The organism is Arenibacterium sp. CAU 1754, assembly GCF_054482635.1.
Genome location: NZ_JBTLRG010000002.1, coordinates 114,242 through 170,281 on the forward strand (window position 1 = coordinate 114,242; position 56,040 = coordinate 170,281).

General features: G+C 60.7%; 56 protein-coding genes and 1 pseudogene (2 of these 57 only partly in view). 28 read left to right on the top strand and 29 right to left on the bottom strand.

The genetic code is table 11. The annotated features are described in order from the left end of the window. The 6 genes from ACXYMO_RS07185 to ACXYMO_RS07210 all read left to right on the top strand — a co-directional run. A protein-coding gene (locus ACXYMO_RS07185; RefSeq protein ID WP_458878011.1) for an exodeoxyribonuclease III crosses the window boundary here: on the top strand, positions 1–328 show its 3' portion. 461 nt of this gene lie to the left of the window's left edge; the window shows 328 of its 789 coding nt (coding positions 462–789); its start codon lies beyond the left edge, outside the window; it ends in the stop codon at positions 326–328. A gap of 68 nt (positions 329–396) precedes the next feature. Next, positions 397–1,311 carry a thioredoxin gene (trxA, locus tag ACXYMO_RS07190; protein ID WP_458878012.1) on the top strand — a complete coding sequence of 305 codons (915 nt, stop codon included), beginning with the start codon at positions 397–399 and terminating at the stop codon, positions 1,309–1,311. Positions 1,312–1,338: 27 nt separating this feature from the next. Further along, positions 1,339–1,980 carry an LON peptidase substrate-binding domain-containing protein gene (locus ACXYMO_RS07195; RefSeq protein ID WP_458878013.1) on the top strand — a complete coding sequence of 214 codons (642 nt, stop codon included), beginning with the start codon at positions 1,339–1,341 and terminating at the stop codon, positions 1,978–1,980. Further along, positions 1,977–2,162: a Trm112 family protein gene (locus ACXYMO_RS07200; protein WP_458878014.1), complete on the top strand. Its 186-nt coding sequence runs from the start codon at positions 1,977–1,979 to the stop codon at positions 2,160–2,162. Before ACXYMO_RS07195 ends, ACXYMO_RS07200 begins: the two co-directional genes overlap by 4 nt. Before the next feature lie 170 nt (positions 2,163–2,332). Further along, complete coding sequence (locus ACXYMO_RS07205; protein ID WP_458878015.1) at positions 2,333–3,427, top strand: carboxynorspermidine decarboxylase; 1,095 nt, start codon at positions 2,333–2,335, stop codon at positions 3,425–3,427. A gap of 36 nt (positions 3,428–3,463) precedes the next feature. After that, complete coding sequence (locus tag ACXYMO_RS07210) at positions 3,464–4,705, top strand: saccharopine dehydrogenase family protein (protein ID WP_458878016.1); 1,242 nt, start codon at positions 3,464–3,466, stop codon at positions 4,703–4,705. Positions 4,706–4,733: 28 nt separating this feature from the next. Here ACXYMO_RS07210 and ACXYMO_RS07215 read toward each other — a convergent pair whose 3' ends face one another. Then, a complete protein-coding gene (locus ACXYMO_RS07215; RefSeq protein ID WP_458878017.1) occupies positions 4,734–5,960 on the bottom strand; it encodes an FAD-dependent monooxygenase in 1,227 nt (408 codons plus the stop codon). Positions 5,961–6,048: 88 nt separating this feature from the next. On the opposite strand from ACXYMO_RS07215, the gene ACXYMO_RS07220 reads away from it, so the two are divergent. The 4 genes from ACXYMO_RS07220 (at position 6,049) to ACXYMO_RS07235 (ending at position 12,196) form a co-directional block, all read left to right on the top strand. Next, positions 6,049–7,377 (top strand): amidase, encoded by a 1,329-nt coding sequence (locus tag ACXYMO_RS07220; protein ID WP_458879058.1) that lies wholly within the window; start codon positions 6,049–6,051, stop codon positions 7,375–7,377. A 108-nt stretch (positions 7,378–7,485) separates the two neighbouring features. Continuing rightward, a complete protein-coding gene (locus tag ACXYMO_RS07225) occupies positions 7,486–8,667 on the top strand; it encodes an aminotransferase class I/II-fold pyridoxal phosphate-dependent enzyme (protein WP_458878018.1) in 1,182 nt (393 codons plus the stop codon). A gap of 14 nt (positions 8,668–8,681) precedes the next feature. Beyond that, on the top strand, positions 8,682–11,546 hold the full coding sequence (locus ACXYMO_RS07230; protein ID WP_458878019.1) for a DNA translocase FtsK: 2,865 nt from the start codon (positions 8,682–8,684) through the stop codon (positions 11,544–11,546). 41 nt (positions 11,547–11,587) lie between these two features. Beyond that, positions 11,588–12,196: a LolA family protein gene (locus ACXYMO_RS07235; RefSeq protein WP_458878020.1), complete on the top strand. Its 609-nt coding sequence runs from the start codon at positions 11,588–11,590 to the stop codon at positions 12,194–12,196. A gap of 6 nt (positions 12,197–12,202) precedes the next feature. Here the strand turns inward: ACXYMO_RS07235 and ACXYMO_RS07240 are convergent, their stop codons facing one another. Beyond that, positions 12,203–12,787 (bottom strand): transglycosylase SLT domain-containing protein, encoded by a 585-nt coding sequence (locus tag ACXYMO_RS07240; protein WP_458878021.1) that lies wholly within the window; start codon positions 12,785–12,787, stop codon positions 12,203–12,205. Positions 12,788–13,078: 291 nt separating this feature from the next. On the opposite strand from ACXYMO_RS07240, the gene hspQ reads away from it, so the two are divergent. After that, positions 13,079–13,405, top strand: a complete 327-nt coding sequence (gene hspQ / locus ACXYMO_RS07245) for a heat shock protein HspQ (RefSeq protein ID WP_458878022.1) — start codon at positions 13,079–13,081, stop codon at positions 13,403–13,405. Between the two features lie 19 nt (positions 13,406–13,424). Here hspQ and ACXYMO_RS07250 read toward each other — a convergent pair whose 3' ends face one another. The 3 genes from ACXYMO_RS07250 to ACXYMO_RS07260 all read right to left on the bottom strand — a co-directional run bounded on the left by ACXYMO_RS07250 (position 13,425) and on the right by ACXYMO_RS07260 (position 16,227). Then, positions 13,425–15,002, bottom strand: coding sequence for a gamma-glutamyltransferase family protein (locus ACXYMO_RS07250; protein WP_458878023.1), 1,578 nt, complete (start codon positions 15,000–15,002; stop codon positions 13,425–13,427). 406 nt (positions 15,003–15,408) lie between these two features. After that, on the bottom strand, positions 15,409–15,846 hold the full coding sequence (locus tag ACXYMO_RS07255; RefSeq protein ID WP_458878024.1) for an ATP-binding protein: 438 nt from the start codon (positions 15,844–15,846) through the stop codon (positions 15,409–15,411). Positions 15,847–15,888: 42 nt separating this feature from the next. Next, a complete protein-coding gene (locus tag ACXYMO_RS07260) occupies positions 15,889–16,227 on the bottom strand; it encodes an STAS domain-containing protein (RefSeq protein WP_458878025.1) in 339 nt (112 codons plus the stop codon). A 97-nt stretch (positions 16,228–16,324) separates the two neighbouring features. Here ACXYMO_RS07260 and ACXYMO_RS07265 point away from each other — a divergent pair, with 97 nt between their 5' ends. From ACXYMO_RS07265 to ACXYMO_RS07305, 9 genes are all read left to right on the top strand, one after another. Beyond that, the gene (locus ACXYMO_RS07265; RefSeq protein WP_458878026.1) at positions 16,325–17,497 is read left to right on the top strand and encodes a thiolase family protein; all 1,173 of its coding nucleotides are present in this window, start codon (positions 16,325–16,327) and stop codon (positions 17,495–17,497) included. Between the two features lie 63 nt (positions 17,498–17,560). Continuing rightward, positions 17,561–18,016 (top strand): GAF domain-containing protein, encoded by a 456-nt coding sequence (locus tag ACXYMO_RS07270; protein WP_458878027.1) that lies wholly within the window; start codon positions 17,561–17,563, stop codon positions 18,014–18,016. 73 nt (positions 18,017–18,089) lie between these two features. After that, positions 18,090–18,659, top strand: a complete 570-nt coding sequence (locus tag ACXYMO_RS07275; RefSeq protein ID WP_458878028.1) for a helix-turn-helix domain-containing protein — start codon at positions 18,090–18,092, stop codon at positions 18,657–18,659. Further along, positions 18,659–19,144: a hypothetical protein gene (locus tag ACXYMO_RS07280; protein WP_458878029.1), complete on the top strand. Its 486-nt coding sequence runs from the start codon at positions 18,659–18,661 to the stop codon at positions 19,142–19,144. The genes ACXYMO_RS07275 and ACXYMO_RS07280 overlap by 1 nt, the downstream gene beginning before the upstream one ends. After that, positions 19,141–19,764 (top strand): LysE family translocator, encoded by a 624-nt coding sequence (locus tag ACXYMO_RS07285; RefSeq protein WP_458878030.1) that lies wholly within the window; start codon positions 19,141–19,143, stop codon positions 19,762–19,764. Before ACXYMO_RS07280 ends, ACXYMO_RS07285 begins: the two co-directional genes overlap by 4 nt. Before the next feature lie 4 nt (positions 19,765–19,768). After that, the gene (locus ACXYMO_RS07290) at positions 19,769–20,149 is read left to right on the top strand and encodes a GFA family protein (protein WP_458878031.1); all 381 of its coding nucleotides are present in this window, start codon (positions 19,769–19,771) and stop codon (positions 20,147–20,149) included. 12 nt (positions 20,150–20,161) lie between these two features. Further along, positions 20,162–22,609 (top strand): GcvT family protein, encoded by a 2,448-nt coding sequence (locus ACXYMO_RS07295; protein ID WP_458878032.1) that lies wholly within the window; start codon positions 20,162–20,164, stop codon positions 22,607–22,609. Then, complete coding sequence (locus ACXYMO_RS07300) at positions 22,606–23,502, top strand: homocysteine S-methyltransferase family protein (protein ID WP_458878033.1); 897 nt, start codon at positions 22,606–22,608, stop codon at positions 23,500–23,502. The genes ACXYMO_RS07295 and ACXYMO_RS07300 overlap by 4 nt, the downstream gene beginning before the upstream one ends. A gap of 24 nt (positions 23,503–23,526) precedes the next feature. Next, a complete protein-coding gene (locus ACXYMO_RS07305) occupies positions 23,527–25,965 on the top strand; it encodes a GcvT family protein (protein WP_458878034.1) in 2,439 nt (812 codons plus the stop codon). Between the two features lie 9 nt (positions 25,966–25,974). On the opposite strand, the gene ACXYMO_RS07310 is transcribed toward ACXYMO_RS07305, so the two are convergent. The 4 genes from ACXYMO_RS07310 to ACXYMO_RS07325 all read right to left on the bottom strand — a co-directional run bounded on the left by ACXYMO_RS07310 (position 25,975) and on the right by ACXYMO_RS07325 (position 29,693). Beyond that, on the bottom strand, positions 25,975–27,492 hold the full coding sequence (locus tag ACXYMO_RS07310; protein WP_458878035.1) for a DUF2125 domain-containing protein: 1,518 nt from the start codon (positions 27,490–27,492) through the stop codon (positions 25,975–25,977). A gap of 49 nt (positions 27,493–27,541) precedes the next feature. Then, positions 27,542–28,786, bottom strand: a complete 1,245-nt coding sequence (locus ACXYMO_RS07315) for an aminotransferase-like domain-containing protein (RefSeq protein WP_458878036.1) — start codon at positions 28,784–28,786, stop codon at positions 27,542–27,544. 219 nt (positions 28,787–29,005) lie between these two features. Continuing rightward, positions 29,006–29,158, bottom strand: coding sequence for a hypothetical protein (locus ACXYMO_RS07320; protein WP_458878037.1), 153 nt, complete (start codon positions 29,156–29,158; stop codon positions 29,006–29,008). A gap of 124 nt (positions 29,159–29,282) precedes the next feature. After that, complete coding sequence (locus ACXYMO_RS07325; RefSeq protein WP_458878038.1) at positions 29,283–29,693, bottom strand: nuclear transport factor 2 family protein; 411 nt, start codon at positions 29,691–29,693, stop codon at positions 29,283–29,285. A gap of 111 nt (positions 29,694–29,804) precedes the next feature. On the opposite strand from ACXYMO_RS07325, the gene ACXYMO_RS07330 reads away from it, so the two are divergent. Then, on the top strand, positions 29,805–30,458 hold the full coding sequence (locus ACXYMO_RS07330; protein WP_458878039.1) for an RluA family pseudouridine synthase: 654 nt from the start codon (positions 29,805–29,807) through the stop codon (positions 30,456–30,458). Positions 30,459–30,965: 507 nt separating this feature from the next. Here ACXYMO_RS07330 and ACXYMO_RS07335 read toward each other — a convergent pair. The 9 genes from ACXYMO_RS07335 to ACXYMO_RS07375 all read right to left on the bottom strand — a co-directional run bounded on the left by ACXYMO_RS07335 (position 30,966) and on the right by ACXYMO_RS07375 (position 40,649). After that, positions 30,966–31,418 (bottom strand): CoxG family protein, encoded by a 453-nt coding sequence (locus ACXYMO_RS07335; RefSeq protein ID WP_458878040.1) that lies wholly within the window; start codon positions 31,416–31,418, stop codon positions 30,966–30,968. Between the two features lie 193 nt (positions 31,419–31,611). Next, positions 31,612–32,394, bottom strand: coding sequence for an XdhC family protein (locus tag ACXYMO_RS07340; protein WP_458878041.1), 783 nt, complete (start codon positions 32,392–32,394; stop codon positions 31,612–31,614). Further along, on the bottom strand, positions 32,391–33,572 hold the full coding sequence (locus ACXYMO_RS07345; RefSeq protein WP_458878042.1) for a vWA domain-containing protein: 1,182 nt from the start codon (positions 33,570–33,572) through the stop codon (positions 32,391–32,393). The genes ACXYMO_RS07340 and ACXYMO_RS07345 overlap by 4 nt, the downstream gene beginning before the upstream one ends. Then, positions 33,569–34,444, bottom strand: coding sequence for an AAA family ATPase (locus tag ACXYMO_RS07350; protein WP_458878043.1), 876 nt, complete (start codon positions 34,442–34,444; stop codon positions 33,569–33,571). The genes ACXYMO_RS07345 and ACXYMO_RS07350 overlap by 4 nt, the downstream gene beginning before the upstream one ends. A gap of 53 nt (positions 34,445–34,497) precedes the next feature. Further along, complete coding sequence (locus ACXYMO_RS07355; RefSeq protein ID WP_458878044.1) at positions 34,498–36,927, bottom strand: aerobic carbon-monoxide dehydrogenase large subunit; 2,430 nt, start codon at positions 36,925–36,927, stop codon at positions 34,498–34,500. Continuing rightward, complete coding sequence (locus tag ACXYMO_RS07360) at positions 36,924–37,418, bottom strand: (2Fe-2S)-binding protein (RefSeq protein WP_458878045.1); 495 nt, start codon at positions 37,416–37,418, stop codon at positions 36,924–36,926. The genes ACXYMO_RS07355 and ACXYMO_RS07360 overlap by 4 nt, the downstream gene beginning before the upstream one ends. Before the next feature lie 12 nt (positions 37,419–37,430). Then, entirely contained in the window at positions 37,431–38,285 is an 855-nt protein-coding gene (locus tag ACXYMO_RS07365; RefSeq protein WP_458878046.1) for an FAD binding domain-containing protein, read from the bottom strand. Between the two features lie 111 nt (positions 38,286–38,396). Continuing rightward, positions 38,397–39,527, bottom strand: a complete 1,131-nt coding sequence (locus tag ACXYMO_RS07370; RefSeq protein WP_458878047.1) for an MHYT domain-containing protein — start codon at positions 39,525–39,527, stop codon at positions 38,397–38,399. Positions 39,528–39,803: 276 nt separating this feature from the next. Continuing rightward, complete coding sequence (locus tag ACXYMO_RS07375; protein WP_458878049.1) at positions 39,804–40,649, bottom strand: alpha-1,2-fucosyltransferase; 846 nt, start codon at positions 40,647–40,649, stop codon at positions 39,804–39,806. 259 nt (positions 40,650–40,908) lie between these two features. Between ACXYMO_RS07375 and ACXYMO_RS07380 the strand changes: the two genes are divergently transcribed. Further along, entirely contained in the window at positions 40,909–41,358 is a 450-nt protein-coding gene (locus tag ACXYMO_RS07380; protein ID WP_458878050.1) for a glyoxalase superfamily protein, read from the top strand. A 56-nt stretch (positions 41,359–41,414) separates the two neighbouring features. Here the strand turns inward: ACXYMO_RS07380 and ACXYMO_RS07385 are convergent, their stop codons facing one another. Further along, the gene (locus ACXYMO_RS07385) at positions 41,415–42,860 is read right to left on the bottom strand and encodes an aldehyde dehydrogenase family protein (protein WP_458878051.1); all 1,446 of its coding nucleotides are present in this window, start codon (positions 42,858–42,860) and stop codon (positions 41,415–41,417) included. Positions 42,861–43,026: 166 nt separating this feature from the next. Between ACXYMO_RS07385 and ACXYMO_RS07390 the strand changes: the two genes are divergently transcribed. Then, positions 43,027–43,680, top strand: a complete 654-nt coding sequence (locus ACXYMO_RS07390; protein ID WP_458878052.1) for a peroxiredoxin — start codon at positions 43,027–43,029, stop codon at positions 43,678–43,680. Positions 43,681–43,854: 174 nt separating this feature from the next. Further along, a complete protein-coding gene (locus tag ACXYMO_RS07395) occupies positions 43,855–44,517 on the top strand; it encodes an FkbM family methyltransferase (protein WP_458878053.1) in 663 nt (220 codons plus the stop codon). Between the two features lie 32 nt (positions 44,518–44,549). Here ACXYMO_RS07395 and ACXYMO_RS07400 read toward each other — a convergent pair whose 3' ends face one another. The 6 genes from ACXYMO_RS07400 to ACXYMO_RS07425 all read right to left on the bottom strand — a co-directional run bounded on the left by ACXYMO_RS07400 (position 44,550) and on the right by ACXYMO_RS07425 (position 50,629). Next, positions 44,550–45,266, bottom strand: a complete 717-nt coding sequence (locus ACXYMO_RS07400) for a glycosyltransferase family 25 protein (RefSeq protein ID WP_458878054.1) — start codon at positions 45,264–45,266, stop codon at positions 44,550–44,552. A gap of 155 nt (positions 45,267–45,421) precedes the next feature. Next, positions 45,422–47,551, bottom strand: a complete 2,130-nt coding sequence (pnp, locus tag ACXYMO_RS07405; RefSeq protein ID WP_458878055.1) for a polyribonucleotide nucleotidyltransferase — start codon at positions 47,549–47,551, stop codon at positions 45,422–45,424. Between the two features lie 335 nt (positions 47,552–47,886). Beyond that, entirely contained in the window at positions 47,887–49,002 is a 1,116-nt protein-coding gene (locus tag ACXYMO_RS07410; protein WP_458878056.1) for a THUMP domain-containing class I SAM-dependent RNA methyltransferase, read from the bottom strand. Positions 49,003–49,120: 118 nt separating this feature from the next. After that, a complete protein-coding gene (gene rpsO, locus ACXYMO_RS07415; RefSeq protein ID WP_458878057.1) occupies positions 49,121–49,390 on the bottom strand; it encodes a 30S ribosomal protein S15 in 270 nt (89 codons plus the stop codon). 149 nt (positions 49,391–49,539) lie between these two features. After that, complete coding sequence (locus ACXYMO_RS07420) at positions 49,540–50,022, bottom strand: hypothetical protein (RefSeq protein WP_458878058.1); 483 nt, start codon at positions 50,020–50,022, stop codon at positions 49,540–49,542. Between the two features lie 97 nt (positions 50,023–50,119). After that, positions 50,120–50,629 (bottom strand): DUF1643 domain-containing protein, encoded by a 510-nt coding sequence (locus ACXYMO_RS07425; protein ID WP_458878059.1) that lies wholly within the window; start codon positions 50,627–50,629, stop codon positions 50,120–50,122. A 617-nt stretch (positions 50,630–51,246) separates the two neighbouring features. On the opposite strand from ACXYMO_RS07425, the pseudogene ACXYMO_RS07430 reads away from it, so the two are divergent. Further along, a pseudogene (locus ACXYMO_RS07430) lies at positions 51,247–51,468 on the top strand (ribosomal protein L7/L12); the annotation flags it as partial. A gap of 4 nt (positions 51,469–51,472) precedes the next feature. Here ACXYMO_RS07430 and truB read toward each other — a convergent pair. The 3 genes from truB to rbfA form a co-directional block, all read right to left on the bottom strand. Then, positions 51,473–52,381, bottom strand: a complete 909-nt coding sequence (truB, locus tag ACXYMO_RS07435) for a tRNA pseudouridine(55) synthase TruB (RefSeq protein WP_458878061.1) — start codon at positions 52,379–52,381, stop codon at positions 51,473–51,475. 72 nt (positions 52,382–52,453) lie between these two features. Further along, positions 52,454–53,194, bottom strand: a complete 741-nt coding sequence (locus ACXYMO_RS07440) for a phosphodiester glycosidase family protein (protein ID WP_458878062.1) — start codon at positions 53,192–53,194, stop codon at positions 52,454–52,456. Continuing rightward, entirely contained in the window at positions 53,191–53,586 is a 396-nt protein-coding gene (gene rbfA / locus ACXYMO_RS07445; RefSeq protein WP_458878063.1) for a 30S ribosome-binding factor RbfA, read from the bottom strand. Before rbfA ends, ACXYMO_RS07440 begins: the two co-directional genes overlap by 4 nt. Positions 53,587–53,669: 83 nt before the next feature. On the opposite strand from rbfA, the gene dapB reads away from it, so the two are divergent. Together dapB and ACXYMO_RS07455 are read left to right on the top strand one after the other, a co-directional pair. Next, complete coding sequence (gene dapB, locus ACXYMO_RS07450; protein ID WP_458878064.1) at positions 53,670–54,479, top strand: 4-hydroxy-tetrahydrodipicolinate reductase; 810 nt, start codon at positions 53,670–53,672, stop codon at positions 54,477–54,479. Between the two features lie 111 nt (positions 54,480–54,590). Further along, complete coding sequence (locus ACXYMO_RS07455; protein ID WP_458878065.1) at positions 54,591–54,959, top strand: dihydrodipicolinate reductase; 369 nt, start codon at positions 54,591–54,593, stop codon at positions 54,957–54,959. A gap of 7 nt (positions 54,960–54,966) precedes the next feature. On the opposite strand, the gene ACXYMO_RS07460 is transcribed toward ACXYMO_RS07455, so the two are convergent. Continuing rightward, positions 54,967–55,158: a DUF1674 domain-containing protein gene (locus tag ACXYMO_RS07460; protein ID WP_458878066.1), complete on the bottom strand. Its 192-nt coding sequence runs from the start codon at positions 55,156–55,158 to the stop codon at positions 54,967–54,969. A 77-nt stretch (positions 55,159–55,235) separates the two neighbouring features. Between ACXYMO_RS07460 and ACXYMO_RS07465 the strand changes: the two genes are divergently transcribed. Further along, positions 55,236–56,040, top strand: the 5' portion of a protein-coding gene (locus ACXYMO_RS07465) for an RsmB/NOP family class I SAM-dependent RNA methyltransferase (protein WP_458879059.1). The gene runs 461 nt beyond the window's last position; only the first 805 of its 1,266 coding nucleotides appear in the window; the start codon lies at positions 55,236–55,238; the stop codon falls past the right edge of the window.

Sequence of the window (56,040 nt, forward strand, 5' to 3'; positions counted from 1 at the left end):
CCCGCGCGAGGATGACGTCTGGAACCACAAACAGCTTTTGAAGATCGTCAGCCACACCCCGATCGAGGTGGAACACCTCGGCGCGGTGCAGGATGCGGGCGACTGGGTGGATGTCACCCGACAGGACATTCCCGAGGGGCTGCTTTACAGCTGGTGGTCCTATCGCGCGCGCGACTGGTCGGCGGCGGACAAGGGGCGCCGCCTTGATCATGTGTGGGCGACCAAAGATATCGGCAACGCCGGTCATTCCAGCCGGATTTTGCGAGATGCGCGCGGATGGGACAAACCCAGTGACCACGCCCCGGTATTTTCGACTTTCGATTTGTAAGGCTTTGACATCACGGCCGGGGCCTCACATATGAGGGGCTGACCGACTGGCAAACAAGGAATATCAACATGGAACTGGATCTTTCAGGCGCAGCACCGGCTGCGGATTTGATCAAGGACACGACCGAAGCCACGTTCATGGCAGATGTGGTCGAAACATCGAAGGACGTGCCGGTCATCGTTGATTTCTGGGCGCCATGGTGTGGCCCGTGCAAAACGCTGGGCCCGATGCTGGAAGACGCCGTGAAAGCTGCCAAAGGCGCGGTGAAAATGGTCAAGGTGAACGTGGACGAGGCGCAGATGATCGCCGGTCAGCTTCAGATCCAGTCGATCCCGACGGTTTATGCCTTTCACAACGGTCAGCCCATCGACGGGTTTCAGGGCGCGGTTCCCGCATCCGAGATCAAGGCGTTTGTCGACCGCATCGTTTCGGCCGCCGGCGGCGAGGCCCCGGGTGAAACGCTGAATGCGGCGATCGAGGCAGCTGAATCCATGCTCGCCGAAGGCGCGGCCGTGGATGCGGCCCAGACCTTTGCCGCCATCCTGGGGGAAGAGCCCAACAACGCCGCCGCCTATGGTGGTCTGGTGCGCGCCCATATCGCCATGGACGATCTGGATCAGGCCGAGGCGATCCTGAATGGCGCCCCCGCCGAGATTTCACAGGCCCCCGAACTGGAGGCCGCGCATGCGCAACTGGAACTGGCCAAACAGGCCGCTGATGCCGGCCCCGTTGCCGATCTGACCACGGCGGTCGAGGCGGAGCCCGACAATCATCAGGCACGGTTCGATCTTGCCCAAGCGCTGTATGCCTCGGGTCAGGTAGAGGAAGCGGTCGATCACCTTCTGGACCTGTTCCGCCGTGACCGCGAATGGAATGACGGCGCGGCCAAGACCCAGCTGTTTACCATTTTCGATGCGCTCAAGCCGAATGACCCGGTGGTTCTGAACGGACGTCGCAAGCTCAGCTCGATGATATTTGCCTAACGGCGTGTCAGGGCTAGACTGTAGCGTATGATCCAATCAGCCGATCTGCCCGACACGATCCCCGTGTTTCCTTTGCCGGGGGCGTTGTTGCTGCCGCGGTCGCGGTTGCCGCTGCACATATTTGAGCCGCGGTATCTTCAGATGCTTGAAGATGCGTTGAAAACGCCCCAGCGGCTGATCGGTATGGTTCAGCCCAACCCGCGCCCGGGCAGTGACAAGGACCTGCACAGCATCGGCTGTGGCGGGCGAGTCACCCAGTTTTCCGAAACCGAGGATGGGCGCTATATGATCACGCTGGCCGGAATCTCGCGATTCCGGATCGAACACGAGATCGACGGTTTTCAGCCCTATCGCAAATGCGAGGTGTCCTGGAGCGGGTTCGACCGCGATCTGGGCAGTTGCGAGACCGACCCCGGTTTTGACAGGCCAACCTTCATGCAGCTGCTTGAACGGTTGTTTTCAAGCCGCCAGTTGTCGACGGACTGGGATACGCTGAACGATGCCGACGACGAATTGCTGATCAATTCCCTGTCGATGCTGCTGGATTTCAGCCCCGAGGACAAACAGGCGCTTCTTGAGGCGCCATCGCTGACCACCCGGCGCGAAACCCTCGTCACGCTGATCGAATTTTCCATGCGCGGCGGAGCGAATGAGGAGACCTGGCAATGAGCGATCGAAAACCCAAATTTGAGCGCAGCATGCTTGAGGCGCTGATCTGTCCCAGGACACACAGTACGCTGGAATACGATGCCGCGCGTCAGGAGCTGGTGTCCAAGGCCGCCGGTCTGGCCTTTCCCATCCGCAACGGCATTCCGATCATGCTTCTGGACGAGGCGCGCCCGCTCGATTGAGGCAGGCGGCGCCAGCCGATCCTGACAGGGGCCGTATCGGCCGACCGAGCGTTGCAGATCGCGCATACACGTCCGCCCGTCTTTTTCCCAATGCATTGCTTTCGCGGGTCATCTGCGCGACCTAAAAGGGCACTGCATGATCTGGATCGGCTCACCAAGAGGAAACTGCCTTGCAAACACCCTATTATCTGATCGACAAGGCACGCCTTTTGCCGAACCTGGAAAAGATCGCCTGGCTGCGTGACGCATCGGGGGCAAAATCTTTGCTGGCGTTGAAATGCTTTGCCACCTGGTCGGTGTTTGATTTCATGGCCGGGTACATGGACGGCTCGACCTCATCGTCGCTTTATGAGGTCAAACTGGGGTACACGAAGTTTCCCGGCGAAACACATGCCTATTCCGTGGCCTATGCGGATCATGAGATCGCAGAGGTCCTGGCGCATTGCGACAAGATCATTTTCAACTCGATCGGTCAGTTGACCAAATTCGACGGCCCGTCGCAAAACCATGTGCGGGGCCTGCGGGTAAATCCGGGCGTGTCGACCTCAGACTTTGATCTGGCCGATCCGGCCCGGCCCTTCAGCCGTCTGGGCGAACATGACCCGGCGCAGATCGCCGCGGTCGCGGACCGGATCAGCGGCCTGATGTTCCACAACAATTGCGAGAACGACGACTTTGACCGGTTTGACGAGATGCTGACTCTGATCGAAACCCGTTTTGCCGAGTCCCTGCACAAGATGGACTGGGTCAGCCTGGGCGGCGGAATACACTTTACCGGCGATGGCTATCCCCTGGAGCGTCTTGCCGAGCGTTTGAAAAGGTTTGCAGACACATTCGGCGTTCAGGTCTATCTGGAGCCGGGCGAGGCCGCGATCACAGGGGCGGCGACGCTTGAGGTGACAGTTCTCGATACGCTGTTCAACGGCAAGAACCTTGCCATCGTCGACAGTTCGATCGAGGCGCATATGCTGGATCTTCTCATCTACCGGGAATCCGCAAAAATCAGCCCGGATACGGGCGATCACCAATGGATGATCTGCGGAAAATCCTGCCTTGCAGGCGATATCTTTGGCGAGTTTCGGTTTGACGCACCGCTGAAAGCGGGTGACCGGATTTCGTTTCAGGACGCCGCAGGCTATACCATGGTCAAGAAGAACTGGTTCAACGGCGTGAAAATGCCCAGCATCGCCGTCCGGGAACTTGATGGAACCACGCGGCTGGTGCGCGACTTTGGCTACGATGATTTCGTCGCGGCCCTTTCCTGAAAATCAACACACAAACTCAAGAGGTCTTTTGGATACATGAAACGCAATGTTCTTGTCATCGGTGCGGGTGGCGTCGCTCAGGTTGTGGCGCATAAATGTGCGCAGAATAACGATGTGCTGGGCGACCTGCATATTGCCAGCCGCACGATTTCGAAATGCGACGCGATCATTCAGAGCGTGCATGACAAGAATGCGATGAAGCAGGACGGCGTGTTCAAGGCGCATGCGGTGGACGCCATGGATACGGATGCCGTGGTGGCGCTGATCAAGGAGACCGGCGCGCAGATCGTGATCAATGTGGGTTCGCCTTTCGTGAACATGTCGGTGCTCGAGGCTTGCATCCAGACCGGCGCCGCCTATATCGACACCGCGATTCACGAAGACCCGACCAAGATTTGTGAAACGCCGCCGTGGTACGCGAATTACGAATGGAAACGCCGGGACGATTGCGCACAGGCCGGGGTCACCGCGATCCTTGGCGCAGGCTTTGATCCGGGGATGGTCAACGCCTTTGCCCGCTTTGCGGTGGACGAGTTCATGGACGAGGTTCAGTCCATCGACATCGTCGATATCAACGCCGGCACCCACGGGCGGTATTTCTCGACCAACTTCGACCCCGAAATCAACTTTCGCGAATTCACCGGCACCGTTTACAGCTGGCAGCAGGGCGCGTGGCAAAGCAACAAGATGTTCGAAGTGGGCCGCGAGTGGGATCTGCCCGTTGTCGGCAAGCAAAAGGCATATCTGTCCGGCCATGACGAGGTGCATTCGCTCGCCGCGAATTACCCGCAGGCCGACATCCGGTTCTGGATGGGGTTCGGGGATCATTACATCAACGTCTTTACCGTGCTGCAAAACCTTGGCCTGTTGTCCGAACAACCGGTCGTGACGGCCGAAGGTCTTGAGGTTGTACCGCTAAAGGTGGTCAAGGCCGTGCTTCCGGATCCTTCAAGCCTCGCGCCTGATTACACGGGCAAGACCTGTATCGGTGATCTGGTCAAGGGCACCAAGGATGGGGAAGAAGTCGAAGTCTTTGTCTACAACGTCGCGGATCACAAGGAGGCCTATAACGAAGTTGGCAGCCAGGGCATTTCCTATACCGCTGGCGTGCCACCCGTGGCTGTGGCGATGTTGATCGCTGACGGAACATATGACCTCGGGGCCATGAAGAATGTTGAGGAGCTTGATCCCAAGCCGCTCTTTTCATTGCTGGACGACATCGGCCTGCCGACCCGCGTCAAGGACGCCAAGGGGGATCGCAGCTGGAAAGACGCCTAGGGCCAATGCCCGGCCCTGACCGCCTTGCTTAAATCGGCCGCCCCTGCATCAGCCGGGGCAGGTCGCCGGTCAGGCCCGCGGCCTCGCGGATGAACCCGCGGCGCAGGGATGGGGCGGCATTGACCAGCCCCATGCCCAGATCACGGCCCAGCCGCAACAGTGGGTTGTCATTTGAAAACAGCCGGTTGAACACATCCGTCGCCATGCTGAGCGTGGCGGTGTCGAACCGGCGCCATTGCTGATAGCGCTCTAGAACCAGCGGCGATCCGATGTCTTCTCCACGCCGCGCGGCCAGTGTCAGCGTTTCCGCCAATGCGCCCACATCGCGCAGGCCCGCGTTCAACCCCTGACCGGCAATCGGGTGCATCCCGTGGGCCGCATCCCCGATCAGGGCCATGCGGTCGGCAATGAAACTGTTGGCGACGGTCAGGTTCAGCGGATAGGTGAACCGTCTCCCTTCCAGATGGATTTCGCCAAGGAAATCACCGAAGCGTGGGCGCAGAACCTCGAGGTATCCGTCGTCATCCAGCGCGTTGATCCGGGCGGCCATTTCGTTGCTTTCGCTCCAGACGATGGAGGAGCGGTTGCCGGTCAGCGGCAGGATAGCCAGCGGACCGGGTGGCATGAAGAATTGATGCGCAATGCCGTTGTGGGGCAATTCATGTCCGATGGCGCACACCAGCGCGGTCTGCCCATAATCCCACCCGGTGCGTTTTATCCCGGCGCGCTGGGCCGTTCCGCTTGCGCGCCCGTCCGATCCAACCAGCAGGCTGCCGGTGATGTCGCGCCCGTCGTCCAGTGTGACGGACACACCGCCGGGGGAAACCGATTGCGCGACAACCGTCTGGCCGTTGATCTGGGTGATCTTCGGTTCATCCTGCATCGCGTCCAGAAAGGCGCGTCGCAGGTGGCGATCCTCGACCATATAGCCCATCGGGCCTTCTTCGATCTCGGCATGGTCGAAATGTAGGAAGAACGGCGAGGGTCCCTGACCGGCATTGCCGTCGGTGACCTTGATCTCAAGCATCGGCTGGGCCTGATCCTCGACCCGGGGCCACACGCCAATCACCTGCAACAGACGTTGGGATGTCAGCGCCAGCGCATAAGAGCGCCCGTCGAACCCGGCATCCTTGCGCACGGAGGTATCCAGCGCATCGATGATGGTGACGCCCTGGCCCGTCTGGGCCAGCGCAAGGGCCAGGGCCGTGCCATTCAGCCCGCCGCCCACGATGATGATGTCGCGATTTCCGCTCATAGCCCGCAATATGCGGTTGCGATCAGGATTGTCCATGCGTGCCGCTGTCGCTACCGTTCGAAAAATCAATGCGCAGGGGGATTTCGACATGCAAAAGTGGCTGACCATGACGGCCGGCGATCTGGGCCGGGGCATTGCCGCCGGTGACATCGATCCCGTTGCCCTGACCCGGACCTATCTCGATGCGATCGACGCCCATCCTCTCAGCCCGCGGATCTATGCCCGGGTCACGCCCGAGCGCGCCTTGGCCGAGGCCCGTGCCGCACAGGCACGTGCGCAGGCCGGGCGGCGGTTGTCGCTGCTGGATGGGGTGCCGATCAGTTGGAAGGACCTGTTTGATACCGCCGGGATCGTGACCGAGGCGGGTTCGGACCTATTAAAAGACCGGGTGCCTGATGCCGACGCGCAGGTGCTGCGCAATGCGACGGCGGCGGGGCTGGTCTGTCTGGGCAAGACCCACATGAGCGAACTGGCCTTTTCTGGGCTGGGCCATAACCCTGTCAAGGAAAGCCCTCCTTGCGTGAATGACGCGGGGGCGGTTTCGGGGGGGTCGTCCTCGGGGGCGGCGACGTCGGTGGCGTTCGACCTTGCGGCCTGCGGGATCGGCTCTGACACCGGCGGGTCGGTGCGTGTGCCTGCCGCCTGGAACGATCTGGTTGGGCTGAAAACCACCGCCGGGCGCGTCAGCCTGGAAGGGGTCGTCCCGCTGTGCCTGAAATTCGACACCGTTGGCCCGCTGGCCCGCAGTGTCGAGGACGCCGCATTGATGCTGGCCGCGCTGGAGGGGGGGCGACCCGCTGATCTGCGCGGCGCGTCCCTGAACGGGCGCCGTTTTGCCATTCTGGACACCATTACCTTGGACGATCTGCGCGATGCCCCGGCGGCGGCGTTTCAATCCGCGGTCACGCGGCTTGAATCGGCGGGCGCGACGATTGAAACGGTGAAGGTTCCGGAACTGATCGATGCCTTTGCCATGTCTGGCGTTCTCTATACCGCCGAAGCCTATGGGCTGTGGCGGGACGTGATCGAGGCGAACCCGGGCGTGATGTACCCCGAAATCCTTGAGCGGTTCCGCCTGGGCGGGCAGCATTCCGGCGCGGATTATGTCGCGGCTTGGGCCAAACTGGAAAAGATCCGCACGATCTATGACCGGGCGACGGCCGGGTATGATGCGGTGCTGTGCCCCAGCGTTCCGATCCTGCCGCCCAATCTGGACCAACTGGTTGCCGATCACGCGTTTTACGTGTCCGAAAACCTGCTGACCCTGCGCAATACGCGGGTGGGCAACCTGATGGGCCTTGCCGCGCTGACCCTGCCCACGGGCACGCCAAGTTGCGGTTTGATGATGATGAGCCCGCCCGACACCGAAGAAGCGCTTTTGCGCCTTGGTGCGGCGGCCGAGGCGGCGTTGGCCTAAAAACCACAAATCGCAGTTCTTGCGCCCGGTTTGGCTGGACGCAGGCGTTAGGCATCTGTACCTTAAGACAAAACGGGGCGTTATGATCCCGACCTTGAGGCAGTATTGATGGTTTTTCCCGAGCGGTTTTCGAACCTACCGGCTTATGCATTTCCGCGTTTGCGGAGCTTGTTGGACGCCCATGCGCCCGGCGGCGACGTGGTGCATATGACCATTGGTGAGCCCAAACACGCGTTTCCCCAATGGGTTACGGATGTGATTGTCGAAAATGCGACCCTTTTCAACAGCTATCCCCAGAACGAAGGCACCGACGCCCTGCGTGGCGCGATCACCGACTGGATCGGGCAGAGGTACGGCGTTTCGATGGATCCTGACCGCAATGTCCTTGCTCTGAACGGCACACGCGAGGGTCTGTACAACGCGGCCATGGCCCTGTGCCCGGAACAGAAGAACGGCAAACAGCCCGTCATTCTGACGCCAAACCCGTTTTACCAAGTTTACATGGTTGCCGCGCTGTCGGTGGGGGCCGAACCGGTGTTCGTATCCGCAACTGCGGCGACGGGGCATCTGCCCGATTTCGCATCGCTGTCGCCGGACGTTTTGAACCGCACGGCCATCGTCTACATCTGTTCTCCGGCCAACCCGCAAGGGGCCGTGGCCAGCCGCGCCTACTGGACCCAGTTGATCCAATTGGCCGAACAGTATGATTTCCGCATTTTCGCGGATGAATGTTATTGCGAGATTTATCGCGACACGCCGCCTGTTGGCGCGCTTGAGGTCGCGCGCGATCTGAATGCTGACCCCGAGCGGGTCACGGTGTTTCATTCCCTGTCCAAACGGTCGAACCTGCCCGGATTGCGGTCCGGGTTCGTGGCTGGCGGGCCGCAAACGATTGCCGCGATGAAACAGCTGCGCGCCTATGCCGGAGCTCCTTTGCCGGGGCCGTTGCAGGCCGCCGCCGCCGCCGTGTGGGCCGACGAGGCGCATGTCCGCGAGAACCGCGCCCTCTACCAGGAGAAATACGACGTCGCTGATGACGTATTTCAGTCCGTACAGGGGTATCAGCCGCCCGAAGCCGGTTTTTTCCTGTGGCTTCCGGTCGAGGATGGCGAAACGGCAGCATTGAAGCTGTGGCAGGAAACGGGGGTCCGGGTTTTGCCGGGCGCCTATCTTGCGCAGGGCAAACCGGGGGAAAACCCCGGAACAGGATTTATCCGGGTCGCGATGGTGGCCCCAAAAGAAGACATGCAGCGCGGGCTGATCACGCTTCGCGACTGTTTGTACAAGTAAGACCGAGGGTAGGCATGGCATCATATCACACACGCAGCCGCGATCCGCTTCTGGACAGCAACATGCAGGCGGCCATTGAAAAACGAAGCAAGGAACTGATCGGCATTCTGCTGATCGGTCTGGGCCTCGCGGCGGCGGCGATGATCGGATCCTATACTCCGGACGATCCCAACTGGATGGTGTCGACGGACGCGCCGGTGCAGAACTGGCTCGGCGCGATCGGGGCCTCGATCGCAGCACCCCTGTTCATGATCGTGGGCTGGGGCAGCTGGGGCATTGCCCTTGTTCTGCTGGTCTGGGGATTGCGATTTGCCTTTCACTCCGGGTCGGACCGGGCGGTTGGCCGCCTGATCTTTGCCCCGATCGCGATTGCCTTCGCGTCAATCTATGCCGCGACGCTGGTGCCGGGCGACTTGTGGCGCACGACGCACAGTTTTGGACTTGGCGGACTGTTTGGCGACACGGTCATGGGGGCAATGCTGACCCTTTTGCCGGTCGGATCGCACCTGATGGTCAAGCTGACGTCGCTTATCATGGCGCTGGCGATGGTATCTCTGGGCGTGTTTGTTCTGGGCTTTACCCGGCCCGAAATCAATCGCGGTCTTCGCTTTGCGCTGATCGGCGTTGTCATGGCTTATGGCGGTGTTCTTACCCTGTTGGGCCGTGGGGGCCGTGCAACGGCGGCGGCCCTGCGTAATAAAAGCGCCCGCATCGCCGAGCGCCGCGAAGAGGCGCGCATTGCACGCCAAGAGGCGCTTGCCGCGGATGAAGCGGCCTATGCCGCACAGGCCGAGGCGCTGCCGCAAGGGTTTGAACCGATTGAAATCGTATCGCAGCGCGCCGAAGAACCGGCCGAGCGTGGCAGTTTCCTGTCGCGGATGCCCGCGCTGATCCGTCGGCCCGATCCGATGCCGGAACCCGAACTGGTCGAACCCGAAGCACCCGAATACGACGCCGAAATGCCCGGCGATGACCGTATCCGCGCTAAGATCGCCGATGTCATCAAGTCGCGCACACGCGGCGACCATCCGCCCGAGCCGGACCCGAATTACCCGTTGACCAAGGGGCGCGGTCGGGGGCCCGATCCGTTGTTGCTGAACCGAACCGGCCCGGTCGAATTGCCGCCTGAACCGCCGGTGACAAGCGCGCAGATGGGTCAGGCCGGGGCGCCGGTCCCGTCCGCACCCGAGGCCGCGCTGGCCGATGCCGATCAGGGCCTGCCCCTGGCGGAGCAGCCCCAGGTTGCGCCCATTCCCGTGGCCGAGCCGCGCACCGTTGTTCAGAACCCGCCGCGCAAGGCCCCCGCGCCGTCGCGCCGTGCCAAGGCCGAGGCCCAGCCGACGCTGGCGTTCGAAGACAATGCGACCGATTTTGAATTGCCACCGCTGAACCTTTTGGCGAACCCGTCCGAGATCAAGCGCCATCATCTGAGCGATGAGGCATTGGCCGAAAACGCCCGGATGCTGGAAAGTGTTCTGGATGATTACGGCGTGAAGGGCGAAATCGTTTCGGTCCGTCCCGGCCCCGTCGTCACCATGTACGAACTGGAACCGGCGCCGGGCCTCAAGGCGAGCCGGGTGATCGGCCTGTCTGACGATATCGCGCGGTCGATGATGGCCCTGTCGGCGCGTGTGTCGACTGTGCCTGGCCGCTCGGTCATTGGGATCGAACTGCCCAATGAAAACCGCGAAAAGGTGGTTCTGCGTGAAATCCTGGCCAGCCGCGATTTCGGCGACAGCAACATGAGCCTGCCTCTGGCGCTGGGCAAGGACATCGGCGGTGACGCGGTTGTCGCCAACCTTGCCAAGATGCCCCACCTGCTGATCGCCGGGACGACCGGCTCGGGCAAGTCGGTGGCGATCAACACGATGATCCTGTCGCTGCTTTACAAGCTGACACCGGAAGAATGCCGGCTGATCATGATCGACCCCAAGATGCTGGAACTGTCGGTCTATGACGGCATTCCGCACCTGTTGTCGCCGGTTGTGACCGATCCGAAAAAGGCGGTTGTCGCGCTCAAGTGGACGGTCGGTGAAATGGAAGACCGGTATCGCAAGATGTCCAAGATGGGCGTGCGAAACATCGAAGGGTACAATGGCCGGGTCAAGGACGCTTTGGCCAAGGGCGAAATGTTCAGCCGCACAGTGCAGACCGGATTTGACGACGAAACTGGTGAACCCATTTTCGAGACTGAAGAATTCGCACCCGAAGCGATGCCCTTTATCGTTGTGATCGTCGATGAGATGGCCGACCTGATGATGGTTGCGGGCAAAGAGATCGAAGCCTGTATTCAGCGCCTGGCGCAGATGGCCCGGGCCTCGGGCATTCACCTGATCATGGCGACTCAGCGTCCTTCGGTGGATGTGATCACCGGTACGATCAAGGCCAATTTCCCCACCCGGATTTCGTTCCAGGTGACCAGCAAGATCGACAGCCGCACCATCCTGGGTGAAATGGGGGCCGAACAGCTGCTCGGCATGGGGGACATGCTGTACATGGCCGGCGGTGCCAAGATCACCCGCTGCCATGGCCCGTTCGTGTCCGACGAAGAGGTCGAGGAAATCGTCAACCACCTCAAGGCATTCGGTCCGCCGTCCTATGTGAATACGGTTCTGGAAGGCCCTGATGACGACAGCGCCAGCGACATCGATCTAGTTCTGGGTCTGGGCGGAAATACCGACGGCGAGGATGCCCTATATGACACGGCTGTGCAGATCGTGATCAAAGATCGCAAATGTTCGACCAGCTATATCCAGCGCAAACTGGCCATCGGGTACAACAAGGCCGCGCGCCTGGTTGAGCAGATGGAGGAAGAGGGGTTGGTCTCGCCGGCGAACCACGTCGGAAAGCGCGAGATTTTGGTGCCCGAACAACACTAGCGACGGGTTTTATTTGCGGCGAGGATGATTATCTAGGCGTCATGAAACAGATCATCCGGATATGCGTTTTCGCCGCATCTGCGACCCTTGCCACGTCGGCATGGGCCCAGGACAAATTGCCCCTGTCGGCAATTTCCAAGTATCTCAACGGGTTGAACACTGCGCAAAGCACGTTCACCCAGTATAACGATGACGGGTCACGGTCGACCGGAACGGTTTATCTGAAACGTCCGGGGCGCATGCGGTTTGAATACGACCCGCCCAACAAGGCGGTTGTCGTGGCCGGCGGCGGTACGGTGATCATTCACGATCCCAAGTCGAACCAACCGTCCGAGACATATCCGCTCAAGCGCACGCCGCTGTCGATCATTCTGGCGCGCAAAGTCGATCTGGACCGCGCCAACATGGTCGTTGGTCATTCCTTTGACGGCAAATCCACCGTAGTGCGCGCCCAGGACCCTGAAAACAGGGAATACGGTCACATTGACCTGATGTTTTCTGGCAATCCGGTTGCCCTGCGCCAGTGGATCATCACCGACGGCCAGGGCGGGCGCACCGCCGTGGTCCTGAACGGGCTGAAACAGGGCGGATCGCTGAGCGACAACCTGTTCAATACCCAGACCGCATCCGAGCGTCCGCGAGACCGTTAAACAGGCTCAAAAGGCGCGGCAGCTCGCCAACTGCGCGTTGTAGAGAACGGCGCGCGCCTCGACCTCGGCGGCGACACGAACCAGCCAGCTTTTGCTGCGGTAACTGCCGCGCGAAAACCCGGTGTGGCCTTCGTGATAGGCCAGATACTGGTTCCGCGCGTCGCTGAGTGAAATACCGTTCCTGTCCCGGCTCTGGTTCATGTACCAGCCCATGAAATCGGTCGCATCGCGGATATTGTCCCGCTTGGCGCCATAGCGCCCCGTGGCGCGGCGGTATTCGTCCCAGGTGCCGTCCAGCGCCTGACTATAGCCGAACGCGCTGCTTTGGCGGCCCATCGGGATCACCCCCAGTACATAGCGGAATGGGGTTCGCGCATCGCCGCGGAATTTGCTCTCCTGATAGATCGTTGCCATCTGCACTGCCGCCGGCACGCCCCACTTGCGCTGGGTCGCCTTGAACGCCTTGACGTATTGCGGCCGCTGCGACGCAATGCTGCACGCATTATCCAGGTTACGCGGAGGCGCCTGATAGCCACCACCGCAAGACGCTACCATCAACGTCAGAATCATAACGCAAAGAGTTCTGCTCATCTGCCTCTTGCCTTTGTTTTTTTGACAAGTTTACAGGATCGTGGCGCGTTCGCAAATCACATTCAGCCGGAAATGGCCAATGGAGCGCCCGCACGTGCCCGGTTGGTTCGGAACGGTCACAAACGGCCCCCGGCAATTTCGCCTTTTGCCCGGTGGGTTTTGGCGTTACAACCCTTGGTTTTCAGGCTGACTGTCAAGCCAAGGTTCACAGACTGTTTCCGTGATTTGAGGCCTAACTATTGGACAATTCAGGAATAAATCGGTTAATATGTTCGCTAGGGGCTGCGAGATATGTTGAAGACGCGCGCAAAATATAACCTCGGGCAAGTTGTCCGTCACAAGAAACACCCGTTTCGCGGGGTGGTTTTTGATGTCGATCCCGAATTTGCCAATACCGACGAATGGTACGAAGCAATTCCCGAGGACAGCCGCCCGAAAAAGAAACAGCCCTTCTACCATCTTCTGGCTGAAAACGACCAAAGCTATTACGTGGCTTACGTTTCGGAACAAAATCTAGTGGCTGATTACTCGGGCGAGCCGGTCGACCACCCCGATATTCCAGACATGTTCGGCCCGTTCGATGACGGGTTCTATCCCCTACATTTCCACTTGAATTGAACCGGGCCGCGGCCCCGGGTCAGTATCCCAGCGCGCAGCCATCCTTGCGCGGATCGCTTGCCCCCTCCAGAACCCCGCCCTCGTGAATCCGGATTGCCTGAGCGCCGCCAAGAGGCGCTTTGGGGATTTCAACGGAATGACCCATGTCAGTCAGCGCGGCGCAAACGGTTTCGGCATATCCCCGCTCAACCTTCATCACGCCGGCATCCGAGAAACAGCGTGGGGCATCCAGCGCCGTTTGCAGGTCCAGACCGAAATCAACCAGATTGCTGGCAAAACGGGCGTGCCCGGTTGGTTGGTAGGCGCCCCCCATCACGCCAAAGGGCGTCGTGACGCGGCCATTTTCGCGCAGCATGCCGGGGATGATCGTGTGCATCGGCCGTTTGCCCCCGGCCAGTTCGTTGGGGTGCCCCTGTTCCAGCGAAAAACCGGCGCCGCGGTTCTGGAACAGGATGCCGAATTTGTCCGATGCGATGCCCGATCCGAACCCGTGGAAGATGGAATAGATTAGCGACACGGCCATGCGGTCCTTGTCGACAACGGTGATATAGATCGTGTCCTTGTGCACTGCTTCGGTGATGGGCGCGGCGGCGGGCATGGCCCGGGCCGGATCAATCAGGGCGGCCAGTTGCGCCGCTGTTTCAGGCGCCAGCATATGGTCGAGCCGGGTGGTATAGTCGGCATCGGCCAGAAACCGGTTGCGCGCGTCATAGGCCAGCTTGGCGGCTTCGGCTTCGATATGGGCGCGCTGTGCGCCCCATGGGTCCATCGCGGCGATGTCGAAATGGGACAGGATATTGAGCAGCAGAATGGCGGTTGCACCCTGACCGTTTGGCGGGTGCTCGACCAGATCGACCCCTTTGTAGGGTCCGCTGACCGGGACCGTGGGGGTGCAGGCGGTTGCCGAAAAATCTTCCAGGCTGTGCAGGCCGCCCTGCTTGTTCAGGCTGTCGACCATGTCCTGGGCGATTTCACCGGTATAGAACGCGTCGCGCCCGTCGCGCGCGACGCGGCGCAGGACGTCGGCCTGGCCGGAGGCGCGAAACAGTTGGCCGATCGCGGGCGGTTTGCCATCAAGCAGAAAAATGTCGCGCGCCCGTCCCTGCAAGGCGCCGACCTCGTTGTTCCAGTCAAAGGCCACGCGCGGGGCGACCGGGACGCCTTGTTCGGCATAATGGATCGCCGGGGCCAGCAAGGTTTCGATGCCCAGTTTGCCTGCGGTTTCGGACAGGTGACAAAACGCATCCATTGCGCCGGGCACGGTCACTGAGTCGACGCTGCGCAGAGGAACTTTCGCATGGCCCTGATCGCGCAACGCCTGCGCGCTGGCGGCGGCAGGGGCGCGGCCCGATCCGTTCAGGGCCTTGATTTCGTCACTGCCGGGCTGGGTATAGAGGACAAAACAGTCGCCGCCGATCCCGGTCATCTGGGGTTCGCATATGCCCAGAACAACGGCCCCTGCGATCGCGGCATCCATGGCGTTGCCGCCCCGTTTGAGGATATCGATGGCGGTTTGCGCAGCCAGCGGATGGGACGTGGCGCACATGCCGTTGCTGGCCAGAACGGCCGACCGGCCGGGCAAGTGAAAATCGCGCATGTTCGTAGTCTCCCCAAGTGGTGTCGCGTGCGAACACTAGGGGGCGGCAGGACGAATGCCAATGCGGTTTGGATGCTTTGGGAGAAGTCCTCGACGCCACGCACTGGGTGGGGGCAAAAAAGCGCAGCGTCGAGGGAAGCCATATGCAGCTACGAGTTCTGTATGGCGGTTGTTTCAGGCAGCAGTTTGAAACGATTAGGGCGCTTTTGGGGCAGGGTCTGAAACAGATAGGGAAGAACGGATGTGATGTAAGGCTTTGTGAAAAATAGCTAATAATCAAACATTTCGATTGACAGGGGCATTTCCCTCCACGTGCCAGAACCGTCTGTTAACTGAGAAACCCGCTTCCCAATGGTGGGGGCGGGCGATCGGGCCTTTGGTGTGCCGGATTCATGTTAGGTGCCGGTCAAACCCGTGCGGAATCGAATCTGAACTCAAGACACAGCCGGTTGCACCCGCATCTGCGATCATAGGACAGGCGGTCTGTCAGTTGTCGGATCAGGAACCATCCGAACCCGCCTTCGGGCAGGGTTTCGCGTGGGCCAGACACGTCGGCCCGAGCTGGGTCGGGCGTGGTGGCATCGGGCAAGGGCGCGCCCCGGTCAAACAGGTTCAGCCGCAGGGAATTCGGAGTCAGATGGCTGATGATATGCACCATCCCCGGAGCGGTATCCGCATAAGCATGTTCGACGATATTGTTCACCGCTTCGGCCAGCGCGATTTCGATGCTGCCCAACCGGTCCTGAGCGAGGCCAAGGTCCTGCAGCCGCACCATCACCTGCGCGATCCCGGCCCGCGCGTCCAGTTCCGTGGCGTTGAAATCTATGCGGCCCGCTCGGGTCATTTGCGACCATCCTTCTGGATTGGCGATGCGCTGATCATCCGCTCAGCTGTGGCCTGCGGCGATAGCATCGTCCAGCGTACCGAAGAGATTGAACACCGTGTCCATCCGCGTCAGGCGAAACACCTTGTCGACCGTCGGGGTCAGGCCCGCCAAGTCCAGCTTGCGGTGATCGTCCAGCTGTTTCATCGCCGCGACGATCGCACCCAGCCCGCTGGAATCGATGAACTCGACCGAGGACAGGTCAAGGATGACCCGATCAGGTCCGGTTTCGGTTTCGCGGCGCATGTCTTCCTTGAATTGAATGGCTATGGCCGCGTCGATGCGCGGCGTGTTGACCGTCACGATATGGGCGGTGTCCGTTACGGTGCTGGTCAGACTCATGCTGGTGTCCTTGCTTGCCATCGGGAAAGTGTTGGGTCAGGCTAAGCGCGAAATATTACCAATCGGTATTCAGGCGCAGAATCGTGGAGGAATGCACATGAAAGAGGTTGTCATCGCCGGGGCCGCCCGCACGCCCATGGGCGGGTTCCAGGGGGTTTTCGACGGGGTCAGTGCCGCCGACCTGGGGGGCACGGCCATACGTGCCGCGATGGCGGGCGCCGGGGTTAAAACCGTGGATGAGGTTCTTATGGGCTGTGTTCTGCCCGCTGGTCAGGGGCAGGCCCCTGCGCGTCAGGCCGGGTTCGCCGCGGGCCTTGGCGAAGAGGTGCCGGCAACGACCCTGAACAAGATGTGCGGTTCCGGGATGAAGGCGGCGATGATCGGGTTCGACCAGATCGCGCTGGGCCAGAACGACGTGATGGTGACGGGCGGCATGGAAAGCATGTCGAATGCGCCTTACCTGCTGCCCAAGATGCGCGGCGGGGCGCGGATCGGGCATCAGCAGGTAGTGGACCACATGTTCCTCGACGGGCTTGAAGATGCCTATGACAAGGGCCGCCTGATGGGTACCTTTGCCGAGGACTGCGCCAAGTCGTTCCAGTTCACCCGCGAGGCGCAGGACCAGTATGCGCTGGCCTCACTCTCCAACGCGCTTGATGCCGAACGCAGCGGTGCTTTTGCCGATGAAATCACGCCGTTTACCGTGCATGCCCGCACCGGCGAAGAGGTGATCACGACCGACGAACAGCCAGCCAAGGCGCGGCCCGAGAAAATCCCGATGCTAAAACCGGCCTTTCGCAAGGACGGGACCGTGACGGCAGCCAATTCATCGTCCATTTCGGATGGTGCGGCGGCTCTGGTTCTCGCCTCGCGCGAGGTGGCCGAGGAGCGCGGCATGACCATCCGTGCCCGCATTCTGGGCCACGCGAGCCACGCCCATGCGCCATCTCTGTTTCCGACCGCGCCGGTGCCTGCGGCACGCAAGTTGCTGGACCGGTTGGGGTGGGACAAGAACGACGTTGACCTTTGGGAGGTGAACGAGGCCTTTGCCGTCGTGCCCATGGCCTTCATGCAGGAAATGGGCCTGCCGCGGGACATTGTGAACGTCAACGGTGGGGCCTGTGCATTGGGCCATCCCATCGGGGCGTCGGGGGCGCGGATCATGGTCACACTGTTGAACGCGCTGGAAAAACGCGATCTCAAACGTGGTGTCGCGGCCATCTGCATCGGCGGCGGCGAAGGGACGGCCATCGCGATCGAGCGGGTCTGAGGTGCAGGGCAGTGCGGCCGCAGGGCTTGGGCGCTTGCCGTGCTGCGGTGGCAGGTTGGCAGCATGAAAGCTGACTATGCCACCCTGGCCAAAACCATTGCCGCGCTGACCGAAGGCGAAAGCGATCAGGTCGCCCTGATGGCAACGATCGCGTGCGAAGTGCACCATGCGGATGACCGGTTCGACTGGACCGGATTTTATCGCGTTACCGGGCCTGAACTGTTGAAAATCGGACCGTATCAGGGTGGGCACGGGTGTCTGACCATCCCGTTTTCGCGCGGGGTGTGCGGTGCCGCGGCGCGCACGGGGCAGGTGCAACTGGTCCCGGATGTTGAGGCCTTTCCGGGGCATATCGCCTGTGCCTCTTCGACCCGGTCGGAACTGGTTCTGCCTGTGTTTGACGGCGCTGGCCAAGTCATCGCGGTCTTTGACATCGACAGCGATCAGCCGGATGCTTTCGACGAAAGGGACGCAGCGGAACTGGGCGGTATTCTTGCCCGCGTGTTTTCAGGTGCGTGAAAAAACGCTTTGAATTTTCACCGACTCGGTGCAGCGTGAAATTAGAGCAGGCATTTTCACGGGTTGTTGGGGCATGTATCACGGCCAGTCGCATAGCGGAACGCTTGGCGCGGATTTGCGCGCCCTGCGCAAGACGCGCGGTTTGACGCTGAGCGACCTTGGCGCACGTCTGGATCGGTCTGTCGGGTGGTTGTCCCAGGTCGAGCGGAACCTGTCCGAACCGTCCATCACCGATCTGCGCCACATCGCGGCAGAGCTGGACGTGCCGGTTTCGATGCTGTTCGGTCAGGCCTCGGCCCCCGCAGAGGAGGCGGGGCTTATCGTGCGCCGGGGCGCGCGCCGACCCATCGGATCGGGCGCGGCGGGATTGGTCGAGGAACTGCTTTCTCCGGATCTGACGGATGATTTCGAAATGGTGCATTCAACTTTTCAGCCCCACGCCGAAATCGCAGATCCGGTCATTCGCCCCACGCAGGAGGTTGGATATCTGATTTCCGGCCATCTGGACATCGAGATCGCGGAAATCACGCATCACCTGAACCCCGGCGACAGTTTCCGCATCCGTGGCGAGCCGTTCCGCTGGCGCAACCCCCATGATCGCCCGGCGGTGGCGATCTGGGTCATCGCACCGCCGGTCTACTGATGAACAAAAAGGTATTCGTATCCATTTTGGTATCGGGGTTCCTCGTGTTTTGGGTAACCGGCATGGTAACTGCGCTGTCATCCGGAGGCTGCCGCACAGGACTGAGCACTCCAGAGCGTACTGACCGGGCGTGTCACCTGAGCAAAATCGGCCTGGCTTTGTTCCGAAAGATTGGAGAGCCGCGAAGGTCGAGTGATGCTGAGCTCTACATTGGATATGCGGTGGCAAGCTTGCGTTCAGGCGATGCAGAGACGGCTGAGGAAGAATTCCGATATGCCTATAAAATGGGTCGCAAGTCGCGCGATAAAGTCGAGCTCAAGTCTGGCTTTGAGGTTCCCGGGTCGCTGTTTCATGCAATCGTACGGGTGCACATAGACGAGGTTCCCAGAAATGCCCGGGCAATGTGGTGGGCCATCTTTGAGGAAAAAGACCCGGATCTGGCGACTGCGATCGTGCAGTCCGTACGGCCGAAGGCAGAGCCATGAGTTTCGAGGCCTGGAGCATATTCGCGCTCTTCTGGGTGGTGTTCGTGACCACGCCGGGGCCCAATGCGGTGAACTGCATCACCAATGGCATGAACTTGGGGCTGGCCCGGTCGATGGTCGGGGTGCTGGCCATCCTGACCCAGGCGACCAGTTTTCTGTTCCTGTCGGCACTGGGGATTACGGCGCTGATCGCGGCCTCGCCCACGGCGTTTTTCGTGGCGAAACTGGTCGGGGCGGGGTTTCTGATCTTCCTGGGCGTGCGTGGCTGGGTCATGGCGCGCAGGCCGGTGCGGGTGGACGAACGCCCGGCGCGCCATGTGTATCTGCACGCGCTGGCCATCGCGACGATCAATCCCAAAAGCGTCGCCGGTTATCTGGCCGCGTTTTCACAATTCGTGCAGCCGGGGGTGCCGATCTGGGAGCAGATGGCGGTGATCATGCCGACCGCGCTGGTGATCACAACGCTCAGCTACACAGGGTTCACGGCGCTGGGTGCGGGGATCGGGCGGGCGGCGCTGGGCGCGGTGTTCAACGTTTGGGTGCGCCGGGTCATGGCGGTTTGTTTCATTGTCTACGGTGTGTTGCTCGGGGCCAGCAGCACACCGCAACCGGGGAGGTAGGGGATTGCACAAAGGATCCTGCAACTGCGGCGGTGTCGCGTTTGAACTGGCGGGTGATCTGGCGCCGCCATCGGTGTGTCATTGCACCCAGTGCCGCAAGCAATCGGGCCATGTCTGGGCCTCGACCCATGTACCGCAATCCGCCCTGACGCTGACCGCCGAGGACAGCCTGCGCTGGTACCGGTCCAGCGACACGGCACAGCGCGGGTTCTGCGGCACCTGCGGCGCGTTCCTGTTCTGGAAGCATAATGACGAGGACAACATCTCGGTTTCCATGGGCGCCTTCGACACGCCCACCGGTGTCACGCTGGCCCGCCACATCTTTGTGGCGGACAAGGGTGAGTATTACGATCTGAATGACGGTTTACCGCAAAAAGCACAATAAACGGGGGACAATATGGCCGAATTTCCGACACAGGCCCGTGTGGTCATCATTGGCGGCGGCGCGGTGGGGGCCTCGGGCCTGTATCACCTGGCCAAGGCGGGGTGGACCGATTGCGTTCTGCTGGAAAAGAACGAACTGACCGCCGGGTCTACATGGCACGCGGCGGGCAATGTTCCGACGTTTTCAACCTCGTGGTCGATCATGAACCTCCAGCGCTACTCGACCGAACTTTACCGCGATCTGGGCGCGCTGGTGGATTATCCGATGAACTACCACGTCACCGGGTCGATCCGGCTGGCCCATTCGGACGAACGTATGCAGGAGTTTCAGCGCGCCAGGGGGATGGGGCGGTATCAGGGGATGGATATCGACATTCTGGGCGTTGATGAGATTTCGGGGCGCTATCCGTTCATCGAAACCCATGACCTCAAGGGTGCGCTTTATGACCCCAACGACGGCGATATCGACCCTGCGCAGCTGACCCAGGCGCTGGCCAAGGGCGCGCGCGACATGGGCGCGCGGATCGAACGGTTCTGCCCCGCCACCGGTATCAGCCGCGAGGGCGACGATTGGATCGTGCATACGGACAAGGGCGATATCCGCTGCGAATACGTGGTCAACGCCGCCGGATATTACGCACAGCGCGTCGGCGAATGGTTCAAACCCTATGGCGGGCGCACCGTGCCGATGATGGTGATGAGCCATCAATACATGCTGACCGACGAAATCCCCGAGCTTGAGGCATGGACACGCGAACAGGGGCACAAGCTGCCGCTTTTGCGGGATGTGGACAGTTCGTACTACCTGCGGCAGGAAAAGGCGGGGCTGAACCTTGGCCCCTATGAGCGTAACTGCCGTGCCCACTGGGTGCAGCCAGACGACCCGATGCCCGAGGATTTCAGCTTTCAGCTCTATCCCGACGATCTGGAACGGCTGGAGTGGTATCTTGAGGACGCAATGGCTCGCGTGCCGCTGTTGGGCACTGCGGGGGTGAACAAGGTCATCAACGGCCCGATCCCCTATGCGCCCGATGGTCTGCCGTTGCTGGGGCCGATGCCGGGTGTGCGCAACGCGTTCGAGGCCTGTGTCTTTACATTCGGCATCGCGCAGGCGGGGGGCGCGGGCAAGGTTCTGGCCGAATGGGTGACCGAGGGGCAGACCGAATGGGACATGTGGTCCTGCGATCCGCGCCGCTATACCGATTACACCGACCGTGACTATTGCATCGCCAAGGGGGAGGAGGTGTATGGCCACGAATACGCCATGCATTTCCCGCATCATGAATGGCCTGCGGGGCGCGACAGGAAACTTTCGCCGGTGCATGATCGCGTCAGGGATCTCGGCGGCGTGATGGGCGCCTATAACGGGTGGGAGCGGGCAAACTGGTTCGCGCAGCCCGGCGATGACCTGTCCGAAGAGGCGACCCAGACCTGGAACCGCGACGGCCCCTGGGCCGTGCGGATCAAAGAGGAATGCAAGGTCGTGCGCGATGGCTGCGGCGTGCTGGATCTGCCCGGTTTTTCCCGGTTCAACCTGTCCGGCCCCGGCGCGGCGGACTGGCTGTTGTCGCGCATTGCAGGTGTCCTGCCCAAGGTGGACCGGATGAACCTGGCCTATTTTGCGGATGACCGGGGCCGCATCCTGACCGAGATGAGCGTGATGCGCCACGGGCCCGATCATTTCACGTTGATAACAGCCGCCACCGCGCAGTGGCACGATCGCGATGTTCTGGCCCGCGATCTGCCCGATCATCTGACCCTGACCGATCACACGCGCGATTTTTCCACGCTGATCGTGACCGGTCCGAAGACCCGCGACCTGTTTGAACAGATCGGCACACAGGCGGACCTGACCCTGCCGTGGCTTTCAATCCAGAGGGCAAGTATCGGCGACATCGACTGTGCGCTGGCGCGGGTGTCTTTTGCCGGCGAACTGGGCTGGGAAATCCACGCCGCAAACGGGGATATTCCATCGCTCTATGACAGGGTTCTGGCCGCTGGGGCCAAACCGTTTGGCATGTATGCGCTGGATTCCCTGCGGATCGAAAAAGGATACCGCGCCTGGAAGGGCGATTTGTCTACTGACTACACCCTGCTTGAGGGCGGATTGGACCGGTTCGTGAAATTGGACAAGCCTCAGGATTTTCCCGGCAAGGCGGCGATGCTGGCGGAACAACAGCGCGGCGTGTCCAAGCGGTTTGTCACGCTGGTCGTCGATGCGGACAAGGCGGATGCGCCGTATATGTCGACCCTGTGGCATGACGGGCAGATCGTCGGGGAAACCACGTCAGGCGCATGGGGGTATCGCGTGAATGCCTCGCTTGCGCTGGGCATGTTGCGGGCCGATCTGGCGCAGCCGGGAACCGAGATCGAAGTCGAGATTTACGGCGAGCGTCGCCGCGCAGTGGTGCAACCGGATGGTCCGATGTGGGACCCAAAGAATGAAAGATTGAAGGCATGAGCAACATCACCCTTTTGGACGGGTCGATTGGTCAGGAACTGGTCAAGCGCAGCAGCAAGCCCGCGACCCCGCTGTGGTCGACGCAGGTGATGATCGACCAGCCCGATCTGGTCGGGCAGGTGCACAGCGATTATTTCGCCGTCGGGGCGACCATCGCCACGACCAACACCTATGCGCTGCACCGCAGCCGGCTGGAACGTGTCGGGATGGAAGACCAGATACCCGCCCTGATCGACACCGCCATGGCACAGGCGAGACAGGCGCGCGAAAATTACAAGCGCGGGCGCATCGCGGGGTCGCTGGGGCCGTTGCTGGCCTCGTACCGGCCCGATCTGAACCCCGACCCGGACGAGGCGGAGCTGAAATTCGGAGAGTTGGTGCAGCTTATGACACCGCGTGTCGATCTTTTCCTGATCGAAACGGTGTCGTCCATACTTGAAGCCGAAGGTGCGCTGCGGGGGACCAGGGAGTGTGGAAAACCTGTCTGGATTGCCCTTTCGGTGCGTGATGATGACGGCACGCGGCTGCGCTCGGGCGAGGCGCTGGGCGATATGGCCCCGCTGATCGACAGGTACAATCCCGAGGCGGTTCTGATCAATTGCGCCCGCCCCGAGGCGGTCCCGGCGGCGTTGGACATCATCAAGGGATTTGGCCGTCCCTTCGGGGCCTATGCCAACGGGTTCAAGCGGATTACCGAGCTGTTTCTCAAGGATGCTCCGACGGTCGATTTGCTTGAAGAACGTTCTGACATGGGGCCCGAAGCCTATGCCGATCACGTCATGGGCTGGGTTGACCAGGGAGCCACGATTGTCGGGGGCTGTTGCGAGGTCGGGCCCGAGCATATCGCCGAGATTGCCCGCAGGCTGTGCGCGGCCGGGCACACCATCGTATGATCGTTTGAACAGGATCGTGATGAAATGAGCACCCTTCCCACATCCGCCCGCGTCGTCATCATCGGGGGCGGCGTCATCGGCTGTTCCGTGGCCTATCACCTGACCAAGCTGGGCTGGCGCGATGTCGTCCTGCTGGAACGCAAGCAGTTGACCAGCGGTACGACCTGGCACGCCGCCGGGTTGATCGCGCAGTTGCGGGCCACCGCCAACATGACGCGGTTGGCCAAGTATTCGCAGGAACTTTATGGTGGGCTGGAGGATGAAACCGGCGTTGCGACCGGGTTCAAGCGGGTCGGGTCGATCACCGTGGCGCTGACCGAAGAGCGGCGCGAAGAACTGTTCCGTTCGGCCGCCATGGCGCGGGCCTTTGGCGTGGATATAGATGAGATCACCGCAGAGGAGGTTGGCGCGAAGTACCCGCATCTGAACCTCGATGGCGTGGTGGCCGGTGTCTATCTGGACAAGGACGGGCAGGGTGATCCGGGCAATATTGCGCTGGCGCTGGCCAAGGGTGCCCGCCAACGCGGCGCGGTGATTGCCGAACAGACCAAGGTGACCAGGTTGGCCCGCTCCGGGCGGCGCATCACCGGGGTGGATTACGTCGGCAAGGACGGGCCCGGGCATATCGCCTGTGACGCCGTGGTGAACTGTGCCGGGTTGTGGGGGCACGAGGTGGGGCGCATGGCCGGGGTCAACGTGCCGCTTCAGGCCTGTGAACATTTTTATATCGTGTCCGAGCCCATCAAGGGTCTCAGCCAGTTGCCTGTGCTGCGGGTGCCGGATGAATGCGCCTATTACAAGGAGGACGCGGGCAAGTTGATGCTGGGCGCCTTCGAACCCGTGGCCAAGCCCTGGGGCCCGCCGCCCGAGGATTTCGAGTTCGACCAACTGCCCGAGGATTTCGACCATTTCGAACCCATCCTTGAAATGGCGGTGAATCGGATGCCAATGCTGGGCGAGGCGGGCATTCACACGTTTTTCAACGGGCCGGAAAGCTTTACGCCGGACGATGCCTATCACCTCGGGCTGGCGCCCGAGATGGATAATGTCTGGGTCGCTGCCGGGTTCAATTCCATCGGGATTCAATCGGCGGGCGGGGCAGGCATGGCGCTGGCCCAATGGATGGAGGACGGGGAAAAGCCGTTTGATCTGGGCGATGTGGACATTTCCCGGATGCAACCGTTTCAAGGCAACAAACGATACCTTGCGGAACGCGCCAGCGAAACGCTGGGCCTGCTTTATGCCGACCATTTCCCGTTCCGCCAAAAGGCCAGCGCGCGGGGCGTGCGGCAAACGCCGTTTCACGCACAACTGGCGCAGCGGGGCGCGGTGTTCGGGGAACTGGCCGGATGGGAACGGGCCAATTGGTTCGCGCGGGATGGTCAAGCGTCCGAATATGCCTATTCCTGGAAGCGGCAGAATTTCTTTGGCAACGTGGCTGAGGAACTGGCCGCCGTGCGGGGCAATGCAGGGATGTATGACATGTCGTCCTTCGGCAAGCTGCGCGTCGAAGGGCGCGATGCCGAAGGGTTCCTGAACCATGTCTGCGGCGCGGATATGGCGGTGCCGGCGGGCAAGATCGTCTACACCCAGTTCCTGAACCCGCGCGGCGGGATCGAAGCGGATGTGACGGTAACGCGTCTGTCGGAGACCGCGTATCTGGTTGTTACCCCGGCAGCCACGCGGCTGACGGATGAAACATGGCTGCGCCGCCATCTGGGCGATTTCAACGCCGTTATCACGGATGTCACGGCGGCCGAGGGCGTTTTGGCCGTGATGGGGCCAAACGCGCGCATATTGATGCAGGCGGTCTCACCCAACGATTTTTCCAACACCGCCAATCCGTTTGGTACCGCGCAAGAGATTGAACTGGGCCTCGGTCTCGCCCGGGTGCATCGGGTATCTTACGTGGGCGAGTTGGGATGGGAGATTTACGTCGGCTCCGACATGGCCGCCCATGCGTTTGAGACGCTGTGGCAGGCGGGACAGGACATGGGGCTGAAACTGTGCGGGATGCACATGATGGATTGCGGGCGGATCGAAAAAGGCTTTCGCCATTTTGGCCACGACATCACCTGCGAGGATCATGTTCTTGAGGCCGGGTTGGGCTTTGCCGTCAAAACCGCCAAACCCGATTTCATCGGGCGCGACGCGGTGCTGCGCAAGAAAGAGGCCGGGTTGGAAAAGCGGCTTGTGCAATTCCTGCTGACCGATCCCGACCCGCTGCTGTATCACAACGAACCGATCCTGCGGGATGGCCGGATTGTCGGGCACCTGAGTTCGGGCGCCTATGGCCACCATCTGGGTGGGGCCGTGGGGATGGGCTATGTCCCCTGCGCTGGGGAAAGCGTGGCGCAGGTGCTGGAGTCATCGTATGAAATCGATGTGGCGGGCACGCGCGTTTCAGCGCGCGCCTCGCTCAAGCCGATGTATGACCCGGACGCGGCGCGCACCCGGGTCTGATCGCGCGGGTTACTGGATGCGCTGACCGTTGGCCAGGATGTGACCCTGTTCGTTAAATTCGATACGTGATTTCAACGCGTCCTCGCCGTTGGCCGGGTCGGGTGCCGCGAAGGCGCCCATCATCATCCGTGTGCCCATGACGTCGTCTTCGGACATCATGCCCATGGTCACCAGCTTGTCCATCAGAGCATTTGCACCGATCAGGGACAGATCAATCGCGCCAACGGGTTTGGGAATGCTGCCTGAGTTGTCGAACGTCAGGGCGCCCGTGCCGTTCAGTTTTGCACCCACCATGTCGATGGTCAGATCATTCAGGGTCAGCGCATGGATTTCTCCGGGCATTTCGCCAGACCCTTCCAGTTCCTGAAGCTTGGCAAAGTTCAGCCAGTCAACAAAGCTTTTGACCTTGGCGTCGATATCCATCGAAATCGCCATCGGGTCGCGGGGCAGGGCCTGAGCGGGGTCGAACATGGCCCAGATGTCTTCGTTGATGGTCATGCCCTGCATAGACATGACCACGCCGGCATCCTGCAATTCATCCGCGGCCGAAACTGGCAGTGTCATGTCGAACTTGCCCGAGGTCGCGGCAAAGTCGATCGGTGCCGGGAATATTTCCTGCATCAACAGCCGACCGGTCATATCCGAGGCGGCTCCGTCAACCTTCACCCCGTCGCGGTCCAGCGCGATGGCAGTGGTGTAGGTGGCGGCGGTGTTGGTCTGTTCGGAGAAAAGCTCACCGTCGATATTCGTGATCTGTGTGTTTGTGTACCCGGTGACCGCCGATGTGCCTTTCAGGCTGAGACCGCTGTTGAGCGCGGCCGCGAGGTTCAGAATGTCCAACCCGCCGCGGGGCAGGGTCAGGTCGGCGTCGCTGGTCAACGTGTCGCCGCTGCCGTCGTACAGGAATTCTACGCCCTCGTCGTCAACGGCACGCATCTTGAAGGAATGCGCCCCCATCTGCGTCTGGGTCGTGGCGGTGATCTGGTTGCCTACCGTGACACGGCTGGTGCCGTTCAGATCCGAAAACAGGCCGGTCAGTTCGATTTCGGAATTTTCCATTTCCTCGAATTCGACCTTGCCCAGGGCCAAGGTCATCTCATCCGACGAATAGACATAAGTTACGTCATTGGGCGCGCCCGAGGCCGTCATTTCAAAGCCTGACATGGTCATGATCAGCTCGCCGTAGAAATCGTCCTCTTCCGTGAGATCCACGTTGAGCCCGAGGGTGAACTCCTCGGGATAGACCAGGGCAACGGTTCCATCGCCTTTTTCATTCAACGAAAATGCGGGCAGGGACAGGGCCACGGTACCGAGATCCATTGGCAGATCGAAGGTCCAGTCTTGGGGCGCGATTTCAAGGCGGTCACCATTGCGTGCGGCGGTGGCCGAATAGGTGCCGCCAAAAGCGTTCACATAATCCTTGTAATTCGCCCAGACGTCATCCGCGGTCACGTCTGCATGGGCCGCCGGGGCGGCCATCAGTGTGGTCAGGGCGGTGGTGCCAGCAAGTTTCGTAAAACGGGTCATCCAAGATACCTTTGTTACAAATAGGGGTGTTCAGCATTCGCGGCGCACCTTAAACGCCGGCCCCCGAATTGGCGAGTTCACTTTTTCGAATTGTGCGTAAAACTGCGCCCAGTCTTCGGATACCTTCGTCAATCGTGGCCTCGTCGGCCAGCGAAAAGCTGAGCCGGAGCGTGTTGCCGCCTGACCCGTCCGCATAGAACGCGCGCCCCGGAACAAAGGCGACGCGCTGGGTTTCCAGGGATCGTTTGAGAACCTCGGCCCCGTCCAGATGGACGGGCAGCGTCAGCCAGATGAACATGCCACCCTCGGGACGGGTCCAGGACACGCCGTCGGGCATGTGGGTCTCCAGCGCGGCCAGCATATGGTCGCGCCGGGCGCTGTAGGTGCGGCGCAGCTTGGCGACATGGTCGTCGAAAACAGCGGTGGCGACATGGGCGACGGCCATCTGGTTGATGGTGGATGAATGCAGGTCCGCTGCCTGTTTCAACAGGACAAGTTGTGAAATCACCTGTTTGGCACCACAGACCCAGCCAACCCGCAAACCCGGCGCCAGTGTTTTTGAGAAACTGCCACAATAAAGTGTGCGTGCCTTTTCGATGCTGCCCTTGCGGGCGATTTCAAGCGCAAGGATGGGCGGGATCGCCGCGCCGTCATAGCGCAGCGACTGGTATGCGGCATCCTCGATCACCGCGATGTCGAGATCCTCGGCCAGGTTCAGCATGCTTTCGCGGGCGCGCAGGTCCAGCGTTTCACCGGTCGGGTTGGCAAAATCGACCGACATGTAGGCAAATTTGACCCGTCCACCGTTTTGCGCGGCCTTGTCGGCATAATCGCTGGCCGGTCGATTGGCATTCGGGGTCAGCTGGTCATATTCTGGCTCATAGGCGTTGAACGCGCCCAGGGCCCCCAGATAGGTCGGCCAGCCCACCAGCGCGGTGTCGCCGGGCGACAGGAACAGTTTGCCAAGGTAGTCGAGCGCCTGTTGCGATCCAGAGGTGATCAGGATGTTGTCCACGTCACAGGGCACACCCAGCCGGGCCATTTCCCCGACGATCCATTTGCGCAGGGGCAGATGGCCTTCGCTGACCGAATATTGCAGGGCGGCGTGTTGTTGATCTCCGGTCAGGATTTCGGAAAAGGCCTGTTCGAAGTCACGCGCAGGGAACAGCTTGGGATCGGGAATGCCGCCGGCAAAGGAAATCACATCTGGCTGATCCAGAAGTTTCAGCAGTTCACGAATCTCCGACGCCTTCATCCGCGATGCGCGCGTGGCAAAAACCTGTTCCCACTGCATGGTATCCTCCCCCGAATCCAATGGCTCCCTGACGCGCGAGCATGATGAATACGAAATTTAAGTCAATGACTATGACATAAATTGTTCGCGGGCGGGGCGATCCGGACCGTCACTTGGGGCCAGCATTCTGGCGGCCCCACGGTGATAAGCAGTTCAATGATATTGATACCTGAATGAGGATCGTGACTGCGGTGCGCCGCAAACAGGCGCACCGCGTTGTCAACGATCGTTGATATTTTCAAATGCAGTATAAAAAACAGAACCAAACAGGTCGGCTGGTTGAAAGGATTTGGCAAGAAAAAGCGCCGACACAGTACCAATATGTGAAAAGGCTATCGGCGGGGGGATGGTTTGGTAAGTCCGGTATTCCATACCCCGTTTCCGGGGCTACGGGCGGCTGGTGAAACGCGGCTGTAACCCCTTGAAACCAGAACATGACCCGGATCCGAAGATCGGGGTATTGGTTTGCAACCGGCAGTTCAATCCTGGTTGGTTGTCAGCTGAGCGCGTCTTTGAATTTCAGGAACCGCGCATCCGTCATCACGCGCTTGTTCATCGCCTCGCGCAGGGCACCGACGGATTTGTGCGGGCGCATGACCACTTCGAATGTCTCGATCAACCCGTCCTCGCCTAGGGTGATAAGGTCTACGCCCACCGCGTCCAGATCGCCGATCTTGCACTGGAATTCCAATGCCCAGTCGTTGCCGTCCCCCATCACGCGGCGATATTTGAAATCACTGAACACCTGCCCGACATGGCCCAGAACCGCCGACACGGCATCGCGCCCGGTCCAAGTGGCAAAATAGGTCGGGGGCAGGAATTTCACATCCTCGGCCAGCAGTCCGGCAATCTGCGTTTCATCGCCCTTGGCGACGACCTCCTGCATTCTGGTGATCGTGGGGTGCATGGTCGGATCCTCTTTTGAAATCTGGCGCCAGCCTTGCCCACATGGCGCCACCGGGCAAGGGCGACGTGACGGGAACTTGCCCGCCGATGCCCAAGCCGCTAGTCAGGCGCGATGACCGTCAGTTCGCAATATACGCCGCCCGATGGGCCGCTGGACATCCTGCATGAGGATGCCCAGATCGTTGCCGTAAACAAACCTGCAGGATTGCTGTCGGTCCCGGGCCGGGGCGAACATTTGTCCGATTGCCTGATCACCCGGCTTCAGGCGGCGTTCCCCGGGGCGCTTTTGGTGCATCGGTTGGACCGCGATACCTCTGGGGTGATGGTGTTTGCCCTGACGCCCCATGCGCAACGGTTTCTGAGCCAGCAGTTCGAACAGCGTCTGGCGCGCAAGACCTATGTCGCGCGGGTGGCCGGCCGGCTTGAGCCGAAAACCGGAACCGTGGATCTGCCGCTGATCGTCGACTGGGAAAACCGTCCGCGCCAGATGGTCTGTCATGAGACCGGCAAACTGGCAGTGACAGACTGGCGCGTTCTGCGCTATGGCGCGGATGAAACCCGTGTGCGCCTGTTTCCCAAAACCGGGCGGAGCCACCAGTTGCGGGTGCATATGCTGGCGCTGGGCCATCCCATTCTGGGCGATCCGCTCTATGCCACCGGGGCCGCGCGGGACCATGACCGGATGATGCTGCATTCCGAGGAACTGCGGATCAAACACCCTGACAGCGGTGTGTCGATGAAGTTCCGCGCGAAGGCCGATTTCTGAGATCTGTTGTCGGAGCGTAATGCTCTGGCGCTTGCCCGCAAAGTGTCGAATGTCTGGTAACAGCGGCCGCTTTGATCAACAGCGCGGGTCAAGGCCGAAGGCCGCCGCGCATCGCCGGGCCGCCCCCCGGCACGGCGGTTTCGCCACCTTGGCCTAAAGCTCAAGACCGTATATGCAAATCACGACGATAAAGCGCACCGCTCAACCGCTGGGTCGCCGCACCGCGACCCGTCGTTGCGCGGCTCACAGCTCGGCTTGCGAACGGCAGCAAAGCCCGCGTAGCGGACGTTCACGTACGTTGGTTTTCATCATCCGCCGCTAGCGGTTCCTGAAAAATGAGATTGCCGGAGCAATCATCAGGTTTTGACCGACCGACCTCAACCGTGGTCCAGCGCGGCGGCAGGATATCCGGGGTGCTCGACCTTGGGTCGCCGAACCATTTGGCCGGGCCGACGACGCATTTATAGGGGCTGGCGTTCAGCCGTTCAGATGTATTGCAGGCCTTTGTCAGGCAACGGCTTCTTCATTCAAGACATCCCTGAAGGACTTGAAAAATTTTGCCGCCAGCTTTTTGGCCGTGCTTTGAATCAGACGGCTCCCCAATTGCGCAAGCTTGCCACCGATATCTGCCTTGGCCTCATAGCGCAGGATTGTCTGATCTCCGTCTGCGGTGAGTGTGACGTCCGCGCCCCCTTTTGCATGTCCCGCGGCACCGCCATTGCCCTGACCGGTGAGCGAAAATGCATCTGGCGCGCCTGTCGTGTCCAACTGGACGTTGCCGCTGAAGCGCGCCTTGACCGGACCGATCTTCAGGACAACCTTGGCCTCAAGCTCCGTATCGGAGTGTTTGATCAACTCTTCGCAGCCAGGGATGCACTGTTTCAGAATTTCAGGGTCATTGAGCGCCGCATAAACCCGATCTTTGGGCGCGTTGATGATGATTTCGTCGGAGAGTTCCATGGTATTTCCTTCTTAGCAGCAGGGGAATCTGATTTGGTCCGCTTGTTCCGGCGTAAGCGCCATTTTCTTGCGCAAGTGGCGTATGGTGTTGCGTAGTTTGGTCATGAACGCGGCCTGCAAACGGCGCCATGGACCGCTGAGCAATCCGGCGCCGGGGCTGGGCAAGCCTTCTGCCAAAAGGATCGCATCGGCATCAGTCATCGATGTTGCCCTGAAAGTACCGGCGGCGTTGCTGCACCAATTCGGCCAAAATCGAAAGCGCGATTTCCTCTGGTGTGACAGCGCCAATGTCCAATCCAGCCGGAGCCTTAACGGTTGCGATAGAATCCTTGGCAACGCCTTGATTGCCAAGCTTGTCAGCCAAAACTGCGAACTTCTTCTGACTGCCGACAAAGGCCACGAAATCGGGCTTGGCTTTCAATGCGGCCTGCAACGCGTCCAAATCCCCTTGGCCTTGCGTTGCAACAATGACCGCATGACGTTGGTGAGGGATAGTGTCGACAATCACGCTTTTGATGTCCCAGTGGAAGCTGGGCGCAAGCGCAGACAACGCATTGGCGACAGGAGAGTTTCCAACGACCGTCAGAACCGGCATGGGCAAGAAAGGTTCGATGAAGATGTCGACGCTCCCCCGCGACGGGCATCCGTTCCGGGCAAAGCGCGTTCCATCCACTTCATCTCCGTGGGCCACACCTTTTTCGGCCAGCAGTTCTTCCGGGGCCACAGATATGAGCTGAGGCGTTCCTGTTTTGAATGCTTCTACCGCGGCGCGCCTGACCGCCCCGCGCGTGCAACCGCCGCCAAGCCAACCTTGAATGATTGTGCCGTCGCTGCTGAGCAATGCTTTTGCGCCGGGCTTGGCCGCTGTCGCCCCGGCTGTCCGCACGATCGTCGCAAAGGCAAATGGCTCACCCTGTGTACGCAAGGTGTCTGCGGCGTCGGCCAAATCGGATGAGAGGATTTCTGCAGGGGTCATAGCGCAAACAGGTCCCGTTCAATTGCGGCTAGATCGTCCAGCGTGTTGGCCGTCGTAAAAAGATCAAGATGCGGCAACGCCGCCGCCATACCGTCGGCGACCGGTTCATAATCCCGCCAGCCTTTCAAAGGATTGAGCCAGATGATCTTGCAGCCGCGTTTTTTGAGATCTCTCAAAGCTGCGTCCAATATTTCGGGGCGGGCGGTGTCGTACCCATCCGACAGGATCATGACCACGCTGCGCCCGTCGACAAAGCGTTTGGCATAGGTCCTGGCAAAGCGCGCGATCGACGGCCCGATTTCAGAGCCGCCGCCAAAGCCGTCTGCCATCAGCGACATCCGCCCTATCGCGCGCATCGTATCCTTGTCGCGCAAGGCCTCGGTGATGCGGACCAGGCGGGTGTGGAACAGATAGGCGTCTGCCGTGGGATCACAGCGCATGAGGCCGGCAAGGAACGCGAGAAAGACCTGCGCATAGACTGTCATGGATCCTGAAACATCGCACAGGGCGACGATCCTGCGGGGTCGGTCGGGGCGATGTTTTCGCATGAGCCGCACAGGTTCACCGCCGGTCGCAAGGCTGGCCCGGATGGTCTTGCGAAAATGCAACCGGTCGCCTTTGCGAGCCGCAATCCTGCGACGCGACCGACGGTCGCGCAGCGCAGCTCCCAGACGGCGTGCGATTGCTTCGGCTTCTGCGATGTCTTCGGGACGGACCAGATCACGCAGGTCTTTGCGCATCAGATTGCGGACCTCGGTTGCGATCAGGCGGCCCTCGCCCTCGCTTTCCGCTTCGCCGGTTCCACCATCAGGCGCTTGGGCCGACCCGGCGCCGCTTGCGTCTTCGCCTTGCGCGTCGCGGGACGAATGCACGCTATCGTCACCCTTGGTTGGCGAGGATTGCACGATCTTTTGCTTCACGCGGCCTGCGTCCAGCCAATAGCTGTCAAAGAGGGCATCAAACCGCTCGACCTCTTCCCTGCAACCGGTGCAGACGGCCTTCAGGGCCTGTCGGGTGTGATCCGGCAGGCTTGCGTCCACTTCGCACAGGGCGGCCAGCGCAAGATCGGTTTCGGATACGCCGAGGCGCATGCCGTTTTCGCGAAGATGCGCCATGAACCCTGTGACCCGGGCCGCGGGTCCGGGATCACGGGCAGCAAAGCGGGTGACGCGGCTCATGCGGCGCGTCCCGCTATGCGACTGGCCACTTCGGGGGTGATCTGGGCGCGGTCACCTTGGGTTTTCAGCAAGGTGCTGAGTGTATGTTGAAGTGCCGCGGGATCCGACGTCAGGTCGGCAATGCCAAGCCCCATCAGGGCGGCCGCAAAATCCAGCGTTTCGGCGATGCCCGGGACCTTTTCCAACTCTTCTTCACGAAGTTTCTGCACAAAGCCAACGATCTGTTCGCCAAGCCGCGCCTCGATCCCCGGGCAGCGGGCATTCAGGATCGCCAGTTCGGTCTTGCGGTCGGGGTAATCGACATATGCATAAAGACAGCGGCGGCGCAGGGCGTCTGACAAGTCGCGCGTTCCGTTCGAGGTCAATATCACGATGGGTTTGGTTTTTGCCGTGATAGTCCCCAACTCTGGTATCGTGATTTGGAATTCTGACAGGATTTCCAATAGATAGGCTTCGAATTCCTCGTCTGCACGGTCTATTTCGTCGATCAGCAGGACCGGCGGTGTGTCCTGCGTGATGGCGGCCAGCAAGGGCCGTTCAAGTAGAAACTCGCGCGAGAATATGCGTGCCTCGACAGATTGCCCTGTTTCGCCGTCTTCGGCGGCGGCGCGGATTGTGAGGAGCTGGCGCTGATAGTTCCATTCATAGATGGCCTGCGCCGCGTCCAGACCTTCATAGCATTGCAGGCGAATGAGCTTGGTCCCGCGCAGCGCCGCCAGGCTACTGGCGAGTTGGGTTTTGCCCACACCTGCGGCCCCTTCCAAAAGCAAGGGGCGTTCAAGCGTCAATGCAAGATGCATCGCAACTGCCAAATCGTCAGATGCAACATACCCGTCCGCTGCCAGAGCGGTCTGAAGATCGGTCCAAGTCATTCTTTAATCCCGCGCAATGGGCACCCGAAAACCGGATGCCCACATTGATTTACCTAGTCGTGCAAGCCCAGCTCGTTTGCAGTTCGCCAGATCCGCCAATGGTCATGCGGCATGTTGGTGTGCCGGTTGCCGAAGGGACGGAATGCATCCTGAACCGCGTTCGAGAAGCACGGCACGCCACCCACGTGGGGGCTTTCGCCGACGCCCTTGGCACCGATCGGGTGGTGCGGGCTTGGGGTGACTGTAAAGTCGGTTTCGTAATTGGGTACTTCCCACGCCGTGGGCAGGAAGAAATCCATCAGCGTCCCCGTCTTTACGTTGCCCATGTCGTCATAGGCGATCTCTTGCCCCAATGCGACGGCAAGCGCCTCGGTCAATCCGCCATGCACCTGACCTTCGATGATCATCGGATTGATCCGGGTGCCGCAATCGTCCAGCGCATAAAAGCGGCGGATTTCCGGAACACCGGTATCGACGTCGATGTCCATCACGCAGACATAGGCCCCGAACGGATAGGTCATGTTGGGCGGATCATAGTAGCTGACCGCTTCCAGACCCGGTTCAAGCCCTGGGATGGCCTGGTTATAGGCCGCAAAGGCGATTTCCTTCATCGTCTTGAACTTCTCCGGTGCGCCCTTGACCACGAACCTGTCCACGTCGAATTCCACGTCGTTGTCGTGCACTTCGAGAAGATAGGCCGCGATCATTTGTGCCTTGGCGCGGATCTTGCGTCCGGCCATGGCCGTGGCCGCACCCGCAACCGGAGTGGAGCGAGAGCCATAGGTGCCCAGACCGTAGGGTGCGGTATCGGTGTCGCCTTCCTCGATCGTGATGCTGTCGGCCGGCAGACCGATCTCGGACGCGAGGATCTGCGCAAAGGTCGTTGCGTGGCCCTGACCCTGGGAAATGGTGCCCAGACGCGCAATTGCGGATCCTGTCGGGTGGATCCGGATTTCGCAGCTGTCGAACATGCCCAGCCCGAGGATGTCGCAGTTCTTGACCGGGCCAGCGCCAACGATTTCGGTAAAGAAGCTCAGGCCAATGCCCATCAATTTGCGGGTCTTGCCCGCTTTGAAGTCCTCGACCCGTTGCGCCTGTTCAGCGCGCAGCCCGTCATAATCGACTGTTTTGAGCGCCTTGTCCCAGGCGGTGTGGTAGTCGCCGCTGTCATATTCCCAGCCAAGGGCCGCGGTATATGGGAACTGTTCTTTCTTGATGAAGTTGATCCGGCGCAGCTCTGCCGCGTCCATGTTCAACTCGATTGCGAGAACCTCGATCATGCGCTCGATGAAATACACCGCCTCGGTCACCCGGAAGGAGCAGCGATAGCTGACGCCGCCGGGGGCCTTGTTGGTGTAGACACCGTCGACCTCGAGATAGGCGGTTGGGATGTCATAGGACCCGGTGCAGATGTTCATGAAACCCGCAGGGAACTTGGTGGGGTCGGCACAGGCGTCGAACCCGCCATGGTCCGCGGTCACGTGACACTGCAGGCCGGTGATCTTGCCTTCTTTGGTGGCCGAGATTTTTCCGGTCATGTGATAATCCCGCGCGAAGGCGGTGGTCATCAGGTTGTCCATACGGTCTTCGATCCATTTCACAGGCTTGCCCGTGACGATGGAGGCAACGACCGAGCAGACATAGCCGGGATAGGCCCCCACCTTGTTGCCAAAGCCCCCGCCAATATCAGGCGAGATGACGCGGATGTTGTGTTCTTCGATGCCCGAGATCAGCGAGACCACTGTGCGGATCGCGTGGGGGGCCTGGAACGTGCCCCAAAGCGTCAGTTTGCCATTGACCTTGTCCATTGATGCGACACAGCCGCAGGTCTCAAGCGGGCAAGGGTGCGTGCGGTGGTAATACATGCTTTCGGTCGCGACGACTTCGGCGTTGTCGATGACCTCTTGCGTCGGCTCCTTGTCGCCGGCTTCCCATGTGAAGATGTGGTTGTGGTGTTTGCGGGGCCCGTGGGCACCTGCGGGGATGGAGCCATCTTCCGCCACCAGATCTTCGCGCAGAACGACGTCTGATTTCAGGGATTCAAACGGATTGACGATGACCGGCAGTTCCTCGTATTCGACCTCGACCAGCTCAATGCCATCAGCGGCGGCATAGCGGTCTTCGGCCACGACAAACGCCACTTCCTGGCCTTGAAACAGGACCTTGCCGTCGGCCAGAACCATCTGTTTGTCACCGGCCAGTGTCGGCATCCAATGCAGGCCCAGCGGCTCCAGATCAGCAGCGGTCAGGACGGCCAGAACGCCGGGTACCTTCAGCGCCTCTTCGGTGTTTATGCTGACGACCCGTGCGTGCGCATAGGGCGAACGCACGAAGTCACCGAACAGCATGCCATCCAGCTTGATGTCATCGACATAGTTGCCTTTGCCTTGGGTAAAGCGCGCATCCTCGACCCGCTTGCGAGAGCAGCCCATGCCCTTGAGGTTGGCGACGCGGTCGTCGCGGCTTTCTACTTCGTCTTTCATTCTGCAGCCTCCTTGGCGGCGGCCATCTCGGTGGCGGCGGCCTGAATGGATTTGACAATGTTCTGGTACCCGGTGCAGCGGCAGATGTTGCCTGCCATACCGAACCGAATTTCCTCTTCGGTCGGGTTCGGGTTTTCTTCCAGAAGTTTTGTGGCGCGGGTGATCATACCGGGGGTGCAATAACCGCACTGAAGCCCGTGATGCTCTTTGAAAGCTTCCTGCAGCGGATGAAGAGCGTCAGGACCGCCGATGCCTTCGATCGTGGTGATCGATTTGCCGCTGGCCTGTGCGACGAACATGGTACAGGCTTTCACCGATTTCCCGTCGATCGTTACGGTGCAGGCACCGCAATGCGACGTCTCGCACCCAATGTGAGGCCCGGTGATGTTCAGCCGCTCGCGCAGCGTATAGATCAGCAATTCGCGCGGCTCGGCGAGAAATTCCTCGTCCTTGCCATTCACGTTCAGCTTGATGTGCATTTTGTCAGACATGTGATCCCTCCCTTACGCGCGCGACCAGGCACGCTCAATGGCGCGGCGCAGGATGACGCCAGCCACGTGTTTCTTGAATGCGATAGGACCGCGGTTGTCTTCGGTCGGGTCGATGTCGTTCAGCATCGCCGCAACGGCAGCTTTCAGTGCACTATCGTCCAGCGCAGTGCCCAAAAGCGCCGCACCGGCAGCTTCGGAATAGATCGGCGTATCGCTGAGGTTCGTCATCGCGATCGCGACAGAGCCACAAACATCGCCGTTCCTGGTGATCTGCACTGCAGCGGCGGCAGTCGCATAGTCCCCGATCTTGCGCTTCTGTTTTTCGTAAGCATACCCGCCTTTGGGCAGCGGGATTGTAACGGATGTCAGGACTTCTTCGTCCTCCCGCGCGGTCATATAGGCTGCTTCGTAAAACTCGCGTGCCGGAACATCTCGCTCGCCGTTGGCTCCAACCAATGTGAATGTCGCATCAAGGCATTGCATCAGACCCGGCATGTCGTTGCCCGGATCGCCATTCGCAACATTGCCACCGACAGTGCCCATATAGCGGACTTGCGGGTCTGCAATCTGCAATGCGGCTTCGCGCATGATGGGGGCTGCAGCGGCCAGCGCAGCATTGTCGATGATCTCGGCTTGCGTGACCATTGCGCCTATGCGGATGCTGTCTGTTCCGACCTCAATATCCGACATGCCGCCGACGTCCTGCAGATCGATCAGATGCGGCACCTCGGCCATGCGCAACTTCATCATTGGTATCAGGCTGTGGCCACCTGCCATGACGCGAGCATCATCGCCGTGTTCTGCAAGAATGGCGAGAACCCCAGCCATATCTTGCGGACGATAGTATTCAAATGCCGCTGGAATCATCGGCTCTCCTCCCAAAAAGCGGTTGATTGATCAGGAGATAGGATTGCATGCGGCCGCATGCCGCAGCATCAGAAAAGCAATGAAATACAGAGAATTTGCACGAAATGCGCCCTATCCTGCACCAACTGCGATGCGCTTTGCGCTTAGCGCGTCCTGGATGAGCTTGAGCTTGGATCGACTCACCGGTGCCGGTGGCAGGTCATCCGATGCAAAGACACAGCGCCCCTTGTCCTTGGCGCGTTCGAAGCGAGACACCTTGTTTGGATTGACGAGGTAACTGCGATGCGTTTGCAGGAAACCCGCATGGACAAGTCGCTTTGTCGCCTGCGTTATTGGCCAGACGCAAAACAGCCGGTCCCGTTCGGTGTAAACTTGCGTGTAATGTCCATCTGCGCGAACAAACACGACATCATCCGCGGCGACATACACCTTCTTTCCATCCCGCTCACACGGGATCTGCATGTCAAAGGCGGATCTTGCCAAAGCCCCTGTTTCAGACCGCGGCGCGCCAGAGTCGGAAGGGTCGGACGGTGGAACCAGGTATGTGACGCTCACCCACAAGAAAGTGCCGAACAGGACAAAACTTGAAAGGATAACACCAAGCGCCAGAACCTCATTGCTCATCGTTGGGCCAAATTCGGTCAGGCTTGGCACGGCCACAAAGTCTGTTTTGGCCATCGCCAAAAAATGGACCAGGCAAACGGCCGCCGCGAAACAAAGGGTGCCAAGAAAGATGTTTTTGTTCTGTCTTTTCCCATAGGCGATCCAAAACGCAAGAACGCAAAGGCCGATCGCAACGATCGAAGACCCAATGATGCCAATAGGGGTATAAATCGGACGGCAAAGCTGCAGCCCCGCCATGCCAATATAGTGCATCCCCAGAACACCGAGACCGACCAAACCTCCGGCCGCGCAGATGACCGTCGGGGTACGCTCAACGAAATGCAGAAGTACAAGTGCCGCGCCGACGATCAGGATGGCCGTCAGGGCCGACACCAGTGTGATGGCCGCGTCGTAGTAGAACAAAATGGGCAGCTGCAATCCCAGCATTGCAACAAAGTGCATCGACCAAATGCCGCCGCCCAAAGCGATGGCAGCAAGGGCGATTGAGATTTTTCGCTGATAAAGTGGTTTTTGCGACAAATCGCGCGTCAAAGACAGTCCCGTAAACGCAGCAACAACTGCGACGGCACAGGCCATGATGACAAGAACGGTATTATGTTCTGCGTGAAGTGCTCCCATACCAGCCAAACTGAACGAAAGGGGCAGTGTTGGCAAATGATGAACTGCGAGGAAATGGCCAACAGGCTGCAAAAATGCGCTTTCAGTGAAATGGGCAGATGTTTGGACGTCACTTGGCGCAGCACATCCCAAACCGCAGACAGCACTCGGTCGGCTATTTGATTCGAACGGCGGTTATGTCCGCACTTCGGACATTCACGTAGCTTGGTATTCATCATCCGCAGCCAGTGGTGCCTGCGACAACAGATTGCCGGAGCAGTTATGAGGTTTTTGACGTCAGACCTCAACCGTGATCCAGCGCGACGGCAGGATATCCGGGTTGCTCAGCTTTGGGTCGCCGAACCATTTGGCCGGGCCGGCGACGCGTTTTCCGGGGCTGGCGTTCAGCCATGCGGCCCACCATGAAAACGAAGAATTTCCGATGATATTGTGCTGGCACAGCGACATCAGCCGCATGTCCTCAAAGTCGGTTTCGGGACCGTTGAAATCAACGACGACCTTTTCGCAGGGCAGCGGCAGGTTGGCCTTGGCCCAGTCGGGATCGTCCGAGAACACGAAGACGGTCGGCGTTCCCTCAAGCCCGTCCAACATCCGCGCCAGTGCGGCCTCGTAATAGGCATGATCGCACAGGACATGCGCACCCAGCGTCAGGTAATCACCGCGCCTCACGTGCAGCGAAATCGCAAGGCTGTCGCCGATACGCGCGGCCATGTCGGCGTTCTGGACGTTCGAAAACGCCGGAAAGGTGAAATCGCTGCGGATGTCATCGGCGATATGGTCGAAATAGCGCTCGGACTGCCAATAGCCGTGCAGATAGGTGCCATCGCCCCAGTGTTCAATCTGCCGATTATATCCCAAACCCTGCTCGCGGCGGAATTTGGGGGCCAGCCCGCCATAGCGCCACATCGCATAACGAATTGGGTGCTCGCGCCGCTCCGGGGGCAGGCGGGCAGGCTCGGCCAGGGGAAGGTCGAAGACGCGGGTCAGAACGCCCTCGCCGCGCGCCAGTGCCCCACGTGCGTCAAGGGCAACCTGCGTGCCGACACGCGCCGCCAACCCGCGCGCAGCGGCGTATTGGAACATCTGGTTGCCCAGGCGGCCATGCAGGCGGGTGGTGATCATCGGGGGTGTTTCCTCGGCGACTTCGCATCATTGTCTAAGGGCAATTCGGCATCATGACCAGACGGGCCATGGCCGCGACAGTTGACCAATGGCCGCCTTGCATTTAAGTGGCGCGCAGGTTCGGGTTCCTGCCGCTCGCAAGCTTTGGCTTTGGTGAAACCCGCAACGCGCGTCTTAGGCCAATCATACGGCATGCGCTCAGGTGGTAATGCGGGCATCCTCCAACACTGCGTCATGCCATGATGAATCGAGGCAAAAGATGACAAATTTACCTTCCTCACCCCGTGTCGAGGCGTTCAAGGCTCAGGCCAGACGCCTGCGCACCCAACTGGCCGGAACCGGTACCGATATCAGCCACAGTCAGGCGCTTGAACTGGTCGCACAGCAGCAAGGCGCGCGCGACTGGAACACCCTTCGCGCGCTGGCGTCGCGACCGGGCAACAACCGGCCTCTGGCTGTGGGTGACCGGGTGACGGGGCATTACCTGGGGCAACCGTTCACCGGGTATGTTCACGGGCTGAGCCACGGCGAACACGGCGATCACAGCCGGATCACGCTGCATTTCGACGACCCTGTGGACGTGGTGACCTTCGACAGCTTTTCGTCGTTCCGTCAGCGGGTCAGCGCGACTATCGGCCCGGACGGGCGATCACCGCGCAAAACATCCAACGGAGAGCCGCAAATCATCGTCGAATTTGCGGGGCTTTGAAATGCGAACGGGCCGCCCTGTGGGGCGGCCCGTGTCGTCATGTCATGTACGCCGGTTTATTCCGCGTCCGCAGCCCAGCCGCCAACGGCCTTGATCTCAAGGAAATCCTCGATCCCGAAAATCCCGCCTTCGCGACCATTGCCCGACTGTTTCATCCCGCCAAAGGGCGAGCCGGCGCTGCGGCTCTGACCGTTCATTTCCACCATGCCCGAGCGCAACGCGCGGGCCATGCGGTTGGCGCGGGTTCCGTCCTGTGTCTGGACATAGTTGGTTAGCCCATAGGGCGTGTCATTGGCGATCTCGATTGCCTCTTCCTCGGTATCGAAGGGGATCACCGTCAGAACCGGGCCAAAGATTTCCTCGCGCGCGATGGTCATCTGGTTGTTGGCGTCAGCAAACACGGTCGGCTTGACGAAAAAGCCTCGGTTCACGCCGTCCGGGCGGCCCATGCCCCCGGCGACCAGGCGGGCGCCTTCGTCGATGCCCTTCTGGATCAGGTCCTGGATCTTGTTGAACTGTGTCTCGTTCACGACGGGTCCGATATGGCGTCCTTCTTCGTGTGCGTTGCCAACGGTGACCATTTCGGCGACCTGGCCGGCGGTTTCGACGGCCTGATCGTAGATGTCACGCTGGACAAGCATCCGGCTGGGCGCGTTGCACGACTGCCCGGTGTTGTTCATCATGTGCAGAACGCCACGTTTGACGGCCTTTTCATCGGCATCGGCAAAGATCACGTTCGCGCCCTTGCCGCCCAGTTCCAGGTGCACCTTTTTCAGGGTGTCTGCCGCGGCTTTGGAAATCGCCGTGCCCGCACGGGTCGAGCCGGTGAAACTGACCATGTCGACATCGGGGTGCGCGGACAACTGGCTGCCCACGCCCGCACCGTCGCCGTTGACAAGGTTGAACACACCAGCCGGGAAACCGGCCTCGTCCATCATTTCGGCAAAGACGATCGCGTTGAGCGGGCTTTCCTCGGATGGTTTCAGAACCATGGTGCATCCTGCCACGGCTGCGGCCCCCACCTTGAGCGTGACCTGGTTCATCGGCCAGTTCCACGGGGTGATGAGTGCTGCGACGCCAACCGCCTCGCGGATAATCCGGTCGTTGGGCGAGCGGTCGTTCAACGGCTGTTCGAAATCGAACGCCTTGGCCGCGCGGACAAAGTTTTTCAGGTGATAAACACCGGCGCCCACCTGCTGTGTGCGGGCCATGTCGATCGGCGCGCCCATTTCGCTGGTCATGGCCTGGGCAAGGTCCTCGCCCCGGGTCATGTAGATGTCGATCAGCTTTTCCACCAGCGCGATGCGCTCGTCCTTGGGGGTCGCCATCCAACCGGGCAAGGCGGCCTTGGCGGCCGCGACGGCGGCGTTCGTGTCAGCTTCGCTGCCCAGCGAAATCACGGCACAGGGCTCTTCCGTCGACGGATCAATGACCTGATGATCATTGGCCTGTGCCGGGGCAACCCATTTTCCATTGATGTAAAATTCGCGCTTTTCGATCATGTCTGACCTCCCAAATCAAATACATGTCCCGACCGCGCGGTCAGGGATTCGCGTCACTCTGTCACTGCGGCGCCTTTGGGGCAAGAGAGGGGATGAAACGTTACATGCGAGCGATTACTTTGTGCGTGACATGAGTCGAAACCAGAAAACAAAGAGGGCATCCATTATGGGTTTGCGCATCAACGACATTGTTCCGAATTTCACCGCCGAAACCGATCAGGGAACCATTCAGTTTCATGACTGGATCGGTGACAGCTGGGCCATCCTGTTTTCACACCCCAAGGATTTCACGCCGGTTTGCACCACGGAATTCGGTGCCGTGGCGCAGCTGGCCGATGAATGGGCCAAGCGCAACACCAAGGTGATCGGCGTGTCGGTCGACGGTGTCGAAGACCACAAGAAATGGAAAAACGACATTGAATCCTTTGCCGGTACCGAGGCCGGTTTCCCGATCATCGCGGATGAAGGTCTGGCCGTGTCCAAGGCGTTCGACATGCTCCCCGCCGAGGCCTATATGCCCGATGGCCGCACCCCCGCCGACAGCGCCACGGTGCGTTCGGTATTCATCATCAGCCCGGACAAGAAACTGCAGCTGACCATGACCTATCCGATGTCGGTTGGCCGCAACTTTGCCGAGGTGCTGCGCGCCTTGGACGGTCTGCAGCGCACCTATGGGCAGCCTCTGGCGACCCCAGCGAACTGGACCGCCGGTCAGGACGTGATCGTCGGTCTGGCGTTGGACGACGCCGCAGCCGAGGACAAGTTCGGTAAACTGGACAAGAAGCTGCCCTATCTGCGGTTTGCCAAGAACCCGGGCTAAGTCCGTCGGGCAGGACTGTCTGAACGATTATAAAGGCGGCCCAAGGGGGATCACCCTTGGGCCGTTTTTCTTTTGTGGGTGCGATGCCGCGGCCCGAAAGGGCGGCACCGTCCGCTCGCCACTTGTCGCGCAATGTCCGATCGCTTAACAGGTGACAGCACGAGGAGATAATCGATGGCTTCGCTAAAGCGCTGGTTGGATTTGCGACGCAATCCCTGGAAGGCCCCGTTCAATGAGGGGTTCAAGCGCTGGCGGTCTGAAAACGGCCTTCAGAAGCTTTATGACTACGACGGTCTTAGGCCGGGCGCCGTCGTGCTGGATTTCGGTGGGTTCGAAGGGGAATGGACCGCTTTGGTGCGCAAGGCGCAGCCTGCCGCGATTTGCCATATCTTTGAACCGCACCCTGTATTTGCAAAAGAACTGCACAAGAAATTTGACCCTGTCGACGGCGTGCATGTTCACGAATTCGCGCTGGGACGCGCGGCGGGGACGCTGGCATTGGACGACGCGGGCGATGCGTCCTCGGGGTTCGGCAATTCTGATGGCGCTTATTCGGCACCGATCCGCCCCGTAACCGAGTTCTTTGAAGAACATGAGATCGGGATGGTCGATCTGGTGAAGATGAACATCGAAGGCGGTGAGTATGATCTGCTGCCGGCCATGATCGACAGCGGATTGATCGGGAAGGTTCGCAGGCTTCAGGTGCAGTTTCACCTGTTCGACAAATCCCTTGTCGCGCGGCGCGAAGAAATTCGCGAAAAGCTGGCCAAGACACACGATTGCGTGTGGGCTTATCCGTTTGTCTGGGAAGAGTGGCGTCTGAAAGACACCGCATAACCCTGACCGCAGGTGCGGTTCAGCGGCTTTGCTTATCCCTGGCTGGACAGCTTATTGACGGCTGCCCGATACCGGCTGCGCTTCCATTCGCGGGCCAGACGCTCGGACAGTGATTTGCGTTCACTTATCGTGCTCCCGCCGGTTTCGGCGGTCCTGTCGGTCAGACCTGAGGGTGCAATCGTGGCAAGGTGAATGCCGGTGTGCCAATGCATCTGCAAAAAGGTGTCGACCGGGCGATCGAATGTTTCGGTGAGATCAAGAAGCCGCTGAGCGGATGCACGGTTGACCAGCTGGCCCGACGTGCGCAACGGGGTCACCTGCGGTTGCAGCAACCTGCACAGCCCTTTCGCGTCAATCGTTTCCCCGTCAACCTTGCGCGTCTGAAGCTGGATGTACCCGTAGGTTCCAACATGCGTCTGAGCCAAGTTCAGAGCATCGTCAAACTCGGGCCCCAAAGCGACATCATCCTCCAGAATAAGGGCGGCATCCGCATGCCCATCGACAAGGTTTTGCCAGGCGTTTCTGTGGCTGAGAAAGCAACCGATTTCCCCCGGTCTGAGAGGAAACGGATAGGCCGGTTTAAGCAATCCGGGGCGATAGAACCGGTTGATTTCCTCTGGCGACAGCGCGGATCCATCGACCGCAGCAAGAATGCTGCTGTTCGGCCCGGTGTCCCGGATCAATTGCTGAGCCTGCTCAAAGCGTTTTCTGGCGCGTTCCAGATGGATGACAAAAGTTTCGACGTTCACTGGCGAAACGGGCTCCGTTCGGTTTGATTGATCCTGTAAGTGGCGCTTAACACGTCAAGCGGCGCTGTTCAAAATGCGGATTGCGGAAAACGGATGCGCCACAAAAAAGGCCCCGAAACTTCGGGGCCTTTCTCAATTTCCTGGTGTCGCGCAGATTACTCTGCTTTTTCCTCGACGATCTCTTCGCCGGTTTCCTGATCAACGACTTTCATCGACAGGCGCACCTTGCCGCGATCGTCAAAGCCCAGCAACTTGACCTTCACTTCCTGGCCTTCCTTCAGAACGTCCGAAGGATGGTTCAGGCGGCGGTTTTCGATCTGGGACACATGGACCAGTCCGTCGCGCTTGCCAAAGAAGTTCACGAAGGCACCGAAGTCGACGATCTTGACGACCTTGCCGGTGTAAATCGCGCCTTCTTCCGGCTCGGCCACGATGGCGTGGATCATGTCATAGGCTTTCTTGATCGCTTCGCCATTGGGCGATGCAATCTTGATGATGCCGTCGTCGTTGATGTCGACCTTGGCGCCCGACACTTCGACGATTTCACGGATCACTTTACCGCCCGACCCGATCACTTCACGGATCTTGTCGGTGGGCACCTGCATGGTTTCGATGCGCGGTGCGTGGATCGAGAATTCGGCAGCGCCCGAAAGCGCCTTGTTCATCTCGCCCAGGATGTGGATACGGCCGACTTTGGCCTGCTCCAGCGCCTTTTCCATGATCTCGGGCGTGATGCCGGCAACCTTGATGTCCATCTGCAGCGACGTGATACCGTTTTCGGTACCGGCCACCTTGAAGTCCATGTCGCCGAGGTGGTCTTCGTCACCCAGAATGTCGGACAGGATCGCATACGACCCGTCGTCTTCCAGGATCAGGCCCATGGCCACACCGGCAACCGGTGCTTTCAGCGGCACACCTGCGTCCATCATCGACAGCGATCCACCACAAACCGACGCCATCGAGGACGAGCCGTTGGATTCTGTGATCTCGCTCACCACGCGGATGGTGTAGGGGAAATCGGTCGCGGCGGGCAGAACGGCCTGAAGGGCGCGCCAGGCCAGCTTGCCATGGCCGATTTCACGACGGCCCGGAGGGCCAACGCGGCCAACTTCGCCAACCGAATAGGGAGGGAAGTTGTAGTGCAGCAGGAAGTTGGATTTGAAGTTGCCGTGCAGCGCGTCGATAAATTGTTCATCGTCGCCGGTCCCCAGCGTGGTCACAACCAGACCCTGCGTTTCCCCACGGGTGAACAGGGCCGATCCGTGGGTCCGCGGCAGCAGGCCGGTTTCCGAAACGATCGGACGGATTTCGTCGGTCTTGCGACCGTCGATCCGCTTGCCTGTTTTCACCACGTCGCCGCGCAGAATGCTGGCTTCCAGCGTCTTCATGGCCGACCCGAGGTTCGCATCTTCAAGCTGCTCTTCGCTCAGCGCGGCCTTGACGGTTTCGCGGGCCGCGGCAACAGCGGCGGTGCGCTCTTGCTTGTCGGCGATTGCGAACGCGGCGCGCATTTCTTTTTCGCCCGCTTTCTTGACCGTGTCGTAAAGGTCCGAATAATCAACCGGCTGGAAGTCAAACGGCTCTTTCGCGGCGTCTTCGGCCAGATCGATGATCAGGTCGACAACCGGCTGAATCTGCTCATGAGCAAATTTAACCGCGCCCAGCATTTCGGCCTCGGACAGTTCATAGGCTTCGGATTCGACCATCATCACGGCTTCTTTGGTGCCGGCGACAACCAGATCCAGACGCTGTTCCGGGTTCAGGCGCAGGTCCTGCATGTCGTCCACAGTCGGGTTCAGGATGTATTCGCCATCCTCGAAACCAACGCGGCAACCGGCAATCGGGCCCATGAACGGTGCGCCCGAAATGGTCAGCGCGGCGCTGGCGGCGATCATCGCAACCATGTCCGGGTCATTGACCAGATCGTGGGACAGCACGGTGCACATCACCAGAACTTCGTTCTTGAAACCGGGCACGAACAGCGGGCGGATCGGACGGTCGATCAGGCGGCTGGTCAGCGTTTCTTTTTCGGTCGGGCGCGCTTCGCGCTTGAAGAAGCCGCCCGGGATTTTACCGGCGGCATAGTATTTTTCGTTATAGTGAACGGTCAGCGGGAAAAAGTCCTGACCGGGTTTCTGAGCGCGAGCAAAGGTCACGTTGGCCATGACCGAAGTTTCACCCAGAGTGGCGATGACACTGCCATCTGCCTGGCGGGCAACCTTGCCCGTTTCCAGTGTAAGCGTTTCTTCGCCCCACTGCATTGATTTCGTCGTAACGTTAAACATCTAGCGTATCCTAATTGGGAGCACTCCCGGCCCTCCGGGTCTCCCGATTGCATGGCGGCCCCATTGCCGCCGACCCCTCTATCTTCTTCTCGAGTGCCGGGGTCCGGGCACACCGTTTCAGATGAAGCGCCCATACATGACTTTGCCATGATTTGAAAGCATGGATATTGCGGGCGGCGTTTATGCCCCGTCGCAAATGACTTTCAGATCATGATCCATGATGGACGCAACTGTCGCATGACATAGGCACGCGCCCTGAAAATTTTGACAGGCTGGTGAAAAAAGGTCTGATCGCGATGGGGGCGGTCCTGTTCTTCGGGCGATGGCACCTGGTCTCAGGGGAGCGGGGACGTCTGCCACAACCGCACCTTCAGCCCGCCGTGGGCCACGATAGGGCCAGGGGGTTGAAACGGCAGACCTGCTGCCTTGACCAGCCCGGGTTGGGTGGTGACCATGGCCACCCGCCATCCTGAAAACCGGCTGCGCATCGTTTCGCCGAATTCCGCATACAGCGCATAGAGCGGACCCTTGTTGCTGATCCGCGCCCCATAGGGCGGGTTCACGATGACCAGTCCGGGTGCACCATCTGGCGGGGTGGCATCGCGCACTGGTATGCAGTCAAAGGAGGTCAGCGCGCTGACGCCCGCGCGCTCGGCATTGGCAAGGCTCATCCGGATCGCCCCGGCGTCGCGGTCCGATCCGTGAAACCGCAGATCGGTGGCGGCCGGTGTCTGCGCGCCGCGCATTTGGAACCATTCCCCGGGGTCAAAGTTGGCGAGTTTCTCGAACGCAAAGCTGCGCGACCGCCCGGGCATCAGCCCGGTGGCGATTTCTGCGGCTTCGATCACGAATGTGCCGGACCCGCACATCGGGTCATAGACGGGTTCTCGCCCCTCATATCCGGCCTCGCGCAGGAACATGGCCGCCATGGTTTCGCGCATCGGGGCCTTGCTCACGGCCTCTTTGTGGCCGCGTTTGTGCAGGGATTCGCCGGTTGTATCGATGCTGATGGTGCACAGGTCGTCCTCGATCCGGACCTTCACGACGATTTCGCCGTCCTTGGAGATTTTTGCCCCCAGTTCCTCGGCAATGGCGCGTTCCACCCGGCTGGCGGCGGCGCCAGCGTGGTAGATGCGCGATTTGCGGCTGGTGGCATCGACCTTGACTGACACGTCAGGGCGCAGCACGCTGGCCCAGTCGACCTTGCGCGCGCGCTTGTCCAGTTGGGCGGGGTGCATGGCGCGAAATTCTGCGATGCGGGCCAGAACGCGGGTGGCCCCACGCAACACCAGATTGGCGCGCCAAACCTCGGACCAGCCGCCGCGCAGGTTGACCCCGCCGGGCACCTGTTCAACGCCGGCAAACCCTGCGGCGCGCGCCTCGTCGGCCAGTGGTTTTTCCAACCCCGGTGTGGCGACCAGGAAAATGTCCATCTGCACGTCATCTGTCATGGTCGCATTCCTAGGGGGTTAGCCGATTTGGAGCGAGGGGGAATTGCATCTTTGCCCCCGCAAATGAAAAACGCGCCCGGATGGGGCGCGTTTGGCAGTCTCTGTCTGGGGCGCGATATCAGCGACGCAGACCCAGGCGTTTGATCAGGTCCTGATACCGGGCCTCATCTTTCGCTTTGGTGTAGTCCAGCAGCTTGCGGCGCTGGGCGACCATTTTCAAAAGGCCACGACGACCGTGGTTGTCTTTCTTGTGGGTCTTGAAGTGTTCGGTCAGTGTCGCGATGCGCGAGGACAGGATGGCAACCTGAACTTCGGGCGAACCGGTGTCGCCTTCCTTGGTGCCAAATTCCTTCATGACGCGTGCTTTTTCTTCAGCAGTAATCGACATCGGGGTCTCCTTTAAAAGGTTAAGGTGAATGGCGCAGGCCGGGATGTCGTCCAGCACAGGCCCGTGGAGATGACCGCAACCGTCCTGCCGGGGGGCGATTCCATTGCGGATGCGGGCGTATAGGCATTCTGGCGGCAAATAGCAAAAGGTTATTGCATCTGCAGGGCGCCCAGCCCCTGTGCCGCCGGGTCGCAATGATCGACCAGAACGATTTCATCGACCGAAATCGGCTTTTCCGTCCGGATGCGGGCCAGATCCCGACCGTTCAGCGAGACACGGCTGATCCCCGGTTCCCGATGCACGGCGAGATCGGGGTAGCTGTCGTTTTCAAGATTGCACAGCAAGACCAGGCGATCAACGAACGGGTCGAATTCCATCAGTCGGACCGGATCTTTGTCTGAAGGGGCCTCGTCCGTCCCCAGCGACTCCGACTGATCGGCTGCCGGTGCACAGTACAACGCATGATCGCCGTTGGTCTCCGACAGGGTCGGGTTGACCACAGCGTCGGCGGGGTCGTCCGGTTGTCCTTCGGCCTCGGATGGGACGGCGTTCTTTTTTGTCGGGCCAAAATCCATGGTCAGGGCAATGCCACCAATCGCCGCCAGCCCCAGCAATCCTGCCAAGATCATCATCAATCCACACCACGAAACAGGCACCCCACCTGCGGCCATATCGCCACAAGCGCGCGGCCGGGGTCAAAGCGTATCGGAGGCGCAGGTAAACGAAGTGTTAAACGGGCCAGGCCTCGGGGCTTTGGGTATAAGCGATGTAAAGCGGGTGTTTGGGGTGGCCTGCCTTGGACAGCCCCAAGTGGAACAACGGTCTGCCGGTGCCCCGCAGTAGCTTTTCGACCGCCGGGCCGCGGTTCAGATGCGTGCCGTGGGTGCCCCATGCGGCGATGATCTGATCGGCCCAATCGGCGCCTTGCAGAATGGCGGCGTCGTTGTCCGTGCCGACGGGATCGCGTGCGGCCCGCATAGCGCGCGGGTCGGTGTCGCGCCAGGCAAAGATGTTGGTCACCTGAAACGCACCGAACCCCAGGGCGCGGGCGCGGCGTTCGCAGCGTTCCACCGTCGGATCGTTCTGCACCTCGGTCGCGGTCGACGGGTTCAGCATGACAAACAGCGCCTTTTTCCCGGCCGGGTCCCAGACGCGCGTCAGGCTATAGCGATAGCGTTCGCAATCGGAATAGATGGCGGTCGAGGGCGCATCGCCCTTGGTATGCGTTCGTGTTATCATCGCGCCATTCATAGAGCCGATTTCAGTCAAGTGCCAACCGAACCGACCACGGATTGTCGCCGGCACGTCATTATCAGGAGGCCCGGCACATGCCCGATCAGGACCCTTTGGAACTGCGCAGGATCGAACTTGAGGAACAGCGCGAAAAGAACGCCGTTTTGTTGCGCGAAAAAGAGTTGGAGATCGAATCGCTCAAGGCCACGATCAGTCATTCCACCCATGGCGCGGAACAGCGGGGCCGCAGCAATGTCGCGCTGATCTCGGTTCTGTCAGCGTTCATCGGTGCGATTGCGTCGATGGGGGCGGCCTATCTGACCGGCAACCTCAGCGTTCAGGAACGGCGGTTGGTCAACGCCGCGCAGGCCAGCCTGGAACAGCAGAAATTTTCCTATGAACTGATCTCGGCCGCCCTGTCCGAAGAGGACGATCAGACCCGCGCACAGCGTCTGCGGTTCATGGTCGACATCGGGTTGCTGGAAAACCTCAAGTCCGACAAGCTGATCGAATACGCCGATCTTGAGGTGGAGCGGATCGAAAAGGGAGACACCCGGCCAAGTTACCTGCCGATCACCGATATGCAGCAGCAGGCCTTTATCGACCGAAGCATCCGGCCCGGCTACGCCGTGCGGTTGGTGGCGACAGGCGCCAACAAGATCAGCGTGATCAAGGAAATTCGCGCGATCACCGGTCTGGGTCTGAAAGAGGCCAAGGATTTGTCGGAACAGCCGGGGGAGCTGATCATTTCCGGGCTTGCTCAGGGCACCGCCAACGACATCGCAGGCCGCATGATCGATGCGGGGGCGACCGTCGAAGTCGAACTGATCGAATTCACGAAATGACGGGTCAATCCCGGGGGGTGTTGAAGACCCGGCTGGGATGCAGCTGGCCCGCCTTGTAGATGCCCACGGCAACGGCCTTGCCATCCAGCGAGGCCCAGCATTCATCGCCGTATTCCACATCACTGCTCAGAACCATGCCCGGATTTCCGTTGCGCAGTTTGGCCGCGCCCTCGGGGGTGCAGCGCAGTTCGGGCAGATCGGCCAGCCCAACCTCAAGCGGCAGCAGATGGTCGTCCAGTTCCGGGGTGCGGGCCATTTGCTCGACCTGCTCCATGGTCAGCCCATCCTTGGCGTCGAACGGGCCGGACCAGATCCGGCGAAGGCGCACCACATGACCATAACAACCCAGAACATTGCCCAGATCGCGTGCGATCGAACGGACATAGCCGCCCTTGCCGCAGGTCATTTCCAGGTCGACCGTATCCGCATCGGGGCGGCCCGTCATGACCAGTTCCTCGACCCACAGAGGCCGCGCCTCAAGCTCCATCTCTTCGCCGCCGCGGGCGCGTTTATAGGCGCGCTCGCCGTCGATCTTGACGGCCGAAAACTGCGGCGGGACCTGCATGATCTCGCCTACAAACTGGTGCAGGGCGTCTTTGATTTCATCATCGGTGGGGCGCGCGTCGCTGGTGGCGATCACTTCGCCCTCGGCATCGTCGGTGTTGGTGGCCTGCCCCAGCCGCACGGTAAAGGCATAGGCCTTGAGCGCGTCGGTGATATAGGGAACGGTTTTGGTCGCCTCGCCCAGTGCGACGGCCAGAACGCCGGTCGCCTCGGGGTCAAGCGTGCCGGCGTGACCGGCCTTTTTCGCGTTCAGCGCCCAACGCACCTTGTTCACAACGGCGGTCGAGGTTGGCCCGGCAGGTTTGTCGATCACCAGCCAGCCGGAAATGTCGCGTCCCTTGCGTGCCATGTTGCCGATTCCAATCTGTTCATGTTTTGCGCGCGGTATACGCGGCCGAAGGCGGGGGTCAACCGGATCGCCTTATTGCGCGGCGTCCTCGACCACGCCCACCACCGGGCCCAGCGAGAAACCCGCATCGCGCCGGTTGATCTGCGGTGCATAAAGGCGCGAGACGTTGCCATCGAAATAAAGCGCTTCGGCCAGGTTCAGGTGATCCCGGAACAGGCTGCCGAATTCGTGAAAGGTGACGGCATTGTCCGAAATCGCAAACACCACGCGCGTGCCATCGGCGCTGGTGCCCACACCGTTGCGCACATAGCGCGATGTGCTGTCGGGCAGGAACCTGGGATGCAGGTCGCCGTCGATCACCAGCATCGGACCGGATTGGGTGGCGTGGGTGCACTCCGGTTTGCGCTCCAGAAAGGCGCGGGTTTCAAACACGTCGGTGCGGCCCGGGCGGATGCAGAACACCCCATTGGGCAACAGACCAAAATTGCCCGGTCCCGCGTTGGGGATCACGCGCATCAACTCTTCGCCGTTTTCCACGTAATGGCCGACGGGCGAGCGATCTGAATGGTACATGCCCGCGTTCATGGCAAAGGCCAGTGTCTTGCCATCCTGCGCCAGGGCATCGTCGATGGCCGGAAACTGGCCCAGGACATCGCCCGCGTCATCGTAAAGGAACAGGCGCAGGTCCTCCTGCGCGGCATCAACCTCGCAAATGGTGAACTGGTTGTCGCCATGGGTCACGTCGCGGCATTCCACGGCCCCGGCGCTGCCAGCGATGCAAAAGGCCAGACCGGCCGCCAGTGTTCGGATCACGTGTCGATATCGCGGCGCACCGCGTCCTGGGACAGCATGCGGCGGGTGTCGTCCATCTGGTCAAAGGTTTCGTCCAGACGGAACCGCAGGTCGGGGGCGAATTTCAGCGTCAGTTTTTTCGAAATCGCGCGGCGCAGCTCACCCTTGTTGCGGGCCAGCAGTTGCAGCACTTCGTCCTGCCCCTGTCCGCCCAGCGGCAGCACATAGGCTGTCGCAATTCTCAGATCGGGGGTCGTGCGCACCTCGCCCACGGTGATGGACATGCGGTTCAGGTCGGGATCATGCACATCGCCACGCGCCAACACCTCGGACAGGGTCCGGCGGATCAGTTCGCCAACGCGAAGCTGGCGTTGCGATGGGCCTTGCCCGTCTTGGAATTTGTTCTTTGCCATATGCGTGATCTAGTGGTTCACGCAGGCTTTGCCAAGCGGGCAGCAAACGGGTAACAGCACCGGGAAGTAAAAGGAGCCGCATCATGACACATCACCCAGGTATCGTCGTTACCGGGGCATCGGGCCGAATGGGCCAGATGCTGATCAAACTGGTCTGCGACAGTGACAAGGTGCGTCTGGTGGGGGCGGTCGAACGGACAGGGCATGACTGGGTCGGTCAGGATGTGGGGACAGCCATGGGCGGCGCTGCGGTGGGCGTGACCGTGACCGATCAGCCGCTGGATGCCTTTGCCAATGCGCAAGCGATCCTTGATTTCACTTCGCCCGAGGCGACGCTGGAATTTGCCGCACTGGCCGCACAGGCGCGCGCCGTGCACGTCATCGGCACCACCGGGATGAGCGATGAGCAGATCGAACGGTTGAAACCCGCCGCGCGCCACGCGGTCATCATCCGCGCCGGCAACATGAGCCTGGGGGTCAACCTGTTGGTTGAGCTCACCAAAAAGGTCGCCGCCGCCCTGGACGAGGATTTCGACGTCGAGGTGATCGAAGCGCACCACCACCACAAGGTGGATGCCCCGTCGGGCACGGCCCTGATGCTGGGGCAGGCGGCGGCGGACGGGCGCGGCGTTGAACTCAATGACGTCTCGGACCGGGGCCGCGACGGGATCACTGGTGCGCGCGAACGGGGTCATATCGGATTTTCCGCCATTCGCGGCGGCGACATCGTGGGCGAACATGACGTGTTGTTCGCCGGTCCGGGGGAACGGGTGATTCTGCGCCATGTGGCCACCGACCGGGCGATTTTTGCGCGCGGTGCGCTCAAGGCCGCACTGTGGGGCCAGGGCAAGGCGCCGGGCGAATACAACATGGCCGACGTTCTGGGATTTTAAGCGGGAATCGGCGCAGCCTCGGCCCGTCGGGCCGGGGAAATTCACATCCGGGTGATCCAATCGCGCCTTCCGTGCGTAACACTGGGGTAAGCATCGATTCGGGTGACAGACATGATTTTCAAGACAGCCATTTCTTGCGCCGCCTTTGCCTGCGCTTTGATCGCGGCCCCGGCCAGCGCCGAATTCGCCCAGGTTACGGATGAGGCACAGTTCAAATCGATCATCTCCGGGAAAACCCTGACCCGCCCCCTTATCCGGCTTGAGGTCTCTCCCTCGGGCGTCATTCGCGGCAGGGGCGCAAGATGGGATGTCAGCGGGACATGGTCATGGCGCGACGGGTTTTTCTGTCGCGAGCTGAACTGGGGCGGTGACGATCTTGGATATAACTGCCAGGAGGTGCGCGTGAACCAAGGTCGCATCAGGTTCACCTCGGACAAGGGTCAGGGCGACTCGGCCGAGTTTCGTCTGCGTCAGGACTGACGATCGATCAGAAATCGATCGCGATGCCCTTTTTCTCCCAATCTCCGTAACGCACAGGCTCGGGGCCGTCACGACCGCCCAGTTCCTTGGGCAGAGGCGCCTTTTTGGCAGCGGCTTTTCGGCGCTCCTCTGCCTCGGCCAGCGCGCGCTGCGCCGCGGGGGGCAGGTCGTCTCGGGCTGAATCGTCCATGTCGCTCATCTCGGCTTCCTTTGCTTGCGCACCCTTGATATATGCCCGCCCTTGGCAGGGGCAAGCCGATGAAAAGGGAACCGGACATGACCGACAAGGGACTGGGCGCGCGCCGCAGCGCGATTTACCTGCTGGATCAGGTTCTGGGCGAAGGACGGCTTTTATCCGAAGTCCTGAGTTCCGAAACCCTGGACCGGCTTGCGCCCGAGGATCGCGCCCGCGCCCAGCGTCTGGCCACCCAGACCCTGCGCGGGTTGGAGCGCGCCGACCGGATTTTACAGAAACACCTGCGCAAATACCCGGCCCTTACCGTTCGCAATGCCTTGCGGGTCGGCACGGTCGAACTGTGTCAGGGCGAGGCCGCGCATGGCGTGGTCAATGCGATGGTGCAAATTGTCGGCAGCCATAAACGCCACGGAGCGCTCAAGGGGCTGGTCAACGCGGTGCTGCGCAAGGTGGCCGATCAGGGACCCGACGCATGGGACCTGCTGCGTGTGCCGCGTCTTCCCAAATGGCTGCGTGGACCGCTGGTTCAGGCCTGGGGACCCGAGGCCGTTGCGGCGATGGAAAAAGCGCATTTCGCCGGTGCGCCGCTGGATATAACACCCAAACCGGGGATCAGCCCGGATTTACCGGGTGCGTTGATGCTGCCCACCGGGTCTTTGCGCCTGATGGATGCGGGGCAGGTAACGGCCCTGCCGGGATACGAGGCCGGCGACTGGTGGGTGCAGGATGCGGCCGCCGCGCTGCCCGCCCGCGTCCTGGCCGCGCAACCGGGCGAAAGCGTTCTGGACATGTGCGCTGCCCCGGGGGGCAAGACCCTGCAACTGGCCGCGGCGGGGGCCAGTGTCACCGCGCTCGATATTTCGGAACAACGGATGAAACGGGTGA

Coding starts and splice junctions, on each gene's coding strand:
- trxA (WP_458878012.1), top strand. CDS start 397: ATGGAACTGGATCTTTCAGGCGCAGCACCGGCTGCGGATTTGATCAAG.
- ACXYMO_RS07195 (WP_458878013.1), top strand. CDS start 1,339: ATGATCCAATCAGCCGATCTGCCCGACACGATCCCCGTGTTTCCTTTG.
- ACXYMO_RS07200 (WP_458878014.1), top strand. CDS start 1,977: ATGAGCGATCGAAAACCCAAATTTGAGCGCAGCATGCTTGAGGCGCTG.
- ACXYMO_RS07210 (WP_458878016.1), top strand. CDS start 3,464: ATGAAACGCAATGTTCTTGTCATCGGTGCGGGTGGCGTCGCTCAGGTT.
- ACXYMO_RS07215 (WP_458878017.1), bottom strand. CDS start 5,960: ATGAGCGGAAATCGCGACATCATCATCGTGGGCGGCGGGCTGAATGGC.
- ACXYMO_RS07220 (WP_458879058.1), top strand. CDS start 6,049: ATGCAAAAGTGGCTGACCATGACGGCCGGCGATCTGGGCCGGGGCATT.
- ACXYMO_RS07225 (WP_458878018.1), top strand. CDS start 7,486: ATGGTTTTTCCCGAGCGGTTTTCGAACCTACCGGCTTATGCATTTCCG.
- ACXYMO_RS07230 (WP_458878019.1), top strand. CDS start 8,682: ATGGCATCATATCACACACGCAGCCGCGATCCGCTTCTGGACAGCAAC.
- ACXYMO_RS07235 (WP_458878020.1), top strand. CDS start 11,588: ATGAAACAGATCATCCGGATATGCGTTTTCGCCGCATCTGCGACCCTT.
- ACXYMO_RS07240 (WP_458878021.1), bottom strand. CDS start 12,787: ATGAGCAGAACTCTTTGCGTTATGATTCTGACGTTGATGGTAGCGTCT.
- hspQ (WP_458878022.1), top strand. CDS start 13,079: ATGTTGAAGACGCGCGCAAAATATAACCTCGGGCAAGTTGTCCGTCAC.
- ACXYMO_RS07250 (WP_458878023.1), bottom strand. CDS start 15,002: ATGCGCGATTTTCACTTGCCCGGCCGGTCGGCCGTTCTGGCCAGCAAC.
- ACXYMO_RS07255 (WP_458878024.1), bottom strand. CDS start 15,846: ATGACCCGAGCGGGCCGCATAGATTTCAACGCCACGGAACTGGACGCG.
- ACXYMO_RS07260 (WP_458878025.1), bottom strand. CDS start 16,227: ATGAGTCTGACCAGCACCGTAACGGACACCGCCCATATCGTGACGGTC.
- ACXYMO_RS07265 (WP_458878026.1), top strand. CDS start 16,325: ATGAAAGAGGTTGTCATCGCCGGGGCCGCCCGCACGCCCATGGGCGGG.
- ACXYMO_RS07270 (WP_458878027.1), top strand. CDS start 17,561: ATGAAAGCTGACTATGCCACCCTGGCCAAAACCATTGCCGCGCTGACC.
- ACXYMO_RS07275 (WP_458878028.1), top strand. CDS start 18,090: ATGTATCACGGCCAGTCGCATAGCGGAACGCTTGGCGCGGATTTGCGC.
- ACXYMO_RS07280 (WP_458878029.1), top strand. CDS start 18,659: ATGAACAAAAAGGTATTCGTATCCATTTTGGTATCGGGGTTCCTCGTG.
- ACXYMO_RS07285 (WP_458878030.1), top strand. CDS start 19,141: ATGAGTTTCGAGGCCTGGAGCATATTCGCGCTCTTCTGGGTGGTGTTC.
- ACXYMO_RS07295 (WP_458878032.1), top strand. CDS start 20,162: ATGGCCGAATTTCCGACACAGGCCCGTGTGGTCATCATTGGCGGCGGC.
- ACXYMO_RS07300 (WP_458878033.1), top strand. CDS start 22,606: ATGAGCAACATCACCCTTTTGGACGGGTCGATTGGTCAGGAACTGGTC.
- ACXYMO_RS07305 (WP_458878034.1), top strand. CDS start 23,527: ATGAGCACCCTTCCCACATCCGCCCGCGTCGTCATCATCGGGGGCGGC.
- ACXYMO_RS07310 (WP_458878035.1), bottom strand. CDS start 27,492: ATGACCCGTTTTACGAAACTTGCTGGCACCACCGCCCTGACCACACTG.
- ACXYMO_RS07315 (WP_458878036.1), bottom strand. CDS start 28,786: ATGCAGTGGGAACAGGTTTTTGCCACGCGCGCATCGCGGATGAAGGCG.
- ACXYMO_RS07320 (WP_458878037.1), bottom strand. CDS start 29,158: ATGGAATACCGGACTTACCAAACCATCCCCCCGCCGATAGCCTTTTCA.
- ACXYMO_RS07325 (WP_458878038.1), bottom strand. CDS start 29,693: ATGCACCCCACGATCACCAGAATGCAGGAGGTCGTCGCCAAGGGCGAT.
- ACXYMO_RS07330 (WP_458878039.1), top strand. CDS start 29,805: ATGACCGTCAGTTCGCAATATACGCCGCCCGATGGGCCGCTGGACATC.
- ACXYMO_RS07335 (WP_458878040.1), bottom strand. CDS start 31,418: ATGGAACTCTCCGACGAAATCATCATCAACGCGCCCAAAGATCGGGTT.
- ACXYMO_RS07340 (WP_458878041.1), bottom strand. CDS start 32,394: ATGACCCCTGCAGAAATCCTCTCATCCGATTTGGCCGACGCCGCAGAC.
- ACXYMO_RS07345 (WP_458878042.1), bottom strand. CDS start 33,572: ATGAGCCGCGTCACCCGCTTTGCTGCCCGTGATCCCGGACCCGCGGCC.
- ACXYMO_RS07350 (WP_458878043.1), bottom strand. CDS start 34,444: ATGACTTGGACCGATCTTCAGACCGCTCTGGCAGCGGACGGGTATGTT.
- ACXYMO_RS07355 (WP_458878044.1), bottom strand. CDS start 36,927: ATGAAAGACGAAGTAGAAAGCCGCGACGACCGCGTCGCCAACCTCAAG.
- ACXYMO_RS07360 (WP_458878045.1), bottom strand. CDS start 37,418: ATGTCTGACAAAATGCACATCAAGCTGAACGTGAATGGCAAGGACGAG.
- ACXYMO_RS07365 (WP_458878046.1), bottom strand. CDS start 38,285: ATGATTCCAGCGGCATTTGAATACTATCGTCCGCAAGATATGGCTGGG.
- ACXYMO_RS07370 (WP_458878047.1), bottom strand. CDS start 39,527: ATGGGAGCACTTCACGCAGAACATAATACCGTTCTTGTCATCATGGCC.
- ACXYMO_RS07375 (WP_458878049.1), bottom strand. CDS start 40,649: ATGATCACCACCCGCCTGCATGGCCGCCTGGGCAACCAGATGTTCCAA.
- ACXYMO_RS07380 (WP_458878050.1), top strand. CDS start 40,909: ATGACAAATTTACCTTCCTCACCCCGTGTCGAGGCGTTCAAGGCTCAG.
- ACXYMO_RS07385 (WP_458878051.1), bottom strand. CDS start 42,860: ATGATCGAAAAGCGCGAATTTTACATCAATGGAAAATGGGTTGCCCCG.
- ACXYMO_RS07390 (WP_458878052.1), top strand. CDS start 43,027: ATGGGTTTGCGCATCAACGACATTGTTCCGAATTTCACCGCCGAAACC.
- ACXYMO_RS07395 (WP_458878053.1), top strand. CDS start 43,855: ATGGCTTCGCTAAAGCGCTGGTTGGATTTGCGACGCAATCCCTGGAAG.
- pnp (WP_458878055.1), bottom strand. CDS start 47,551: ATGTTTAACGTTACGACGAAATCAATGCAGTGGGGCGAAGAAACGCTT.
- ACXYMO_RS07410 (WP_458878056.1), bottom strand. CDS start 49,002: ATGACAGATGACGTGCAGATGGACATTTTCCTGGTCGCCACACCGGGG.
- rpsO (WP_458878057.1), bottom strand. CDS start 49,390: ATGTCGATTACTGCTGAAGAAAAAGCACGCGTCATGAAGGAATTTGGC.
- ACXYMO_RS07420 (WP_458878058.1), bottom strand. CDS start 50,022: ATGATGATCTTGGCAGGATTGCTGGGGCTGGCGGCGATTGGTGGCATT.
- ACXYMO_RS07425 (WP_458878059.1), bottom strand. CDS start 50,629: ATGATAACACGAACGCATACCAAGGGCGATGCGCCCTCGACCGCCATC.
- truB (WP_458878061.1), bottom strand. CDS start 52,381: ATGGCACGCAAGGGACGCGACATTTCCGGCTGGCTGGTGATCGACAAA.
- rbfA (WP_458878063.1), bottom strand. CDS start 53,586: ATGGCAAAGAACAAATTCCAAGACGGGCAAGGCCCATCGCAACGCCAG.
- dapB (WP_458878064.1), top strand. CDS start 53,670: ATGACACATCACCCAGGTATCGTCGTTACCGGGGCATCGGGCCGAATG.
- ACXYMO_RS07455 (WP_458878065.1), top strand. CDS start 54,591: ATGATTTTCAAGACAGCCATTTCTTGCGCCGCCTTTGCCTGCGCTTTG.
- ACXYMO_RS07460 (WP_458878066.1), bottom strand. CDS start 55,158: ATGAGCGACATGGACGATTCAGCCCGAGACGACCTGCCCCCCGCGGCG.